Annotated in this window: 57 protein-coding genes and 2 tRNA genes (2 of these 59 only partly in view); 37 read left to right on the top strand and 22 right to left on the bottom strand. The window is 45.1% G+C overall.

Annotated features, from left to right (window positions below):
* The 8 genes from nuoI to JaK3_RS07665 form a co-directional block, all read left to right on the top strand.
* On the top strand, positions 1–106 hold the 3' portion of the coding sequence (nuoI, locus tag JaK3_RS07700) for an NADH-quinone oxidoreductase subunit NuoI (RefSeq protein ID WP_068323035.1). Its footprint begins 386 nt before the window's first position; 106 of the gene's 492 nt are visible here — the last part of the coding sequence; its start codon lies off the left edge, out of view; its stop codon occupies positions 104–106.
* 21 nt (positions 107–127) lie between these two features.
* Positions 128–775 carry an NADH-quinone oxidoreductase subunit J gene (locus JaK3_RS07695; RefSeq protein WP_068323033.1) on the top strand — a complete coding sequence of 216 codons (648 nt, stop codon included), beginning with the start codon at positions 128–130 and terminating at the stop codon, positions 773–775.
* Positions 772–1,080, top strand: coding sequence for an NADH-quinone oxidoreductase subunit NuoK (gene nuoK, locus JaK3_RS07690; protein WP_068323029.1), 309 nt, complete (start codon positions 772–774; stop codon positions 1,078–1,080). The genes JaK3_RS07695 and nuoK overlap by 4 nt, the downstream gene beginning before the upstream one ends.
* A gap of 2 nt (positions 1,081–1,082) precedes the next feature.
* The gene (gene nuoL / locus JaK3_RS07685; RefSeq protein ID WP_068323025.1) at positions 1,083–3,143 is read left to right on the top strand and encodes an NADH-quinone oxidoreductase subunit L; all 2,061 of its coding nucleotides are present in this window, start codon (positions 1,083–1,085) and stop codon (positions 3,141–3,143) included.
* 24 nt (positions 3,144–3,167) lie between these two features.
* The gene (locus JaK3_RS07680) at positions 3,168–4,634 is read left to right on the top strand and encodes an NADH-quinone oxidoreductase subunit M (protein WP_068323022.1); all 1,467 of its coding nucleotides are present in this window, start codon (positions 3,168–3,170) and stop codon (positions 4,632–4,634) included.
* A gap of 10 nt (positions 4,635–4,644) precedes the next feature.
* Entirely contained in the window at positions 4,645–6,144 is a 1,500-nt protein-coding gene (gene nuoN, locus JaK3_RS07675) for an NADH-quinone oxidoreductase subunit NuoN (protein WP_068323020.1), read from the top strand.
* 113 nt (positions 6,145–6,257) lie between these two features.
* Positions 6,258–6,857, top strand: a complete 600-nt coding sequence (locus tag JaK3_RS07670) for an NUDIX domain-containing protein (RefSeq protein ID WP_068323017.1) — start codon at positions 6,258–6,260, stop codon at positions 6,855–6,857.
* Positions 6,858–6,923: 66 nt separating this feature from the next.
* Positions 6,924–7,409, top strand: coding sequence for a DUF1178 family protein (locus JaK3_RS07665; protein WP_068323014.1), 486 nt, complete (start codon positions 6,924–6,926; stop codon positions 7,407–7,409).
* A gap of 70 nt (positions 7,410–7,479) precedes the next feature.
* On the opposite strand, the gene JaK3_RS07660 is transcribed toward JaK3_RS07665, so the two are convergent.
* The gene (locus JaK3_RS07660) at positions 7,480–9,000 is read right to left on the bottom strand and encodes a CoA-acylating methylmalonate-semialdehyde dehydrogenase (RefSeq protein WP_068323011.1); all 1,521 of its coding nucleotides are present in this window, start codon (positions 8,998–9,000) and stop codon (positions 7,480–7,482) included.
* 161 nt (positions 9,001–9,161) lie between these two features.
* Between JaK3_RS07660 and JaK3_RS07655 the strand changes: the two genes are divergently transcribed.
* A complete protein-coding gene (locus JaK3_RS07655) occupies positions 9,162–10,283 on the top strand; it encodes an NADH:flavin oxidoreductase/NADH oxidase (protein WP_068323008.1) in 1,122 nt (373 codons plus the stop codon).
* Positions 10,284–10,312: 29 nt separating this feature from the next.
* On the top strand, positions 10,313–11,287 hold the full coding sequence (locus JaK3_RS07650) for a Bug family tripartite tricarboxylate transporter substrate binding protein (protein ID WP_068323006.1): 975 nt from the start codon (positions 10,313–10,315) through the stop codon (positions 11,285–11,287).
* A gap of 7 nt (positions 11,288–11,294) precedes the next feature.
* Here the strand turns inward: JaK3_RS07650 and JaK3_RS07645 are convergent, their stop codons facing one another.
* Positions 11,295–12,605 carry an amidase gene (locus JaK3_RS07645; RefSeq protein WP_068323003.1) on the bottom strand — a complete coding sequence of 437 codons (1,311 nt, stop codon included), beginning with the start codon at positions 12,603–12,605 and terminating at the stop codon, positions 11,295–11,297.
* A 77-nt stretch (positions 12,606–12,682) separates the two neighbouring features.
* On the opposite strand from JaK3_RS07645, the gene JaK3_RS07640 reads away from it, so the two are divergent.
* Together JaK3_RS07640 and JaK3_RS07635 are read left to right on the top strand one after the other, a co-directional pair.
* On the top strand, positions 12,683–13,345 hold the full coding sequence (locus JaK3_RS07640; protein ID WP_068323000.1) for a SprT family zinc-dependent metalloprotease: 663 nt from the start codon (positions 12,683–12,685) through the stop codon (positions 13,343–13,345).
* Between the two features lie 49 nt (positions 13,346–13,394).
* Positions 13,395–14,486 carry a tartrate dehydrogenase gene (locus JaK3_RS07635; RefSeq protein WP_068322997.1) on the top strand — a complete coding sequence of 364 codons (1,092 nt, stop codon included), beginning with the start codon at positions 13,395–13,397 and terminating at the stop codon, positions 14,484–14,486.
* Between the two features lie 8 nt (positions 14,487–14,494).
* On the opposite strand, the gene dnaQ is transcribed toward JaK3_RS07635, so the two are convergent.
* The 5 genes from dnaQ to JaK3_RS07610 form a co-directional block, all read right to left on the bottom strand.
* On the bottom strand, positions 14,495–15,205 hold the full coding sequence (gene dnaQ / locus JaK3_RS07630; RefSeq protein ID WP_068322994.1) for a DNA polymerase III subunit epsilon: 711 nt from the start codon (positions 15,203–15,205) through the stop codon (positions 14,495–14,497).
* Positions 15,205–18,303 (bottom strand): efflux RND transporter permease subunit, encoded by a 3,099-nt coding sequence (locus tag JaK3_RS07625; protein WP_068322991.1) that lies wholly within the window; start codon positions 18,301–18,303, stop codon positions 15,205–15,207. The genes dnaQ and JaK3_RS07625 overlap by 1 nt, the downstream gene beginning before the upstream one ends.
* Positions 18,300–19,613 carry an efflux RND transporter periplasmic adaptor subunit gene (locus JaK3_RS07620; protein WP_068322988.1) on the bottom strand — a complete coding sequence of 438 codons (1,314 nt, stop codon included), beginning with the start codon at positions 19,611–19,613 and terminating at the stop codon, positions 18,300–18,302. The genes JaK3_RS07625 and JaK3_RS07620 overlap by 4 nt, the downstream gene beginning before the upstream one ends.
* A gap of 109 nt (positions 19,614–19,722) precedes the next feature.
* Entirely contained in the window at positions 19,723–20,175 is a 453-nt protein-coding gene (gene rnhA, locus JaK3_RS07615; protein ID WP_068322986.1) for a ribonuclease HI, read from the bottom strand.
* Between the two features lie 9 nt (positions 20,176–20,184).
* Positions 20,185–21,003 (bottom strand): class I SAM-dependent methyltransferase, encoded by an 819-nt coding sequence (locus tag JaK3_RS07610; RefSeq protein ID WP_082786403.1) that lies wholly within the window; start codon positions 21,001–21,003, stop codon positions 20,185–20,187.
* A 6-nt stretch (positions 21,004–21,009) separates the two neighbouring features.
* On the opposite strand from JaK3_RS07610, the gene gloB reads away from it, so the two are divergent.
* The gene (gene gloB / locus JaK3_RS07605; RefSeq protein ID WP_082786402.1) at positions 21,010–21,819 is read left to right on the top strand and encodes a hydroxyacylglutathione hydrolase; all 810 of its coding nucleotides are present in this window, start codon (positions 21,010–21,012) and stop codon (positions 21,817–21,819) included.
* A 10-nt stretch (positions 21,820–21,829) separates the two neighbouring features.
* Here the strand turns inward: gloB and JaK3_RS10865 are convergent, their stop codons facing one another.
* Positions 21,830–22,027, bottom strand: a complete 198-nt coding sequence (locus tag JaK3_RS10865) for a hypothetical protein (RefSeq protein ID WP_240480917.1) — start codon at positions 22,025–22,027, stop codon at positions 21,830–21,832.
* Here JaK3_RS10865 and JaK3_RS07600 point away from each other — a divergent pair.
* The 6 genes from JaK3_RS07600 (at position 22,026) to JaK3_RS07575 (ending at position 30,871) form a co-directional block, all read left to right on the top strand.
* Positions 22,026–23,252: a transglycosylase SLT domain-containing protein gene (locus JaK3_RS07600; RefSeq protein ID WP_240480916.1), complete on the top strand. Its 1,227-nt coding sequence runs from the start codon at positions 22,026–22,028 to the stop codon at positions 23,250–23,252. The genes JaK3_RS10865 and JaK3_RS07600 overlap by 2 nt on opposite strands.
* Positions 23,253–23,285: 33 nt before the next feature.
* Complete coding sequence (locus JaK3_RS07595) at positions 23,286–25,169, top strand: propionate--CoA ligase (RefSeq protein WP_068322979.1); 1,884 nt, start codon at positions 23,286–23,288, stop codon at positions 25,167–25,169.
* A 245-nt stretch (positions 25,170–25,414) separates the two neighbouring features.
* Positions 25,415–26,602, top strand: coding sequence for a glutamine-hydrolyzing carbamoyl-phosphate synthase small subunit (gene carA / locus JaK3_RS07590; protein WP_068322976.1), 1,188 nt, complete (start codon positions 25,415–25,417; stop codon positions 26,600–26,602).
* Positions 26,602–29,865 carry a carbamoyl-phosphate synthase large subunit gene (carB, locus tag JaK3_RS07585; protein ID WP_068322973.1) on the top strand — a complete coding sequence of 1,088 codons (3,264 nt, stop codon included), beginning with the start codon at positions 26,602–26,604 and terminating at the stop codon, positions 29,863–29,865. The genes carA and carB overlap by 1 nt, the downstream gene beginning before the upstream one ends.
* Positions 29,866–29,921: 56 nt before the next feature.
* Positions 29,922–30,398 (top strand): transcription elongation factor GreA, encoded by a 477-nt coding sequence (gene greA / locus JaK3_RS07580; protein WP_068322970.1) that lies wholly within the window; start codon positions 29,922–29,924, stop codon positions 30,396–30,398.
* Positions 30,398–30,871: a DUF4149 domain-containing protein gene (locus tag JaK3_RS07575; protein ID WP_068322967.1), complete on the top strand. Its 474-nt coding sequence runs from the start codon at positions 30,398–30,400 to the stop codon at positions 30,869–30,871. The genes greA and JaK3_RS07575 overlap by 1 nt, the downstream gene beginning before the upstream one ends.
* 28 nt (positions 30,872–30,899) lie before the next feature.
* On the opposite strand, the gene JaK3_RS07570 is transcribed toward JaK3_RS07575, so the two are convergent.
* Positions 30,900–31,526 carry a YhbY family RNA-binding protein gene (locus JaK3_RS07570; RefSeq protein WP_068322964.1) on the bottom strand — a complete coding sequence of 209 codons (627 nt, stop codon included), beginning with the start codon at positions 31,524–31,526 and terminating at the stop codon, positions 30,900–30,902.
* A gap of 125 nt (positions 31,527–31,651) precedes the next feature.
* On the opposite strand from JaK3_RS07570, the gene JaK3_RS07565 reads away from it, so the two are divergent.
* From JaK3_RS07565 to glmM, 4 genes are all read left to right on the top strand, one after another.
* Positions 31,652–32,326, top strand: coding sequence for an RlmE family RNA methyltransferase (locus tag JaK3_RS07565; RefSeq protein WP_068322960.1), 675 nt, complete (start codon positions 31,652–31,654; stop codon positions 32,324–32,326).
* A 136-nt stretch (positions 32,327–32,462) separates the two neighbouring features.
* The gene (gene ftsH / locus JaK3_RS07560; protein WP_068322957.1) at positions 32,463–34,340 is read left to right on the top strand and encodes an ATP-dependent zinc metalloprotease FtsH; all 1,878 of its coding nucleotides are present in this window, start codon (positions 32,463–32,465) and stop codon (positions 34,338–34,340) included.
* Between the two features lie 19 nt (positions 34,341–34,359).
* Positions 34,360–35,238, top strand: a complete 879-nt coding sequence (gene folP, locus JaK3_RS07555) for a dihydropteroate synthase (protein ID WP_068322954.1) — start codon at positions 34,360–34,362, stop codon at positions 35,236–35,238.
* Positions 35,239–35,255: 17 nt separating this feature from the next.
* Positions 35,256–36,599: a phosphoglucosamine mutase gene (glmM, locus tag JaK3_RS07550; protein WP_068322951.1), complete on the top strand. Its 1,344-nt coding sequence runs from the start codon at positions 35,256–35,258 to the stop codon at positions 36,597–36,599.
* Positions 36,600–36,613: 14 nt separating this feature from the next.
* On the opposite strand, the gene JaK3_RS07545 is transcribed toward glmM, so the two are convergent.
* A complete protein-coding gene (locus JaK3_RS07545) occupies positions 36,614–38,710 on the bottom strand; it encodes a TonB-dependent receptor (RefSeq protein ID WP_068322948.1) in 2,097 nt (698 codons plus the stop codon).
* 82 nt (positions 38,711–38,792) lie between these two features.
* On the bottom strand, positions 38,793–39,161 hold the full coding sequence (locus JaK3_RS07540) for a hypothetical protein (protein ID WP_068322945.1): 369 nt from the start codon (positions 39,159–39,161) through the stop codon (positions 38,793–38,795).
* Positions 39,162–39,221: 60 nt separating this feature from the next.
* Here JaK3_RS07540 and JaK3_RS07535 point away from each other — a divergent pair.
* The 6 genes from JaK3_RS07535 (at position 39,222) to JaK3_RS07510 (ending at position 41,811) form a co-directional block, all read left to right on the top strand.
* Positions 39,222–39,298, top strand: a tRNA-Pro gene (locus JaK3_RS07535).
* A 38-nt stretch (positions 39,299–39,336) separates the two neighbouring features.
* Positions 39,337–39,413: transfer RNA gene (locus JaK3_RS07530), tRNA-Arg, on the top strand.
* Between the two features lie 76 nt (positions 39,414–39,489).
* Positions 39,490–39,852, top strand: coding sequence for a hypothetical protein (locus tag JaK3_RS07525; protein ID WP_068322942.1), 363 nt, complete (start codon positions 39,490–39,492; stop codon positions 39,850–39,852).
* A gap of 65 nt (positions 39,853–39,917) precedes the next feature.
* Positions 39,918–40,601, top strand: coding sequence for a DUF3313 domain-containing protein (locus JaK3_RS07520; RefSeq protein WP_068322940.1), 684 nt, complete (start codon positions 39,918–39,920; stop codon positions 40,599–40,601).
* 9 nt (positions 40,602–40,610) lie between these two features.
* Complete coding sequence (locus JaK3_RS07515) at positions 40,611–40,865, top strand: EF-hand domain-containing protein (protein WP_205627521.1); 255 nt, start codon at positions 40,611–40,613, stop codon at positions 40,863–40,865.
* A 52-nt stretch (positions 40,866–40,917) separates the two neighbouring features.
* Positions 40,918–41,811, top strand: a complete 894-nt coding sequence (locus JaK3_RS07510) for an alpha/beta fold hydrolase (RefSeq protein WP_068322937.1) — start codon at positions 40,918–40,920, stop codon at positions 41,809–41,811.
* A gap of 55 nt (positions 41,812–41,866) precedes the next feature.
* On the opposite strand, the gene JaK3_RS07505 is transcribed toward JaK3_RS07510, so the two are convergent.
* From JaK3_RS07505 to wrbA, 4 genes are all read right to left on the bottom strand, one after another.
* A complete protein-coding gene (locus JaK3_RS07505; RefSeq protein ID WP_015420997.1) occupies positions 41,867–42,052 on the bottom strand; it encodes a hypothetical protein in 186 nt (61 codons plus the stop codon).
* Between the two features lie 90 nt (positions 42,053–42,142).
* A complete protein-coding gene (locus JaK3_RS07500; RefSeq protein WP_068322932.1) occupies positions 42,143–43,558 on the bottom strand; it encodes an FAD-binding oxidoreductase in 1,416 nt (471 codons plus the stop codon).
* Between the two features lie 4 nt (positions 43,559–43,562).
* Complete coding sequence (locus JaK3_RS07495) at positions 43,563–43,949, bottom strand: DUF2069 domain-containing protein (protein ID WP_068322929.1); 387 nt, start codon at positions 43,947–43,949, stop codon at positions 43,563–43,565.
* A 17-nt stretch (positions 43,950–43,966) separates the two neighbouring features.
* Complete coding sequence (gene wrbA / locus JaK3_RS07490; RefSeq protein ID WP_068322926.1) at positions 43,967–44,575, bottom strand: NAD(P)H:quinone oxidoreductase; 609 nt, start codon at positions 44,573–44,575, stop codon at positions 43,967–43,969.
* 22 nt (positions 44,576–44,597) lie between these two features.
* Here wrbA and JaK3_RS07485 point away from each other — a divergent pair, with 22 nt between their 5' ends.
* From JaK3_RS07485 to JaK3_RS07470, 4 genes are all read left to right on the top strand, one after another.
* On the top strand, positions 44,598–45,446 hold the full coding sequence (locus tag JaK3_RS07485) for a YhjD/YihY/BrkB family envelope integrity protein (RefSeq protein WP_068322923.1): 849 nt from the start codon (positions 44,598–44,600) through the stop codon (positions 45,444–45,446).
* A 79-nt stretch (positions 45,447–45,525) separates the two neighbouring features.
* Positions 45,526–45,981 (top strand): CBS domain-containing protein, encoded by a 456-nt coding sequence (locus JaK3_RS07480; protein WP_068322919.1) that lies wholly within the window; start codon positions 45,526–45,528, stop codon positions 45,979–45,981.
* Between the two features lie 43 nt (positions 45,982–46,024).
* The gene (gene aroC / locus JaK3_RS07475) at positions 46,025–47,140 is read left to right on the top strand and encodes a chorismate synthase (protein WP_068322915.1); all 1,116 of its coding nucleotides are present in this window, start codon (positions 46,025–46,027) and stop codon (positions 47,138–47,140) included.
* A gap of 13 nt (positions 47,141–47,153) precedes the next feature.
* Positions 47,154–48,311, top strand: a complete 1,158-nt coding sequence (locus JaK3_RS07470) for an MFS transporter (RefSeq protein ID WP_068322912.1) — start codon at positions 47,154–47,156, stop codon at positions 48,309–48,311.
* 13 nt (positions 48,312–48,324) lie between these two features.
* Here the strand turns inward: JaK3_RS07470 and JaK3_RS07465 are convergent, their stop codons facing one another.
* The 5 genes from JaK3_RS07465 to JaK3_RS07445 are packed head-to-tail and all read right to left on the bottom strand — an operon-like array spanning position 48,325 to position 51,929.
* Positions 48,325–49,119 (bottom strand): peptidylprolyl isomerase, encoded by a 795-nt coding sequence (locus JaK3_RS07465; RefSeq protein WP_068322909.1) that lies wholly within the window; start codon positions 49,117–49,119, stop codon positions 48,325–48,327.
* 45 nt (positions 49,120–49,164) lie between these two features.
* Complete coding sequence (locus JaK3_RS07460) at positions 49,165–49,449, bottom strand: BolA family protein (protein WP_068322906.1); 285 nt, start codon at positions 49,447–49,449, stop codon at positions 49,165–49,167.
* Positions 49,446–49,994 (bottom strand): septation protein A, encoded by a 549-nt coding sequence (locus JaK3_RS07455; RefSeq protein WP_068322903.1) that lies wholly within the window; start codon positions 49,992–49,994, stop codon positions 49,446–49,448. The genes JaK3_RS07460 and JaK3_RS07455 overlap by 4 nt, the downstream gene beginning before the upstream one ends.
* A 22-nt stretch (positions 49,995–50,016) precedes the next feature.
* Positions 50,017–50,430 (bottom strand): peptide-methionine (R)-S-oxide reductase MsrB, encoded by a 414-nt coding sequence (msrB, locus tag JaK3_RS07450; protein ID WP_068322901.1) that lies wholly within the window; start codon positions 50,428–50,430, stop codon positions 50,017–50,019.
* A gap of 32 nt (positions 50,431–50,462) precedes the next feature.
* Positions 50,463–51,929, bottom strand: coding sequence for a protein adenylyltransferase SelO (locus tag JaK3_RS07445; RefSeq protein ID WP_068322898.1), 1,467 nt, complete (start codon positions 51,927–51,929; stop codon positions 50,463–50,465).
* 53 nt (positions 51,930–51,982) lie between these two features.
* Between JaK3_RS07445 and JaK3_RS07440 the strand changes: the two genes are divergently transcribed.
* On the top strand, positions 51,983–52,465 hold the full coding sequence (locus tag JaK3_RS07440; RefSeq protein ID WP_068322895.1) for a PaaI family thioesterase: 483 nt from the start codon (positions 51,983–51,985) through the stop codon (positions 52,463–52,465).
* A 2-nt stretch (positions 52,466–52,467) separates the two neighbouring features.
* Here the strand turns inward: JaK3_RS07440 and JaK3_RS07435 are convergent, their stop codons facing one another.
* Positions 52,468–53,325, bottom strand: a complete 858-nt coding sequence (locus JaK3_RS07435; protein ID WP_068322892.1) for an NRDE family protein — start codon at positions 53,323–53,325, stop codon at positions 52,468–52,470.
* Positions 53,326–53,334: 9 nt separating this feature from the next.
* A complete protein-coding gene (ygfZ, locus tag JaK3_RS07430) occupies positions 53,335–54,342 on the bottom strand; it encodes a CAF17-like 4Fe-4S cluster assembly/insertion protein YgfZ (RefSeq protein WP_068322890.1) in 1,008 nt (335 codons plus the stop codon).
* Between the two features lie 20 nt (positions 54,343–54,362).
* Here ygfZ and mltG point away from each other — a divergent pair, with 20 nt between their 5' ends.
* The 3 genes in view from mltG to JaK3_RS07415 are tightly spaced (at most 11 nt apart) and all read left to right on the top strand, a layout consistent with a single transcriptional unit that may run on beyond the window.
* Positions 54,363–55,436, top strand: a complete 1,074-nt coding sequence (gene mltG, locus JaK3_RS07425; RefSeq protein ID WP_068322887.1) for an endolytic transglycosylase MltG — start codon at positions 54,363–54,365, stop codon at positions 55,434–55,436.
* 11 nt (positions 55,437–55,447) lie between these two features.
* Positions 55,448–56,086 (top strand): dTMP kinase, encoded by a 639-nt coding sequence (tmk, locus tag JaK3_RS07420; RefSeq protein WP_068322884.1) that lies wholly within the window; start codon positions 55,448–55,450, stop codon positions 56,084–56,086.
* On the top strand, positions 56,087–56,425 hold the beginning of the coding sequence (locus tag JaK3_RS07415; RefSeq protein ID WP_068322879.1) for a DNA polymerase III subunit delta'. 783 nt of this gene lie beyond the right edge of the window; only the first 339 of its 1,122 coding nucleotides appear in the window; it begins with the start codon at positions 56,087–56,089; its stop codon lies beyond the right edge, outside the window. It abuts the gene before it with no gap.

Below are 56,425 nucleotides of genomic sequence, written 5' to 3'. Positions count from 1 at the left end.
TAAGCGTGGCGACCTGTACTTCACTAAAGACATGCTTTTAGCTGTTGGCGATAAGTATGAAAAAGATATCGCCGCAAACCGTGCAGCTGATGCACCTTACCGTTAATCGAATTGAGCTGAACTGAATATGACATTCGATCCATCTACTTTGTTTGCTGTTTTCTTCTATGGCTTTGCAGGCTTACTTGTTATCTCTGCATTGCGTGTGATCACAGCTCGAAATCCAGTCCATGCAGCTTTATTTTTAGTCTTGGCTTTCTTCTGTGCCTCTGGCCTTTGGATGTTGCTCAAAGCCGAGTTTTTAAGTCTCGCCTTGATCTTGGTTTATGTTGGCGCGGTGATGGTTTTATTCCTTTTCGTAGTCATGATGCTCGATTTGGATTTAGAGCATTTGCGTCGTGACTTCAAAAAGTTCCTGCCAGTTGCTTTCTTGATGGGTGCTGTGATTGTTCTTGAACTCTCTATAGTGATCATTCGCAGCTTCATCGGTACTAATGCACCAGTGCAGCCGATGCCAGAAGAAATGATGGCAAACAATACTCAAGCTTTAGGCATGCTGATCTTTGTTGATTATGTTTATGCGTTTGAAGTTGCTGGAGTGATCTTATTGGTTGCAATTATTGCAGCCGTCGCTTTGACCTTGCGTAATCGTAAGGACTCTAAGTCACAAAATATTCACGAACAAGTCAATGTGGTTGCGGCAGATCGTATGCGCATTGTGAAAATGGGTTCAGACATGGCCGCAAAGCAAGACACAAGAGGAGAGAAGAAATGAGCATTACTCTCGCTCACTACTTGGTACTTAGTGCAATTCTCTTTGCAACTAGCGTGATTGGTATTTTCTTAAATCGCAAGAATGTGATCGTATTGCTGATGGCAATCGAATTGATGCTTCTTGCAGTTAACATGAACTTTGTAGCCTTCTCTCATTATTTGGGTGATATGGCAGGTCAAGTATTCGTATTCTTTATTTTGACAGTGGCAGCTGCTGAAGCAGCTATCGGCTTGGCAATTTTGGTTGTGCTCTTCCGTAAGGTTGACACCATTAATGCCGAAGATCTTGACCACCTTAAAGGCTAGTCATGCAATTGACCTTAAATATTCCCGTACTCTGCGCAATTCCTTTGGCGCCATTGGTTGGCTCCATCATTGCCGGATTCTTTGGCACTAAATTAGGCGGCAATCGCATCGGACATGGCGCAAGTCAATTTGTAACCATCTTGGGCGTCACAATTGCATTTGTTTTGTCTTGTAATGTTTTAGTTCAAGTGATGGATGGTTTCTATTTCAATGGAACTGTTTACCGCTGGATGCAATTGGGTGAGCTCAATCTAGATATTGGCTTCTTAATTGATCCGCTTACTGCGACGATGATGTGCGTAGTAACCTTTGTGTCGCTGATGGTTCACATCTACACTATTGGTTATATGCATGGTGAAGAGGGTTACAACCGCTTCTTCTCCTATATTTCCTTATTTACCTTTGCCATGTTGATGTTGGTAATGAGTAACAACCTATTGCAGCTCTTCTTTGGTTGGGAAGCAGTAGGCGTAGTTTCTTATTTATTGATTGGCTTCTACTTTGAACGTCAATCTGCAGTATTTGCCAATATGAAGGCTTTCTTAGTCAACCGCGTTGGTGACTTCGGTTTCATCCTTGGTATCGGTATTTTGTTGGCCAGCACAGGCTCGATGCAATACGACGTCATCTTTGCTCAGAACTCCGCATTAGCTGCGCAAACATTGCCCGGTACCAGCTGGAATTTGATGACCGTTGCTTGTATTTGCTTGTTCATTGGAGCCATGGGTAAGTCGGCTCAATTTCCATTGCATGTTTGGTTGCCGGATTCAATGGAAGGCCCAACTCCAATTTCTGCATTGATTCACGCTGCAACCATGGTTACCGCTGGCATCTTTATGGTGTCACGCATGTCGCCTTTATTTGAGTTGTCTGATGCTGCATTGAGCTTCATCTTAGTGATCGGTTCTATCACAGCACTCTTTATGGGCTTCCTTGGCATTGTCCAAAATGACATTAAGCGCGTAGTTGCTTATTCCACTTTGTCTCAATTGGGTTACATGACTGTTGCTCTGGGCGTTTCTGCTTACCCAGTAGCCATCTTCCACTTGATGACTCATGCTTTCTTTAAGGCTTTATTGTTCCTTGCTGCTGGTAGCGTGATTCTTGGCATGCACCATGAACAAGACATGCGTAAGATGGGCGGTCTCTGGAAATACATGCCGATTACTTGCCTCATGATGTTGCTTGGCAACTTAGCGCTGGTAGGTACGCCATTCTTCTCGGGCTTCTATTCAAAAGACTCCATTATTGAAGCGGTAGCTGCAAGCCATATTCCTGGTTCTGGATTTGCATACTTTGCGGTTATGGCAAGCGTATTTGTCACTGCTTTATATTCATTCCGTTTGTATTTCTATGTATTCCATGGAAAAGCACGCTGGGGTCACGATGATGCACATGCGCATGACCATCATCATGATCATGCAGAGCAGGGTGACGATCATGCGCACCACGGATTAGCTCCAGGTCAAAAACCACATGAGTCACCGTTTGTTGTGACCTTGCCATTGATTCTCTTGGCTATTCCATCTGTGATCATTGGTTTCTACACTATCTCACCGTTGTTGTTCGGAACATTCTTTGGTGATTCAATCTTTATCGATTTGGCGCGCCATCCAGTGATGAAAGAATTGGAAGATGAATTCCACGGTCCAGTTGCTATGGCGATTCATGCATTTACTTCACCTGTATTGCTATTAGTAGTGTTAGGTGTATTAACTGCAGCTATCGGCTACTTGTGGGCACCAAAGTTGCCGGGCAAGGTTGCAGAAGCTTTTGCTCCGATCAAGAAATTGTTTGACAACAAATACTATCTCGATGAAATTAACCAAGCTGTATTTGCTAAGGGCCTCATTTGGATCGGTGGCTTCCTATGGCATCGCGGTGACCAAAAGGTTATCGATGGTTTCTTTGTTAATGGCAGTGCGCATGCAGTAGGGCGCTTTGCTGGAGTTATCCGCCATTTGCAATCCGGTTATCTATATCACTATGCTTTCGCAATGATTGCGGGCCTGGCGGTATTGTTAGCTTGGGTTTTGTACGCTTATCTGCCTTTTGTTCGCTAGGCCTTTGTTACTTAAGTAGCCACTATGATTCTTTCTTACGCCATCTGGACCCCGATTGTCTTTGGACTCATTATTTTGTTTTATGGGTCTGAGAAGCCAACTGCCGGCGTACGCTGGTTAGCTCTTGTCGGTGCCGTACTCGGCTTTATTGCAACCCTGCCTTTGATCTTGCAATTTGATATTGCAAATCCTGGCATGCAGTTTGTTGAAAAGATTAGCTGGATTCCGCGCTACGACATTAACTATTACCTAGGTATCGACGGCATCTCTGTTTGGTTTATTGTTCTTACTGCTTTCATCAACATTATTGTAGTGATTGCAGCATGGGAAGTTATTGAAACCAAAGTATCTCAATACATGGCTTCTTTCATGATCCTCTCTGGATTAATGATTGGCGTATTTTGTGCGCTTGATGCCTTATTGTTTTATGTCTTCTTTGAAGCAACGTTGATACCGATGTACATCATTATTGGTGTGTGGGGTGGACATAATCGTATCTACGCTGCATTCAAGTTCTTCTTGTACACCTTGCTTGGCTCTTTGCTTACCTTGATTGCCATGCTGTATCTGTACAACGTAACCAATACCTTTGATATCTTGGCTTGGCAAAACGCACGCTTAGATATCGTAGAGCAGATCCTATTATTTGCTGCGTTCTTTATGGCGTTTGCTGTGAAAGTGCCAATGTGGCCATTGCACACTTGGTTGCCGGACGTACACGTAGAAGCTCCAACTGGTGGCTCCGTAGTCTTGGCTGCAATTATGTTGAAACTCGGTGCTTACGGCTTCCTGCGTTTCTCATTACCAATCGCACCAGATGCTAGTCAGTATTTGGGACCATTTGTAATCTTCCTATCTTTGGTGGCTGTGATCTACGTAGGTGCAGTTGCTTTAGTCCAGAAGGATATGAAAAAGCTGGTTGCTTATTCCTCTGTAGCACATATGGGTTTTGTAACTTTAGGCTTCTTCCTCTTTAGTCCTTTAGGTATTGAGGGCGGCATTGTGCAAATGATTTCACACGGCTTTGTTGCTGGCGCAATGTTCCTTTCTATTGGCGTGCTTTATGACCGTATGCACACCCGTCAGATCGCGGATTACGGTGGCGTTGTACACCGTATGCCTGCATTTACTGCATTTGCGGTATTGATGGCGATGGCTAACTGCGGCTTACCTGCAACCTCTGGTTTCGTAGGCGAGTTCATGGTTATTTTGGCTGCTGTTGATTATGATTTCGTCATTGGTATCTTGGCTGCAACAGCCTTGATCCTGGGTGCTGCGTATTCTTTATGGATGGTCAAGCGCGTATTTTTCGGCACGATCAATAACGCTCATGTAGAGGAGTTGAAGGACTTAAACTGCCGTGAATATTTCTTGATGGCAGTTCTATCGATCTGCGTGATTGGTATGGGTGTTTATCCAAAGCCTTTCACTGACATCATCCATCCAGCTGTGATTAATCTGCTACAGCATGTTGCTGTTAGCAAACTCTGAGTAAGCACAAATGCAAGCATTCGACCTATACGCCATCCTGCCGGAACTTGTTTTACTGATTGCAACCTGTTTACTGCTGGTTGCGAGTGTTTACGTTCCTGAAAGAGTGATATCAACTCCTGGTGTGGAGCAGGACGTTTTCCATACTCCGCGTGGCGTTGGATTTGTTTATTTCTTCACAATCATTTTGTTGGTTTACTTGGTGTTCGCTTTTGTGGGCCGTATGGGTGATCCAGCTTTAGTCGCAATGAATGGGCTATTCCAGTCTGATCCTTTCTCGAACTTGCTTAAAGCATGTTCTTGCATTGCTGTATTGGTAAGTTTGATTTACTCCAAGCAGTACTTGATGGACCGCGCTTTATTCCGTCCGGACTTCATCGTATTGGCTTTACTCGCTTTGCTTGGTCAATTCGTATTGATCTCTGGCGCAAATCTATTGACTCTGTATCTCGGCCTGGAGTTAATGGCTTTGCCAACCTACGCTTTAGTAGCAATGCGTCATAGCAGTGAGAAGAGTGTTGAGGCTGGTATTAAGTATTTCATCTTAGGTGCATTGGCGTCAGGCTTCTTGCTTTATGGCATGTCCATGCTCTATGGTGTTACTGGCTCTTTGGATCTCATTGAAATTTTCAAGGTAGTGGCTGATCCTAGAGTTAACCACTTGGTTATGGCTTTCGGTTTGGTATTTATCGTAGCCGGCTTGGCATTTAAATTAGGTGTAGTGCCTTTTCATATGTGGGTGCCTGATGTTTATCAAGGTGCACCAACGGCCGTTACATTGATGATTGCCGCAGCTCCAAAGTTGGCCGCTTTTGCATTGCTATTCCGTTTGTTAGTAAACACCTTATTGCCATTGCTAGGCGACTGGCAACCAATGTTGGTATTGCTGGCAGTCTTATCTCTAGTTGTAGGTAACGTTACTGCGATCGCTCAAACTAACGTTAAGCGTATGCTGGCTTATTCAGCTATTGCGCAAATGGGCTTTGTTCTTTTAGGTATGTTGTCTGTATTTGATGACCATGCATTTAGCGCAGCAATGTTCTACGCCATTACTTATGTCTTGACTACTCTTGGCACCTTCGGTTTGTTGATGGTTCTGTCACGCAAGGGCTACGACTGCGAAACCTTAGATGGCTTAAAAGGTCTTAATAAGAAGCACCCATGGTTTGCCTTTATTGGTCTTGTGATGATGTTCTCCTTGGCTGGTATTCCGCCAACAGTAGGCTTTGCCGCTAAGTTGGGTATTCTTGAGGCCTTGGTTGATGCGGAGCATACATTCTTGGCTGTAATCGCTGTGATTGCATCTTTGATCGGCGCTTTCTACTACCTCAGAGTTGTCAAGGTAATGTACTTTGATGAGCCTGAGCATGAGATCACTGTGAGTGGCTCTGGTTTTGCTAAAGGCATCTTGGGTTTAAATAGCATTTTGGTATTGGCAATCGGTGTTGTTCCTGCTGGATTAATGGGGCTATGCTTAGATGCTATGCGTCGCACTTTATTGGGCTCCTAATACAAGATCCAATGTAAATAAAGGCTCCTTAGGGAGCCTTTATTGTTTATGACAATGAAGTGTCACGGCTATTTTGTATGATGATGTCATCGATTTTCAAGAGGAATATGTAAATGACTGAAAAATCATTTCAAGATCTACCATCAGGAGATTCTCATTTGCGCGAAGAGCGCATTTCTGGGGAGGATATTTATGGTGGCATTTTCCTGAAAATGAAGCGTGACAAGATTGCCTTGCCGAATGGCGAAGCGGCTGTTCGTGAGTATTTAACTCATCCGGGAGCTGTAGCTATTGTTGCAATTCTTGATGATGGCAGGGTACTGCTTGAGCGCCAATATCGCTACCCAATCGCAAAAGCTTGTATAGAGATTCCAGCGGGCAAGCTGGAGATTGGTGAAGATCATCTTCTGTGCGCCAAAAGAGAGCTCGAGGAAGAGACGGGCTATACAGCTAAGAAGTGGAGCTACATCCGCCGTATTCATCCGGTGATTTCTTATTCCACGGAGCTTATTGATATTTACTTGGCTGAAGACTTGGTCCCTGGCAAGAGTCATGTTGACGATGAGGAGTTCTTAGACGTCTTTGCGGCTCCCTTAGAGCAGTTAATCGGGTGGGTTGAGGATGGTGAGATTACGGACGTTAAAACAACGATTTCAGCCTATTGGCTTGAGCGTTATCGCAGGGGTTTGGTCAAGCCAACCCCAATCGAATAGGGCGTTCCCAAACCCGATTAAAATGGGGGGTATTGAATTTATCGTTTTTGCCCCTATATACGTTTTATGAAAGTCTATAACTTAGCTTGCCCGTTAGATCACCGTTTTGAAGGGTGGTTCGCTTCGGAAGAGGATTGTCTTGCCCAGCAAGACAAGGGGATGCTTGCTTGTCCGGTTTGTGACAGCACTGAAATTACTCGGATGCCTTCAGCACCGCATATTGGTAAATCATCTTCTACAGAACTGGCTATTCCTAAAGCTGAATCTGAGAATCTGAGTGGAGGAGTGGTTGCGCTTACTGGTAGTGATCATTCCCAGCTAGAGGCACAAGTCCAAGCAGCCTTCTTGAAGGGCATGAGAGAGCTGATGGGGCGCTCAGAAGATGTCGGCGACTCTTTTGCTGATGAAGCCAGAAAGATTCACTACAAAGAATCTCCCGAGAGAAGTATTCGAGGTCAGACAACTTTGGATGAGGCTGAGGCCTTAAGAGAAGAGGGTATCGATGTGCTATCAATGCCAATGATCCCAGCATTAAAAAATACCCTTCAGTAACGGCCTTATAAAAACCGAGCAAATAAAAAAGCGATCCTAAGATCGCTTTTTTGCAATTTACATCCAAGAGTTACTTAGACGTAGGCATCACAAACTCTGCGCCCTTAGCAATGCTTTCAGGCCAGCGTTGCATTACGCTCTTTTGCTTGGTGTAGAAACGAACGCCTTCTTTGCCATATGCATGCATATCTCCAAAGATGGATTTTTTCCAGCCACCAAAACCATGCCACGCCATTGGTACTGGAATAGGTACGTTAATACCAACCATGCCTACCTGAACGCGACGCGCAAACTCACGAGCAATATTGCCATCACTAGTGAAGCAAGCGACGCCATTGCCGAATTCGCAAGAATTGACTAGGTTGAGTGCATCTGTAAAGTTAGCAACACGCAGGCAAGACAATACTGGTCCAAATATTTCTTCTAAGTAGATCTTCATATCGGGGGTGACATTGTCAAATAACGTGCCGCCAATAAAAAAGCCATTTTCATTGCCAGGAACTTTGAGGCCGCGACCATCTACCAATAGTTTTGCGCCAGAAGCTACGCCGCTTTCGATATAGCCAGTAATACGCTCAAGAGCTGCCTTAGAGACGATTGGACCCATCTCGGCATCAAGCTCCATGCCGTTCTTCACTTTTAACGTCTTAGTGCGCTCAATCAGTTTTGGCATGATTTTTTCAGCAACGTCACCAACCAAGACTGCTACTGAAATCGCCATACAGCGTTCGCCAGCTGAGCCGTATGCGGCGCCAACCAATGCGTCAATTGCTTTATCAATATCGGCGTCAGGCATGATGACCATGTGATTCTTAGCCCCACCTAATGCTTGTGAACGTTTGCCGAAATGAGCGCAGCGCTCATAAATGTAGTTCGCAATTGGGGTAGAGCCTACAAAGCTCACAGCCTTAACATCTGGATTTTCAATCAAAGCATCCACTGCCTCTTTGTCGCCTTGGACCACGTTGAATACGCCATCAGGAAGACCGGCTTCCTTGAGGAGCTTGGCCATGAATAGAGATGCAGTTGGGTCGGTAGGACTAGGCTTCAGAATGAATGTATTGCCGCAAGCAATAGCCATTGGGAACATCCACATTGGCACCATGACAGGGAAATTAAATGGAGTGATACCAGCAACTACGCCCAGTGGCTGACGCATTACCCAATTATCAATGTCTGTAGAAACTTGTTCGGTGTAATCGCCTTTTAGCAATTCTGGAATGCCAGTGGCAAATTCCACAATTTCAATTCCACGAGTAACTTCGCCTTGCGCATCGGTGAATACTTTGCCATGTTCCGCTGTAATGATCGCAGCCAATTCATCGCGATTAGCGTTTAAGAGCTCTAAGTATTTAAACAAGATACGGGAACGTCGTAGTGGGCTAGTTTGACTCCAGGTCTCAAAAGCTTTTTGCGCAACTGCTACAGCAGCATCTACTTCCTTGCGACTAGCAAGGGCGACGCGACGAGCTACAGACCCTTTGGTAGGGTTGTATACATCGGCAAAACGGCCATCTTTAGGGTTAACTACATTGCCGCCAACAAAGTGGCCAATATCTTCTTTTGATTCAAAGGCTTGGGGTGCGTTCATAGTCTCTTGAGGTGTGTGTTTATAGGATTATTAGTAAAAAAGGCGCTTGGCTTTATGGCCTGCACGACTTTGCTATCTCGTTTATTCTGCTTTTAGTTATTTTATAGCTTTACGGCAATTTTCGTATATTTGCCCCTTTTTCGGGCTTTTTAAGGCATTCAATGAGTCTTTTATTCTCTAGCTACACCCTCAATTCGCCACGTGGACCCCTCGAGCTGGCTAATCGCATAGTAGTGGCTCCAATGTGCCAATATTCAGCCAATAACGGCGAGGCAACAGACTGGCATCTAATGCATTGGGGTAATTTACTCAATAGCGGCGCAGCACTTTTCATTATTGAAGCAACGGGCGTTAGCCCGGAGGCCCGCATAACCCCGGTTTGCTTAGGGCTCTGGGATGACCGCACAGAAGCGGCTCTAAAAGATAAGCTAACTCGAGCGCGCTCCTTGGCCCCCGCTGTACCAGTTTTTATCCAGCTAGCTCATGCAGGTCGTAAAGCCTCTAGCGCCACTCCTTGGAATGGTGGTCAACTGCTTGCCAAAGATCAAGGTGGCTGGGAAACGCTAGCGCCTTCAGCGATTCCACAGTTAGACGGAGAGCGCCCACCTCATGAATTAAGCAAGGATGAGTTAAAGAAGTTGATCGCTGATTTTGTTGCATCAGCCAAGCGCGCAGATCGCATTGGTATTGATGGGATTGAACTTCATGGGGCACATGGTTATTTATTGCATCAATTTTTATCGCCGATTGCCAATCAACGCACCGATGAATACGGCGGCTCGTTTGAAAATCGAATTCGCTTTCCACTGGAGCTATTTGCAGCCGTAAGAGCTGCTTATCAAGGAGTTCTTGGCATCCGAATTTCCGCTAGCGATTGGATTGAAGGAGGGTGGACGCCCGAAGAAACTGCAGATTTTGCTAAACAACTAAAGCCATTGGGATGTGATTTTGTTCATATCTCTTCAGGCGGCATCTCTCCGAAGCAGAAAATTGCGATTGGCCCAAACTATCAGGTACCGTTTGCAAAGATTGTTAAAGACCAATCAGGTTTGCCAACCATGACAGTTGGTTTAATTACAGAGCCTCAGCAAGCTGAGGGCATTTTACAAGCGGGCGATGCAGATTTAATTGCATTAGCAAGAGCGTTTTTATATAAGCCGCGTTGGGCTTGGGAGGCTGCTGCGGCTTTGGATGGAACGGTCACAGCAAATGAGCGTTATTGGCGCTGCTTGCCACGTGAAGCACAAGCAGTATTTGGTAGTGTAAAAATTGGGCAAAGATAAGTTTCAACAATAAAAATCTGGAGACACTGATGAATAAAAATAGAGTTATAGGTAATGTATTGGCGGTATTAAGCTTCGGCTTAGCTGGATTGGCATCTGCTCAATCATTTCCGGATAGGCCCATTACTTTGGTTGTTCCTAATCCACCGGGCGGATTGGTTGATACCTCGGCGCGTTTGTTGAGCGAGCCATTGACAAGAGTGATTGGTCAAACCGTAGTAGTCGATAACAAGCCTGGCGCCAGCGGAAATATTGCATATCAATATGTCGCCAATGCAAAGCCTGATGGATACACTTTATTAATTTCTTACTCTGGATACCACGTAGGTAACCCTGCATTATTTGACAAGCTAGCTTGGGATCCCATTAAAGACTTTTCACCTGTAGCTTTGTTAACTGTCTCAACAAATGTGATTGCAGTGCACCCATCAGTGCCGGTCAACAATCTGAAGGAGTTCATTGCATACGCAAAGGCAAATCCAGGTAAATTAAATTACGCATCACAAGGTAATGGCTCGGTTTCTCATATTGGTACCGAGATCTTCAAGCAAACCACTGGTGTAGAAATGGTGCACGTACCTTACAAGGGATCGGGGCCTGCAATTCAAGATGTATTGGCAGGGCAGGTACAAGTGTTTATTAGTACACCGCCTTCTTTGATGCAGCATGTACAAAGCGGTAAATTAAAAGGCTTGGCTGTTACTGGAAAAAATCGTCATCCCGGTATGCCTAATGTACCAACCACTGCAGAAGCAGGTCTTCCTTCATTTCAGCTAGAGTCTTGGGTTGCCTTATATGCACCAGCAGGTACACCAGCACCTGTTATTACAAAACTGACGAACTCAGTAAAACAGAGTTTGGCTTTGCCGGAGGTTAAAGAACGTTCGGATGCAGCTGGAGTAGAGCTGCGTTATCTCAATCCAGCGCAAACTGATGCTTTGGTGAAGAAAGAAATTCCTTTCTGGGGCAAAGCAATTAAAGCGGCAAACATTACGCTTGACTGATCTTGCTCTATGCCTGGTCTCTTAAAGTGGGATCAGGCAGAGCGTGTACAAAAGCTCTTGCTGCGCTTAAAAGAAAATGATCTTTGCCAGGCCCAGCTATGAGCTGCACGCCAACGGGTAATCCGTTGGGGCCGCTGGCTACATTGATGTTGATACACGGCAATCCTAATAGAGTCCATTCTCGACAGAAGACAGGATCACCTGTCCCATCTTTTAAATCAGGTGCTTCACCCGTAGCGCTTGGAGCTATCAATAGATCAATCTCATCATTGAAAAGTGCGTTGATGGATGATTTTGCATTGTCTGCAAACAGTAAATCTTTTGCGTATTGCTCATAACTAATTGCAGCGCCGTCACTGAGTTGCTTGCTCAATATTAAGCTTAATTTTTTTGAATAGTGGGTTCGCTCAAATAGAAAGCTGCGAGACATTTCGGAGAGCATGATGCGAGTTTGTACTTGTGTGATGTCATCACAGGATTTGGGTAGCTTTAAGTCCGCAACAGTGGATTTAGCAATGCGCTCCGCCGCATGCCGTGCTACCGCCATTGCAGTTGCAGTTTCCTGATGGGCGAGAGACCAGTTTGAAGTCTTGCAAATGGCAATGCGGGGCTTGTTATGTAGCGCCTCAATCTTTGCAAGACGATGATCACCGCTCATGGCTGCCACACCCAACCCTACATCCTCTACAGTCCTGCCAAAGCATCCCAAAGTATCCAATGAGACCGATAGGCTCTTCACGCCCGCGATACTGACTTTACCTAAGCTCGGTTTAAAGCCTACTACGCCACAATAGGATGCTGGACGAATCATTGAGCCAGCTGTTTGACTACCAGTCGCTAGTGGCACCATGAAGTCGGCAACCGCTGCAGCAGAGCCGCTTGAGGATCCTCCGGGCGTATGCCTTGAATTATGCGGATTTGTTGTTGGACCACTTTTAAATGATGCCAACTCTGTAGTAACTGTTTTGCCGAGAATGATGCCGCCTGCCTGTCGTATTAATGCAATTGAGACGGCATCGGTTGCTGGATAGTGATTGGCGTAGATGGGCGAGCCGTAAGAGGTCGGCAAATCATAGGTGTCATATAGATCTTTCACACCGATAGGTAAGCCATGCAAAATACCTTTAAATGCCCCCTTATCCAGCTCTTTGGCGCGCGTTAAGGCATTTTCCTTGCCAAGGCTCGTCCAAGCCTTTACATGATTCTCCCGTTGTCCTATGCGGTCGAGACAGGAGAGCAGTAAATCAGTGGCCTTTATCTCCCTTTTTGAGAGAGCTTTAATGGCTTGGGAGGCGCTGAGGCTTTCTAGATCTTTCATTGGTTCATTCTACTTATGGTGGCGTATGATCGCAATTTAAGCTTTTTGTCCCAGAAATTCGATAGAAGATAAGTTAGATGAAGCAACATACAGTACGTGAAGCATGGCTTGAGGATGCTGTAAGGCATTTGGAGCCAGTATTTTCAAAGGCGGGTTACGCAATCCCTCCAGTAAGGGTTTCTTGTGGCTTTCCAGCCTCCAGCAGCCCCAGAACAACGCTCGGTCAATGTTGGCCTCGTGAGCGATCTGGTGGTGGTGTTAATGAGATTTTTATCTCCCCTAAATTAGATGAGCCGGTACAACTTTTGGATACCTTGGTGCATGAGCTTTGCCATGCTGTGGATGACTGTTTTAGTGGTCATGGTGAGGATTTCAAGGGAATTGCGCAGACGGTTGGTCTAGAAGGTCCAGCCCGCATGGCGCATGCCACAGAAGAGCTAACCGTAAAGCTAATGATGATTAGCCAGGAGCTGGGTCCATACCCACATCAAGCCATCGTCTTTCCGCCTCCTAGACCCAGCAATGCCAGTCGCAGCAAAGCAAAGTGCAGTCAATGCGGTTATGAGGTTACCTTGCTTAAAAAATGGGCTAGCTATGGCGCACCAATTTGCCCGAAAGATAATATTCGCATGCTAGAGGCGGTTCCAGAGACAATTGAAAATACCACTGATTACGATACAGATTCCGGAGAAAAAGGTAGTAAAAAAGCGCCGGATGAGATCCGCCGCGCAATTAGCTAGAAATTTGTAAAATTCACATTCACCAAAAATAAAAAGAGACAAGCAACCCATGAACGCAAAGAAAATTTTTAAGAATCCAAAGATTGCCGTTATTCCTGGCGATGGCATTGGTAAAGAAGTTATGCCTGAGGGCGTTCGTGCACTTGAGGCTGCCAATCGTAAATTTAATCTCGGAATGCAGTTTGATCACTTTGACTTTGCAAGTTGTGATTACTATCTTAAGCACGGCAAAATGATGCCTGATGATTGGTTTGATACTTTAATTAAATACGACGCAATCTTCTTTGGCGCAGTTGGAATGCCGGACATTCTTCCTGACCACGTTTCTTTGTGGGGTAGCTTGATTCAGTTCCGTCGTGGCTTTGATCAATATGTCAATTTACGTCCTGTACGCTTGCTGCCAGGCGTTCCTTGCCCATTAGCTAATCGCAAGCCTGGTGATATTGATTTCTTTGTTGTGCGTGAGAATACTGAAGGCGAATACTCTAGTGTTGGTGGAAAAATGTTTCCTGATACAGATCGTGAAATTGTTATTCAGGAATCCGTTTTCACAAGACAGGGCGTGGACCGTATTTTGCAATATGCATTTGATCTGGCGCAAAGTCGCCCTAAGAAGCACCTCACTTCAGCTACGAAATCAAACGGTATTGCTATTACGATGCCATACTGGGATGAGCGCGTAGAAGCAATGTCGAAGAAGTTTGCTGATGTTAGGGCTGACAAGTATCACATTGATATTCTGGCGGCACACTTTGTGATGAATCCAGATCGTTTTGATGTGGTTGTTGCATCTAATTTATTTGGCGACATTCTTTCTGACTTAGGTCCTGCTTGTACCGGTACGATTGCCGTAGCACCATCGGGAAGTATTAATCCAGAAGGCAAGTTCCCATCATTGTTTGAGCCTGTACATGGATCTGCGCCTGACATCTTTGGCAAAATGATTGCTAATCCGATTGGTCAAATTTGGAGCGGGGCGATGATGCTCGATCACCTTGGCTATCCAGAGGCTGGCAAAGCTATATTTACGGCTATTGAAAAGGTATTGGCCTCTGGCCCTGGAAATGCACCTTTGACGCCTGATCTAGGCGGAACAGCTAAGACTGATGATTTAGGCAAGGCGATTGCCGCAGCAATCTAATTAGTTACTCAACTTGCGGTACTTAAAGGGCTCCAAACGGAGTCCTTTTTACTTGCCTTGGCAATTTCAGCAAGGATCTTCTCATGGCTGAGTAAATCATCCTCTGATGCAGAAAGAACCTTTAAATTGGTCGGCAGGGCTTTGGTGTGACCGGAGGAGTCTGCGCCTACCGTGTAATCAATGAGATCAATGGACAGATCCTCTTGACCTCTAGTCATCGCTACATAGACTTCAGCTAAAAGCTGGGCATCCAGTAAAGCGCCGTGCAAAGTGCGATGTTTATTGCTAATAGAAAAGCGTTCGCATAGGGCATCTAGAGAATTTCTTTTGCCCGGGAACATCTGACGCGCATCGAGCAAGGTATCAGTAATTTTTGATGCTAGGTTACGGAACGGCGGACGTTTTAAGAGGGCGAACTCGTTATCCAAAAATCCTAAGTCGAAGGCTGCGTTATGAATCACGATTTCAGCGCCATCTACAAACTCAATAAGCTGCTCAACAATATTTGCAAAAATTGGTTTATCAGATAAAAACTCCCTTGAGAGACCGTGTACCGCAAAGGCTCCTGCATCAATATCACGCTCTGGATTGATGTAGTAATGAAAGGTTCTATCTGTTAAGCGACGACCAACCATTTCCACGCAACCAATTTCAATGATGCGGTCACCCGTAGCAGGATTTAAGCCTGTGGTTTCGGTATCGAGAATAACTTGACGCATTATGTCCCTTCTAGAACTGCAGGCGGAATATCCATTGGACCATTGCCTGCATATTTATCCAGGTAAAGATAAATTACTGGTGTAATGATGAGTGTTACAAATTGTGAGAATATCAATCCGCCGGCAACACTAATACCTAAAGGTTGGCGTAACTCCGCCCCAGCACCAAGGCCTAGTGCAATTGGCAGTGCACCCATCAAAGCGGCAATCGTGGTCATCATGATGGGTCTAAAGCGCAAGATACAAGCCTCTCTAATCGCTTTCTCTGGACTCATGCCTTGATTACGTTGCGCATCTAAGGCAAAGTCAATCATCAAGATCGCATTCTTCTTAACGATACCAATCAGAAGTAGGATGCCAATAGAAGCCACGATAGTGAGCTCAAAACCAAAAATACGCAGTGCTAAGATGGCTCCAATAGCAGCAGAAGGTAGTCCAGCCAAAATGGTGAGTGGATGTATGTAGCTCTCGTATAAAACCCCAAGCAGAATATAAATTACACCTAAAGCTGCCAGCAACAAGATTACTTGGCCCGATTGATTGTCTTTAAATACAGCGGCATCGCCGCCATAACTCGTAATGATAGATGGTGGTAAGTCAACCTCTTTTACAAACCGATCTATCGCTTTGGTTGCATCACCCAAAAAGACATCTGGGGCCAAGTTAAATGAAATCGTTACAGCAGGAATTTGACCTTGATGATTTACAGCGGTTGGTCCAACCGTTCTCACAAAGCTAGCTAAGCTAGATAGGGGTATGAGTTTGTCAGTAGCTCTGCCTCGGACATAAACTTTATTTAAGTCTGTTTCAAACTGCCTATCATCCTCTGCCGTTTCGAGAATGACGTAGTAGGTGTTAACTGGCGTGTATATGGTGGACACTTGGCGCTCGCCAAATGAAGAGTAGAGGGCTGTTCGTATATCGGCAATGGATACACCAGCGCTTGCAGCTTTTTCTCGATCAATATCAATTTTGACGTTAAGGCCCTTGAGTTGCGAATCGCTTGTCACATCTCTAAAGATCGGATCGGTGCGCATCTTTTGTAATATCTTGTCAGCCCATTCATTTACACCCTCAAAGCCAACACTTTGTAATGTGAACTGATAACGGCTCTTACTGCTTCGTCCGCCTAGTTGTAAATTCTGCACTGGGCTCATGTAAACCTGGATGCCAGGAATTTCTCTAAACTTAGTTCGAAGACCTTCCATTACCTTGCTCATTTTTTGACGCTCGCCTTTTGGCTTCAAAATAATGAAGAACCGACCGGTATTGCGCCCTGAGCTTTGTCCGCCACCCAAAATAGAAATCGATGTCGCAACGTTAGGGTCGCTATCAACGATTTTGGCTGCTTGATCTTGCAAGGCAATCATCGTTTTAAATGAAGTGTCCTCTGAGGCTTCAACCGTCACTCGCAATTGACCAATATCTTCTTCGGGGAAGAAACCTTTAGGACTATAGACAAAGAGGGCAACTGTAATGACGCAGCTACTAATTGCTCCCCACAGCACCTTTTTGCGATTGACTAAGGCTAAGTCTAAAAAGTGAACGTATCCCTTTAAAGTCCAATCGAAGAGACGATCAAATTTCTTGGTAATTCCATATTCTTTTGGTTTGTGGTCAGGCTTTGGTAAATATCGACTGCAAAGCATAGGCACTACTGTCAGTGAAACAACGGCAGAAACCAAAATGGAGAGGGTAACGACAACCGCAAATTCTCTGAAGAGTAGGCCAATCGGTCCCGCCATAAAGAAGAGCGGAATGAAGACTGCCACCAGGGACAGGGAAATGGAAACAATAGTAAAGCCGACTTCTTTACTTCCCTTAAGTGCAGCCTTAAGCGGATCCATGCCTTGCTCAACGTAACGCATGATGTTCTCTAAAACAACAATCGCATCGTCAACAACTAGGCCAACAGCTAGCGTGATACCCAATAGAGAGATGTTATCTAGGCTATAGCCTAGGAAGTAGAAAACAAAAAAGGCACCAATTAAGGAAATAGGCAGGCTAATTGATGGAATAATTGTTGCTGATACATGTTTAAGGAACAGGAATATCACCAGAATCACTAATGCAATAGTGAAAAGGAGGGTGATATTAACGTCATGAATAGACTCAATAATTGAGAGTGAGCGATCGTTGATGAGCGTCAGCTGAATCGAATCAGGCATCTGCGCTTGAAGCGAGGGCAACAAGCGTTTAATCGAATCAACCACTTCAACCGTATTGGCATTTGGTTGTCTGTTAATACCAATCGCAATCGATCTTTCGCCTTTTGCTGAGGCAAAAGTTTTTACATCCTCGTAGCTTTCTTGTACATCTGCCACATCCTTAAGATAGATTGGATATCCATTGCGCTGCGCAATGATGAGGTTGCCAAACTCTTCTGCCTTAACTAATTGAGGATTTGCATAGATGGTAATGAGTTGTCGTGGGCCGTCTAGAGTGCCAACTGGACTATTCGTATTGGCTTTATTGATTGCAGCAGCCACTTCATCCATCGTAATGTTGCGGTTGCCTAATGCATCTGGTCTTACGCTGACACGAACTGCATAGCGCTTGGCACCGTAAACAGAAACCTGCGACACGCCTGAAATAGTCGATAAATTCGGCGCCATTAGATTCTCGGCATAGGCATTCATCTCCGAGAGGCTAATAGATGGAGAGCTCATGCGGACAATTAATACTGGGGTATCTGCAGGATTAATTTTTCGATAAGAAGGCGGTACCGTCATTTCAATAGGCAAGCGTCTTTGTGCGCGCAAGAGAGCTGCTTGCACATCTACCGCTGCCTTATCAATATCGCGATCATTATTGAATTCAAGGGTGATGCTAGTAGAGCCAAGTGAATTGGTTGAGCTAATGACCTTGATGCCATCGATTGTTGAGAATTCTTTCTCAAGCGGCAACGCAACTGCGGATGCCATATTTTCTGGAGCTGCTCCTGGCAGACTTGCAGTGACCGAAATAATTGGTGTATTAAAACTCGGTAGGGCGGCTACTGGAATTTTGAAATACGCAACGCTTCCAGCAATGACGGTTGCAATAGATAGCAACACCGTCATGACGGGGCGTCTAATACATAACTCAGAAAGCGTCATTTTTGCTCTGTAGCAGAATTATTGTTTGCAGGAGCATCAGGAGCTGGGCCTTTGCCAGCCTTAGCCTCGCGTACTTTGCTGCCAGTTCGTAAATTCTGCTTGCCTTCAACAACAATGCGGTCACCAGCTTGTATACCTGTAACTACTGAGGTGCCCTGGTATTCATATGTAACCTTTACTGGCTTCGCGGTTACTTTATCATCCTTATCTACAACATATACCAGGCGACCTGTTGGGCTAATCACAATAGCTTGTGTTGGAACTGCAATTGCGTCTTTTAGTGTGTTGGCATTTAATGAGACGCGGGCAAATTGACCAGGCAAGATCTCCATTTTCTCGTTAGAAATTTGCGCCTTGACTCTCACTGCGGCAATTGCTGGGTCCACTTGGTTGTCAATCACTAATACCTGGCCTTCGTAGGTAGTCTTGCCAGAATTGCCAACGGTAACTTTAACTTTTAAGGGTTCATCAGCCTTTTTGTTTTCCAAAATAATTGGGATATCTTTTTCTGGAATAACAAATTGAACGTTAATAGGGTTCAATTGAGTAATGGTGACCATTGATCCGGTAGTGGTGGTGGCGGAAGCTGTAGTTGAACTAATGACTGCATTGCTTGCCTGTACAAAAGAACCTGGAAAAACGTTAATAATCCCAGCGCGACCATTAATAGGGGAGCGTATTGAGTCGAAGGAGAGCTGCACTTCTGCAGAACGAGCTGCTGCTTGAGCTGATTTTGCATTTGCAAGAGAAGTTTCTAGACCTGCTTTTGATATGAAATTTTTGGCTACCAATTCCTTTGCTCGCAAATACTGCTTCTCAGCATCATCAGCCAAAGCCTTTAGTCTTTGATAATTAGCCTTATCGTTGCGATCATCAAGACTGAAAAGCAGCTGACCCTCAGTAACATCCTGCCCGTCTTTGATGTGAATTTTAGTAACAGTATTGGTTACCATAGGGCGAATATCAACAATACTATTGGAGACAATAGTGCCGGTTGCCTCGATGATCAGTGGTACATCCTTTTTTTCGACCACAATACTAGTAATCGTTTGAGGGCCGCCAGCTTTCTTACCTGCTGGAAAAAAATAATCGTATGTTTTTGAACCCGCATACAGCAGTATCAAAACGATCAAAATACGCCACTTAAAACGTTTGATGAACGCCTTAAAAGAGGCGTAATTAATGTCTTTAAGCCTATCAACCTGAGGCAAATATTTATTCCAAAGCGCGCATAAACGAGACTTGCCTGCATCCTTCAGTTGCACAAGCTTGCCTAACAACTTATCAAGGGAGGATTCAATTTTTGACACAGACTCGTTTTTTTGGTTTTCTAGGGTTTATATGCTGTTTCTGGGCTATTTAAAGCAGGACCATTCTCTCATAAGATGCCTTAAAAGGTGGTCGTCGAAGGACGTTGGCCTAGGGTAGAAATTCTTCGACGCCTTTATTGGCCAATTGGTCTGCCAGCTCATTCCCAGGGTGGCCGTTATGACCTCTTACCCAGTGCCAGGAGATGTCATGGCTTGGGAGCAGGGAGTCTAGCTCCTGCCAAAGATCTGCATTTTTGACGGGATCCTTACTAGCTGTTTTCCAACCACGCCTTTTCCAACCTTCCAGCCACTCTGTAACCCCTTTTTGGACGTATTGGGAATCAGTCCAAAGCTCGACCGTACTGCGTTGTTTTAAAGCCTTTAGGGCAAAAATAACCGCACAAATTTCCATGCGGTTATTAGTTGTGAGTTTTTCGCCGCCATGGATATGTTTTTCGTGCCCTCCTGAACGCAAAACAGCCCCCCAACCACCGGGTCCAGGGTTCCCTTTGCAGGCTCCATCGGTATAGATCACGATATGGGGATGTTTGGTATGCGGCATAGCAATAATTTACTGGTTATTGTTTCTCTTAAGACGTTTTTGCAGATTACTTCGCTCCGCAGCGGGGCTTAGTTGCTTAATTGCCGGAATTCGGACTAGAGAAGCTGGGCCGATGAGGCGCATTCCTTGTTGGCGCTTGATAGCTGAAACCAGGAAAACTGCCCCAAATATTGGCCACCAACGATTCCCCATTTTTTCAAGGAAATTCATCTTACCCATAACAGCTTCGCCCTGTAGGGGAAATTTGTAACATCCAAAGTGGCCGCGATCGAGAGAGAAATTGAGAAGCTCAAGCCAATCTTTAATGCGAATGAGGCTGATGAATTGACCATCCCTTGGAAGATAAGGTGTTCCTATCAATCTACTGAGATATTGTCGAGCGCCCCACAGGCTAGCTGGATTAAAGCCGGAGATGATTAGGCGACCTTCTGGTCGTAGCACTCGATCTACTTCTCGAAGTATCTGATGGGGATCAGATGCAAATTCCAAAACATGAGGCAGAACTATTAAATCAAGGCTCTCGCTAGCAAAAGGGAGTTCAGTAGAGTTGGCTTCAATTAAATGCCAGTCAAAGCGACCAGCAAGGGTACGGTTGTCGTTTGAATGAATCAGGAGCGCATGTAGTGGCATCCGATTCTCGCTAAGCGTGTTTATTTGTGGCAAGCCAATTTGGACAGCATGAAACCCAAAGACATCGGCAACGATTTGATCAAAGCATTGCTGCTCCCAATTAAGCACATAGCGACCTGGCGGAGATTGGAGCCACTTTTCCCAAGAGCTCCATGGGGGTGCAGGCATCTGAGAGGGGATGGGAGGGGTTGGTATCATGAGTACATGGATAAGAATACTTTATTGCAAGTCTGGCCCATACCGGCCTTTGATGATAACTACATTTGGTGCATTCACGATGGTAGCAATGCATTGGTTGTCGATCCGGGGGATGCTGATCCGACCCTTGAATTTCTAAAGGCAAATAAATTAGCTCTCAAGGGAATCTTAATTACGCATCACCATGCTGACCATACGGGAGGAATTCTGTCCTTATTGGGAAAGTTAGGACCCCATATTCCTGTCTACGGGCCAGTGGGGGATAACATTCCCGGTCGAACTGTGGTTGCAATGCAAGACGACAAAATTGAAATTGCTTCTCCACGAATTAGCTTGAAAGTATTTGAAGTTCCGGGCCATACCCTGAGCCATATTGCCTATTTTGCCAATATGCAGGCTAACGTTGTAGAGCCTATGTTGTTCTGTGGGGATACTTTATTTGCCTCTGGTTGCGGAAGATTGTTTGAGGGCACACCTACTCAGATGAGTGAATCGTTAAGTAAGTTTGCTGCGTTGCCAAAAAATACTTTGGTTTACTGTACGCACGAATACACCTTATCTAATATTCGCTTTGCATTGGCTGTTGAACCTAATAACCATAATTTAGTTGCATGGGCAGAGCAGGCGAAATCTTTACGAGAGCAGGGGGTGCCTACGCTTCCCACTACGATCGGTCAAGAGCTGCAAGTTAACCCCTTTATGCGCTGCGATCAGCCTGAAGTCATTGCAATGGCAAAAGAGGTTTCAGGGCAGGCGGAGCTGCCAAGCCCCGCTCACGTCTTAGCAGTTATCCGCGCTTGGAAAGATCGCTTCTGATGCGCATGCTTTATGCAGCATTGATTGTTGCTTTCTTAAGTGGCTGTGCTGGCACCGGAGATTGGTCATCTGACACCCCAACAAAGGCCAATCCAAAATCGTCTAAAGCTACTCGCGTAAACCTAAAAAACCAATCGGTCAGCAAGATATACGCGCCTTCGGATAACTTATGGATACGCATACGTGATGGCTTCCAAATGGAGCCCATGAATACTCCATTAGAAATTGAGCAAGTCCGCTGGCTCGCTGCTAGACCTGATTACGTTAATCGTTCAATGACACGGTCTTCGCGCTATTTGTTTTACATTGTTCAAGAAGTCAATGCACGAAATATGCCAACTGAGATTGCGTTGCTCCCATTTGTGGAGAGCGCATTTGTTACGCACGCTAAGTCAAGCGCAAAAGCGGTGGGCTTATGGCAATTTATGCCAGCCACCGGTAAAGATTTTCGCTTAACGCAAAACGTATTTAGGGATGAGCGGCGAGATGTAGTTCAATCAACCGATGCAGCATTAGATTACTTGCAGCGCTTGCATAACCAATTTGGTAGCTGGGAGCTTGCATTGGCTGCATATAACTGGGGCGCCGGGAATATTGCAAAAGCACAGAAGCGTAATGCTGCAGCCGGATTACCAACAGATTATGAGAGTCTGACCTTGCCTCGTGAAACACGAAATTATGTTCCAAAGTTAATGGCATATCGCCAAATTGTTTTGGATCCACAAGCGTATGGCATTGTGTTACCTGACCTTGAAAACCATCCATACTTTGTTGCAGTAGATGTAGGGAGTGATATTGACGTAGCCCTGGTAATTAAATTGGCTGAAATTCCTTCGGATGAATTTCATAGTCTCAATCCCTCATTTAACAAACCAGTCATTCTGAGTAATGCAAATCAGCAAATCCTCTTGCCATTTGCTCATGCTGAAATCTTTCAGGCTAACTTGAAGCAATACGACAAACCGCTTTCTTCATGGACGGCTGTTCAAGTCTCTAGGACTGAGAGCGTGGATCAAGCGGCGAAAACCTTGGGCGTAGATGTAGACACCCTAAGAGAAGTGAACGGCATACCGCGGGGAATGAGAATACGTTCAGGGTCTACGGTATTGATTCCTAAAACTAATCGCCGTCCTGGAGATGTATCGACCGCCATGGCAGAAAATGCCAGCTTAAGCTTAGAGAAGCCTGCGCCCCCTGCACCTAAGTGCTCAAAACCGGCAAATAATGCGAAAGGTGCCAAGACAGCAAAGTGCGCCCCTGCTACAACAAGCAAAACAACAGGAAAAACAGCCTCTAAGGGTAATTCTTCTGAAAAAAATGCTGCATCTCAGCATAAATCCGCATCGACAGGGCTTGCAAAATCTGCGAAAAATGGCAGCTCAGCCTCTTCCAGCAGTAATAACGGCAGCAAAGGGGCGAGCAAAAGCCAGTAATTTCAGTAACTTTTTAAAGAAATCAGGTTGACCATGTCCTATAAAGCACACCACGAACGCTCAATTAAAGACCCAGACGGATTTTGGGGTGAGCAAGCGCAGTTAATTCACTGGGAAAAGCCATTCGATAAGGTTCTGAACTACAACAACCCGCCATTTGCAAAATGGTTTGAGGGTGGACTTACGAATCTTTGCTACAACGCAGTAGATCGCCACCTCAAAGATCGCCCGGATCAAATCGCTCTGGTTGCCGTTTCAACAGAAACCAATCAAGAGAAAACTTACACATTTAAAGAGTTATACGAAGAAGTTAATCGTATGGCTGCAATCTATAAAGCAAACGGCATTCAAAAGGGCGATCGTGTGCTCATTTATATGCCAATGATTGCTGAAGCATGTTTTGCAATGTTGGCCTGCGCTCGTATTGGCGCAATTCACTCTGTTGTATTTGGCGGCTTCGCATCACACAGCCTTGCTTCGCGAATTGACGATGCAAAACCAAAGCTTATCGTTACTGCAGAAGCAGGTGCTCGCGGTGGTAAAGCAGTTCCTTACAAGCCATTGTTGGACGAGGCAATTACTTTAGCTGAATACAAACCAGCAAAAGTGTTGATTGTGAACCGTGGCTTAACTGAGTTCACGACTGTTGCTGGACGAGATCTGGATTATGCAACTGAGCGTCAAAAGCACCTCCACGATGTCGTTCCAGTTGAGTGGGTTGATGCTACACATCCCTCCTATATTTTGTATACATCCGGCACGACAGGAAAACCAAAAGGCGTGCAACGCGATACCGGTGGTTATGCTGTTGCGCTCGCTGCTTCGATGAAGCATATTTTCACTGGCAATCCAGGCGAGACAATGTTCTGCACCTCAGACATTGGCTGGGTGGTTGGTCATAGCTACATCATTTATGCGCCATTACTTTCAGGTATGGCCACAATCATGTATGAGGGCACACCTTTGCGTCCTGATGCTGGTATCTGGTGGGAGCTGGTAGATAAATATAAAGTTTCTGTCATGTTCTCTGCGCCAACAGCAGTTCGTGTGCTCAAGAAACAAGATCCTTCATTCTTGACTAAACATGATCTTTCTAAATTACGTGCATTGTTTTTGGCCGGCGAGCCTTTGGATGAGCCAACTGCAAGTTGGATTCATGGCGCTATTAATAAGCCGATTGTCGATAACTACTGGCAAACAGAGACTGGCTGGCCGATGCTGGCAATTCAACGTGGCGTAGAAGTGATGCCGCATAAATTTGGCTCACCAGGTGTGCCATCATTTGGCTACAACATGAAGTTGCTTGATGACGCTACATCTGAAGAGTTGGGTCCAGATCAAAAAGGGGTTATCGCCATCGAAGGGCCATTGCCTCCAGGCTGTATGCAAACGGTTTGGGGTGACGATAAGCGTTTTGTCAGCACCTATTGGGAAACTATTCCAGGCAAGTTAATTTATTCGACCTTTGACTGGGGTATCAAAGACAAGGATGGTTACTTCTTCATTCTTGGTCGAACAGATGACGTGATTAACGTTGCCGGACATCGTTTGGGTACTCGCGAAATTGAAGAGAGCATTTCTAGCCATCCCAATATTTCAGAGGTAGCAGTAGTAGGTATTGAGGACAAGCTTAAAGGTCAGGCTGCGATTGCTTTCGTGATCCCTAAGGACGCCTCAAATACCGCTACCTTAGAAGCGGAATGCATGAAAACTGTAGATACAACTCTGGGCGCTATTGCTCGCCCAGGTCGTGTTTACATTGTCACGGCACTGCCAAAAACGCGTTCAGGCAAGATTGTGCGCCGCGCGCTCCAGGCCGTTGCCGAGGGTCGCGATCCTGGTGATATCAGCACCATGGACGACCAGACTGTATTGGCTCAAATTAAGACCATCATTGAGCAAAGCGCTAAGGCTTAAAAACCCTTAATCTTGGCCAAAAAGCTCCGCCAGCCATCAGGTTGGAGGGGCTTTTTCCTTTGTAAGCCCCATTTGACTGGATATTCAAGGGTTTACGAGCAGAAATGGTATGATTGCAAGGTTCGAAACTAATTAAATACCCTAGCGCTTAAAGACACTCACCTCCCGCAAAAACATCCTCGGGTTGGTCTTTTTGAGGGTTTTGAGCGTCGGATGGAGCAGGGACTGGAGATGGTTTGTCACCCTTGCTTCCTTCTTTTCCCCCAGCCGTGTTGGCCTTAGCCGACGGCACCTTATTTCCCGGATTCAGTATTGGCGCCCCAGGCGAAACTACCGGCGAAGTTGTTTTCAATACAGCGTTGACTGGATATCAAGAGATCATTACTGATCCTAGCTATTCACGGCAAATTGTTACTTTGACTTACCCACACATTGGTAACGTCGGCGTGAACGCTCAGGATGCAGAATCCGATCAAATCCATTCAGCGGGATTAGTCATTAAAGACCTCCCAAAACGCGTATCTAACTTCCGCTCCGAAGACTCTCTAGATAGCTACCTCACTAAAGCCGGTGTTTTAGGAATTGCTGGAATCGATACTCGCAAGCTCACCAGAATTTTGCGCGACAAAGGCGCTCAATCAGGCGCAATCGTTGCTGGCAAGTTGGGTGATGATTATGAGGCTTTGGGTAAGAAAGCTCTTGAACTTGCTAGGGCTTTCCCTGGTATGTCTGGGTTAGATCTAGCTAAAGTAGTTACAACTAATAAGTCTTATGAGTGGCGTGAAGCTGAATGGGATCTGCACGGTCCTAATGGCAAGCCTGCATATAGAGGCCTAGATACAAGCAAGCCAGTTAAGAAAGTTGTTGCTTATGACTTTGGTGTGAAGCGCAATATTCTTCGCATGCTTGCTGAGCGTGGCTGTCAATTGACGGTAGTGCCAGCACAAACTAGTGCAGCTGAAGTATTGGCTATGAACCCTGATGGCGTCTTCTTTTCGAATGGCCCTGGAGATCCCGGTCCATGTGATTACGCAATTACTGCGGCAAAAGAAATCATCGAAAAAGGTGTTCCAACTTTTGGTATCTGCTTAGGCCATCAAATTATGGGTCTTGCTGCTGGTGCAAAAACGTTGAAGATGAAGTTTGGTCACCATGGCGCAAACCACCCAGTGAAAGATTTGGATACTGGTCGTGTGGCAATTACTTCTCAGAACCATGGTTTTGCAGTTGATGCCAATACATTGCCAGACAATATTCGTGTAACTCATGTTTCTTTGTTTGATGGTTCTTTACAAGGTTTGGCTTGGAAGGATAAGCCGGCACTGTGTTTCCAAGGACATCCTGAAGCCTCGCCTGGACCTCATGACATTGCCTATTTATTTGATCGTTTTGTGGAGCTCATGAATGCTGCCAGCAAGAAGGAGGGCAAATAATGCCTAAGCGTAGCGACATTAAGAGCATTCTGATTATTGGTGCAGGACCGATCGTGATTGGTCAGGCTTGTGAATTTGACTATTCTGGCGCGCAAGCATGTAAAGCGCTGCGTGACGAGGGTTACAAAGTCATATTGGTAAACAGTAATCCTGCGACCATCATGACAGATCCTGAAATGGCTGATGTCACTTACATTGAGCCGATTACTTGGGAAGTGGTAGAGCGCATTATTGCCACTGAAAAACCAGATGCGATATTGCCAACGATGGGTGGTCAAACAGCACTGAACTGCGCATTAGATCTGCATCGTCATGGCGTGTTAGAAAAATACGGATGCGAGCTTATTGGGGCATCTCCTGAAGCGATTGACAAAGCGGAAGATCGTCAGAAATTTAAAGAGGCCATGACCAAGATTGGTCTAGGCTCTGCCAAGTCTGGTATTGCGCACTCGATGGACGAAGCGCACGAAGTGCAACAGCGTATACAACAGGAAACAGGTAGCTCAGGATTCCCGGTTGTTATTCGCCCATCATTCACCATGGGTGGATCTGGTGGCGGTATTGCTTATAACCGCGAAGAATTTGAAGAGATTTGCAAACGCGGTCTCGATTTATCCCCAACTCGCGAACTTCTTATTGAAGAATCTTTGCTTGGTTGGAAAGAGTTTGAAATGGAAGTAGTGCGCGATCGCAATGACAACTGCATCATTGTTTGCTCGATTGAAAACTTAGACCCAATGGGAGTTCATACGGGTGACTCCATTACCGTTGCTCCTGCGCAAACTTTGACTGATAAAGAATATCAAATCATGCGTAACGCATCGATTGCAGTATTACGAGAAATCGGTGTTGACACCGGTGGATCAAACGTTCAGTTCTCGATCAACCCAGTTGATGGTCGCATGATTGTCATTGAGATGAATCCACGGGTTTCGCGTTCATCTGCATTGGCCTCCAAAGCAACTGGTTTCCCAATTGCAAAGATAGCAGCCAAATTAGCGGTTGGATACACATTAGACGAACTTAAAAATGACATTACTGGCGGAGCTACGCCAGCATCTTTTGAGCCATCAATCGACTATGTGGTAACAAAGATTCCACGCTTCGCGTTCGAGAAGTTCCCGCAAGCAGACTCACGCTTAACCACTCAAATGAAATCTGTTGGAGAAGTGATGGCTATTGGCCGCACCTTCCAAGAGTCATTCCAAAAAGCGTTGCGCGGCTTAGAAGTCGGTGTCGATGGTCTGGATGAAGTGTCTACAGATCTCGATGACATCATTAACGAAATTAATGAGCCGGGCCCAGACCGTATTTGGTATTTGGCTGATGCTTTCCGTATGGGCATGGGTCTTGATGAGATTTATTCAGAAACTAAAGTTGACCCTTGGTTCTTAGAGCAAATCGAAGAGCTCATTACGATTGAAGCTGAGTTAAAGCAACGCAAAATTGACAGTCTTACTGCCCCAGAACTACGCTTTGTGAAACAGAAGGGCTTCTCTGACCGTCGTTTAGCAAAGTTACTTGGTATTGATGCTGCCTCGGTTCGTGCTGCACGTCACCGCTTAAAGGTGGTCCCTGTCTATAAACGTGTGGATACCTGCGCTGCTGAGTTCTCAACAAATACTGCGTATTTGTATTCAACCTATGAAGCTGAGCATGGCGAGTGCGAGTCCAACCCAACCAATAAAGACAAGATTATGGTTCTGGGTGGTGGCCCGAATAGAATCGGTCAAGGCATTGAGTTTGACTATTGCTGTGTACATGCGGCCTTAGCTATGCGCGATGATGGTTATGAAACCATTATGGTCAACTGCAATCCTGAAACAGTTTCAACTGATTACGACACGTCTGATCGCTTGTACTTTGAGCCATTAACTCTTGAGGATGTTCTTGAGATCGTAGCCAAGGAAAAGCCAAAGGGCGTCATCGTCCAGTACGGCGGTCAAACTCCTTTGAAGCTGGCATTGGATCTTGAACGTAACGGCGTTCCGATTATCGGCACATCACCTGACATGATTGATGCCGCAGAAGATCGTGAACGCTTCCAAAAATTATTGCAAGACTTGGGCTTACGTCAACCACCAAATCGCACTGCGCGTACCGAAGAAGAGGCTCTCAAGTTAGCTGAAGAAATTGGTTATCCATTAGTTGTGCGTCCTTCCTATGTTTTGGGTGGTCGTGCCATGGAGATCGTTCATGATGGACGTGACCTGGAGCGCTATATGCGAGAAGCTGTCAAAGTCTCCCATGACTCTCCTGTTTTGCTAGATCGCTTCTTAAATGATGCGATCGAGTGTGATGTTGACTGTATTAGTGATGGCGAAAAAGTATTCATCGGTGGCGTTATGGAGCATATTGAACAAGCCGGCGTTCACTCTGGTGACTCAGCCTGTTCCTTGCCCCCTTATTCTTTATCCGATAAAACGGTAGAAGAAATTAAGCGTCAAACTGCAGCGATGGCCAAGGGATTGAATGTTATTGGTCTAATGAACGTTCAATTTGCTATACAAAATGTAGATGGCAATGATGTTATCTATGTTCTTGAAGTAAATCCACGCGCTTCCCGCACCGTGCCTTTCGTTTCCAAAGCCACTGGTTTACAACTGGCTAAGATAGCTGCTCGTTGTATGGTTGGTCAAACGCTTGCTCAGCAAGGCATTACTGCTGAAGTGAAACCTCCATACTTCTCTGTGAAAGAAGCTGTATTCCCATTTAATAAATTCCCTGGTATCGATCCAATCCTTGGGCCAGAAATGCGCTCAACTGGTGAGGTGATGGGTGTTGGTAAAACCTTTGGCGAGGCCTTGTTCAAGTCTCAATTGGGTGCAGGCATTAAGCTACCTAAGAGCGGAACTGTTCTTTTGACTGTAAAGGATAGCGATAAGCCAAAGGCGATTGAAGTTGCCAAGTTATTGCATCAGCTCGGTTTCCCAATAGTCGCTACAAAGGGTACTGCCGCTGCAATTGAAGCGGCTGGATTGCCTGTAAGAGTGGTAAATAAGGTCAAGGATGGACGTCCTCACATTGTTGATTTCATCAAGAATGGCGAAATTTCTTTGGTATTCACTACTGTGGATGAAACCCGCACTGCCATTGCTGACTCTAGGTCTATTCGTACCAGTGCTCAGGCTAATGGCGTGACTTACTACACAACCATTAGTGCGGCACGCGCAGTAATGGATGGTTTATTGGCATCTCAAAATGGCAAGTTAGAGTCGCTCGAGGTCTATTCATTGCAAAACTTACATCGGACGCTTATTTAATCTAAAATCAGTTTTTAAGCGTAATTTTGCGCAGGATTTTAAGTTAGGTAAGCAGCATGAGCACAATTCCAATTACTAAGCGCGGCGCAGAACTTCTTAAGGAAGAGCTGCACCGCTTAAAGCATGTAGAGCGTCCTGCGGTCATCATTGCTATTTCTGAAGCACGAGCTCAGGGCGATCTCTCTGAGAATGCAGAATATGATGCCGCCAAAGAAAAGCAGGGTTTTATTGAAGGTCGCATCCAAGAGCTAGAGGGCAAGCTGTCTGCAGCCCAGATTATTGATCCTTCCTCTCTTGACGTTACTGGGCGTGTCGTATTTGGCGCTACTGTTGACCTCGAAGATCTTGAAGATGGCACCAAGTTGACCTACCAAATTGTGGGTGATGACGAGGCTGATATCGCTTTAAATAAGATTTCCATTAGTTCGCCTATTGCGCGCGCGTTAATTAGCAAGGAAGAGGGCGACGTTGTTGCCGTTCAAGCTCCAGGCGGTAACCGCGAAGTTGAAATATTGGCCGTTCGCTACGTTTAATGCTTCCAACATATTCCCAGAGAATTTTTAACCTGCTTTCGGGTCTCTGGGTTGGCGGTTTATTGACCATTGGATTTCTCGTTGTCCCGACACTCTTCTCGAGTCTAGGGGATCGTCAGGTCGCTGGAATGGTCGCGGCAAACTTATTCAAGTCAACCGCATACATAAGCGTCCTAACAAGTATTGTTCTGATGGTTCTTGCCAATTACTTTGTACGCGTAGGTAAGCCTCAATATCGAATAGATCGTTGGATATTGTTAGGAATGCTGGCATGTGCGATAGCTGCTGCTTTTATCATCATTCCTTGGATGAATTCTTTGCGAGATCAAGCTTTGTATTTGGGTCTATCTGTCCGCGAGTCCACTCACGCTGTTCTTTTTAGTCGCTTGCATGGCATTTCAAGCGCAATCTACATGCTCCAAACTTTGCTGGGCATTGTCTTCGTGTGGCGGGCAACAAAAAACGCCGACTAGCGGCGTTTTTAACGAATCAAAAGAAGTCTTAGGAGCCCAAAGATTTTTTCTTAGTGCTGCTCATACGCACTTTACGTTTCTTAATGGGCGCTGGCGCTGCAGTAGCTTTTCTATAACCAGGGGAAGACCAGCCAATTTTGGATTCAGCTGCCTCTGATCGCAAAACTCTTTTCTTTGGCGTAGAAGACTTCACAGCAGCCGCGCGTTCAAAAGGCGACTTGTTAGACGCAGAGCGACGACCCGATCTTTCGGAAGTGCTAGTACGAACACTAGTTTTAGTTGCAGTGCGATTTGGCTGACGCTTAGTGCGAGGCGCTTGCAAAGTTTTTTTAGTTTGCTTGCTTGATCGACCTAAATTACTAAATGCTTCATCAACAGCATCTTTTGGTTTCCATAGCACCAATAATTTGCCGATATGTTGTACTGGAGCGGCATCTAATTTATCGCAGAGCTCTTCATAGATTGCAGTACGAGCCTCACGGTCATCACCAAAAACGCGAATCTTAATCAAACCATGATGATTGATGGCTAATTTTGCTTCTTTGATTACAGCGGGTGTTAAGCCATCGCCGCCGACCATCACCACAGGACTTAAATCATGTGCGTCAGCTTTGAGAGATTTGCGTTGTGCGGGGGTAAGGATGAGTGCAGTCATGGGCTCGATGATAGAGCATTCACCAGCAAAATCAGTCGAATAAAGCCAATTTATGGGTTTTTTCTAGATTCCTTTTGCTTTAGCCGGAAGAAACTAGGAAAATGGAGCGCGAAAGTGGGTAAGTTGTGGCAAAGAATAAATTTAATAAAAGTTGGTTGCAGGATCATTTAACCGACCCCTATGTGAAGATGGCTCAAAAAGAGGGCTATCGCGCTAGAGCGGTATACAAGCTCAGCGAAATTGACGAGCAAGATCATCTCATTAAAGCAGGCATGACGATTGTCGATTTGGGTAGCGCCCCAGGGAGCTGGTCTCAGTACGCCCGCAATCGTCTAACGGAGCTTGGTAAAAGCAATCCAAAAATTGAGTCTGGCAAACCAGATGGCCAAATTATTGCGATTGATATTTTGCCTATGGAAGATATTGCGGATGTGAGCTTTATTCAGGGTGATTTTCGTGAGGATGAAGGGCTAGCTGCGCTTGAGGCCTTATTACCTAAAGAAGCCGAGGGAAAGGTAGATTTAGTCCTTTCGGATATGGCCCCTAATTTATCTGGTGTTGGCGTTGCCGATGCTGCCAGAATGGCCTTTTTGGCAGAAATAGCCTTAGATTTTGCTGTTGCACATCTCAAGCCTGAGGGTGCTTTATTAATCAAGTGCTTTAACGGTAGTGGCTATAGCCAAATTGTGGAATCCTTTAAAAGGGTCTTTAAAACCGTAGCCCCCCGCAAGCCTAAAGCATCAAGAGCCCGCTCTTCAGAGATATTCCTCCTTGGAAGAAACCTAAAACCACCCAAATAATCGCCAAAAACCCTGAATTTGTAGGGGGTTTATTAAATAAATATGCCATTAGCTCTTGAAAAAGGGTGGTAGTAGAATCAAATACTTAGGAAGCGATTTGCTTTAACTCCTGGCTCAATCCAGAAAAGGACTCATTTTGAACAGCAATATGTTCCAAAAAATCGGTGTGTGGCTCATTGTGGGCTTAGTGCTTTTTACTGTTTTCAAGCAGTTTGATAAGCCTAAGGACCAAACTCAGGTCACCTATTCACAGTTCATGGATGACGCTAAAGCCGGAAAAGTAAAGCGCGTTGATGTGCAAGGTCGCACATTGCAAGTGACACCTGCTGATGGCGCTAAATATTCCATCACCTCTCCAGGCGATATCTGGATGGTAGGCGACCTCATGAAGTATGGAGTTCAAGTTACAGGTAAGGCGGATGATGAGCCAAATATGTTGGTGTCTGCTTTGTACTATCTTGGACCAACTCTTTTAATTATTGGTTTCTGGTTTTTCATGATGCGTCAAATGCAGGGTGGTGGCAAAGGCGGCGCATTCTCTTTTGGCAAATCAAAAGCTCGTTTGATTGATGAGAACAGCAATACAGTTACTTTTGCTGATGTTGCTGGTTGCGACGAAGCAAAAGAAGAAGTCTTTGAGTTAGTAGATTTCTTAAAAGATCCTCAGAAATTCCAAAAGCTGGGTGGCCGCATTCCTCATGGTGTGTTGCTTGTTGGTCCTCCAGGCACCGGTAAAACCCTATTGGCACGTGCCATTGCTGGCGAAGCAAAGGTTCCCTTCTTTTCGATTTCAGGTTCTGATTTCGTAGAAATGTTTGTTGGTGTTGGAGCATCACGTGTACGTGACATGTTTGAAAATGCCAAGAAAAATTCTCCTTGCATTATCTTCATTGATGAGATTGATGCAGTAGGTCGTCATCGCGGCGCTGGTATGGGTGGTGGTAACGATGAGCGTGAGCAAACATTGAATCAAATGTTAGTTGAGATGGATGGTTTCGAGAGTAATAGCGGTGTGATCGTTGTTGCTGCAACCAACCGCTCTGATGTATTGGATAAAGCATTGCTCCGTCCTGGTCGTTTTGATCGTCAAGTTCATGTAGGCTTGCCTGACATTCGTGGTCGCGAGCAGATCTTGCAAGTGCATATGCGTAAGGTTCCTATCGATCCTGATGTAAATGCGGCTGTATTAGCGCGCGGAACACCTGGCTTCTCTGGCGCCGACTTAGCAAACCTAGTCAATGAAGCTGCATTGTTTGCTGCGCGCCGCAATAAGCGCTCGGTTGATATGAAGGACTTTGAGGATGCTAAAGATAAGATCTATATGGGTCCTGAGCGCAAATCTGCTGTGATGCGTGAAGAAGAGCGTCGTAATACGGCCTATCACGAGTCTGGCCATGCTGTAGTTGCCAAAGTATTGCCTAAAGCTGATCCTGTACACAAAGTCACCATCATGCCTCGTGGTATGGCATTAGGCGTTACTTGGCAGCTACCTGAATTCGATCGCGTGAACCTTTATAAAGATCGCATGTTGGAAGAGTTGGCCATTCTGTTTGGCGGACGTGCTGCTGAAGAAGTTTTCTTGCACTCCATGAGTACAGGGGCATCAAATGACTTTGAGCGTGCTACTAAGATGGCTCGCGATATGGTTACCCGTTATGGCATGAGCGATAGCTTAGGCACGATGGTTTATGTTGATACCGAATCTGAAAGTATTTTTGGTCGCAATAGCACTAAGACTGTCTCTGAATTGACTCAACAAAAAGTGGACGCAGAAATTCGTACACTGATTGATAGTCAATATGCTTTAGCTAGATCAATCTTGGAGCAAAATCGTGACAAGGTTGAGGCTATGGTTGCCGCATTGCTTGAGTGGGAAACGCTTGATGCAGAGCAGATCAATGACATTATGGAAGGTCGTCCACCACGGTCACCTAAGCCCCCGCCAGCAACCCAGTTTGGTAATTCGGCTGGTACGCCTGGTCCCGCGACCGGTGGTGCACCGGCTACGGCATAAATAGGAATTGCTTTAGCCTTTGAAGCTAAATCAAAGCATTCAAACTAAGCCCGCAACATGGCGTTGTGGGCGTTTTCTTTTTGATTTTGCTAAACGTAATCGTCCAATAGTCATGGGCATTTTGAATGCCACGCCAGATTCATTTTCAGATGGCGGTAAATTTAGGTCGCCTAATGATGCAATTGCGCAAGCAGAGCGCATGCTTGCGGCAGGTGTTGATCTCATTGATATCGGCGGCGAATCAACCAGACCTGGTGCAGAACCCGTTGGACTCCAAGAAGAACTTGATAGGGTACTGCCTGTAATTGAGGCGCTCAAAGATTGCGGAGTTCCGCTTTCAATCGATACCTACAAGTCAGAAACAATGCGCCAAGCACTGAATGCTGGTGTGGATTGCGTCAATGATATTTGGGCGCTTAGACAAACTGGCGCTGTTGACGCTGTATTGGAAAGTCAAAATTGCGGCATTGTATTGATGCATATGCAACGCGATCCCCTAACGATGCAATTTAATCCTGAATATACCAATGTGATTGCTGAAGTAAAGCAGTTCCTAAAAGATCAGGCTGACCTCTTAATTTCTTCTGGCATTGCAAATGATCGCATTGCTATTGATCCAGGCTTTGGTTTTGGTAAAAGCCTAGAGCACAACCTCAATATGTTGACTAATTTTGCTGAATTTTCATCATTAGGGTTTCCTGTATTGGCTGGCATCTCTCGCAAATCCATGATTGGCAAAATAACCGGTAAGGACACCAATGACCGAGTGGCCCCTAGCATTGCTGCGGCCATTATGGCGGCAGATCGAGGCGCCGCTATTGTGAGGGTTCATGACGTAGCCGAGACAGTTGATGCTCTAAAGCTATGGGAAGCTATTCAAGTAGATATGTCTGCCTAAGTTTTATAATTAATCCCATGAAAAAACAATACTTTGGTACCGACGGGATCCGAGGAGAGGTGGGTCAATTTCCTATCGTTCCAGAATTTATGACTCGCTTGGGTTATGCGGCTGGCAAGGTATTAACACGCAATGCTAAGCGAGGGGAGCGTTGCAAGGTTTTGATAGGTAAAGATACCCGTGTTTCTGGATACTTGTTGGAGGCAGCATTGGAGGCAGGCTTTGCAGCTGCTGGCGTGGATGTGATGCTTTGCGGTCCCATACCAACACCCGGAGTTGCTTATCTCACGAGAGCCTTACGCTTATCTGCAGGATTAGTAATTTCCGCATCTCACAATCCTTATCAAGATAACGGTATTAAATTTTTCTCTGCAGAAGGGGATAAATTTTCAGATGACTTTGAGTTTGCTATTGAAAAAGAGTTAGAAAACCCAATCGGCTGCGTAAGCTCTAAAGATTTGGGTAAAGCTTTTCGCTTAGATGATGCAGCAGGTAGATATATTGAGTTTTGTAAATCAACCGTTCCTGGTCACCTCAATCTAAAAGGATTAAAGATCGTAGTTGATTGCGCTAACGGCGCTGCCTATCATACTGCTCCACATGTTTTCCATGAGTTAGGTGCTGAAGTTATCTCTATAGGTGTTCATCCCAATGGTCGAAATATTAATGATGGATGCGGTGCTACCGCACCTGCAGCTTTGATTGCAAAAGTTCAGGAAGTAAAAGCGGATATTGGCGTAGCCTTGGATGGAGATGCTGATCGCTTGCAAATGGTTGATGCATCCGGTAGATTGTTTAATGGTGATGAGTTGCTTTATGTCTTGGCTAAAGATCGCGTTGACCGTGGCGACAAGGTTGGTGGTGTCGTTGGTACATTGATGACCAATCTGGCCGTTGAAAATGCCATCAAAGAGCTTGGCATTAGATTTGAGCGTGCCAATGTTGGCGATCGCTATGTTTTAGAGCTTCTCAAAAAGAATGGTTGGCATGTTGGCGGAGAAGGATCTGGGCATTTACTTTGCTTAGATCGCCATTCAACAGGTGACGGCACCATCGCAGCGCTCCAGGTATTAACTGTTATGAGTCAAACCAAGAAGAGCCTTGCGCAGCTATTGGATGCAGTAAGCATTTTTCCGCAAGTGCTCTTAAATGTAAGATTTAAGCCTGGCTACGACTGGAAATCTGATGAGGCTCTCAAAAAACAAATTTCATTGGTTGAGAATAATCTCAAAGATATCGGTAGGGTGTTAATTCGGGCTTCTGGTACCGAGCCTTTATTGCGTGTGATGGTGGAGACTAAGGACGGCGCTGTAGCTATGAGCGCCGCCAAAAGTATCGCCGATTTAGTGCCTACTGCTTAGTAAGATAAATCTACTTAGAATGTACCTCTAAGTCCGACCATGAAACTTCTTCCTGGTTGAGGAGCGTAGAGTCTGACAGCCATTGGAGTTGTTGCATAGCGAATTTGCTCATTGAGCAAATTTTTCATATTGAGATAAACAGTCCAATTCACCTGCTGAATTTTCTCAGTGTAAGAAATACCGGCATTTAATAGGTTGTAACTTGGAGCTGGCCCCTGTTCCCAACTTGCTAAACGATTTTGTTGATAGCTATAGATATAACTAGCATTCGTGAGCCAGCCATCTCTTTGATGAGCAATTTCAGCGCCCAGTCGAGGAGCTGGTTGCAATGGAAGGTTCCCTCCTGCATCAAACGTTCCTTGGGAGGCATCGCCAAAAATTCTGCCACCAAGACCTGGCTCTCGCCAGTTATAGGTAATTTCACCTTCGATGCCTTTAATGGTTGCAGCAGCTTGCTGTGCAGTCACAACACTAAAACCATCGCCTTCCTGACCACCATTATTGATGGCATTTCCTGTGTAGTAGCCATATATATAGTTATTAAAACGATTGGCATAGATGCTTGCTTTGCTACGAAGAATACCCAAACTCTTTTGAAAGTTGAACTCCAGATTGTGGGAGACTTCCTTGCTTAAATTAGGGTTGCCAATATCAAATGTTGCAGTCGATTCATGAGCGCCATAAGAGTAAAGCTCTTGGGCACTTGGGGCACGTTGGGAAACTGTATATGCCACACCCAATCCATGGCCTTGAATAAAATTCCATAGACCGCCAGCCGAATAAGACATCAAATTGAAATTACGGTTCTGCAATGTAATGCCTGGCGTAAGGGTGCCAGCAGTTGTGTCCTGAGCCTCTAGGGTTGTAGCTGTGTTGGGATTTTGAGCCACATTGTTGTATCTCAGGCCAAGACTTCCTTGCAGACTATTCCATTTGCCTTCCTCAATCCAAAATAGGGCATTGGAATTTGTTTTAGTTGGCGGAACAATTGCATAACTTCCGGTGCCCACCTCTGAAGCGTTTAAGGATGCAGCGGTTACTTGAGCGCCAAATGTTCCTTTCCACCCAAGTAGGGGGTTATGAGTTAGCTCAAAGCGCGCTTCATTTGCTAAATTTTTCCAGAGGGCAGCTGCTTCGCCAGCATTGTTAAATTCTGTGTGGTTGTAATTGGAGTTTGCGGCACTAAATTTAAAGGATGAGAATCCGCTAAATGGGTCACGTGTTTGATGTTGTAAGTCATAACGATTTTGTGACTGGTTTATTGATCCACCCTCAGGCGTTGGAATTCCATAGTTATTATTTAGTCTCTCAACAGAGACGCCGGTATACCCAGATTTGCCAATATATGAAACACCAAAGCCTAAATTGTTTTGATTGCTAAATGTGTTTGGTAATTTGCCGATGTAATTATTGCCACCATTTCCTTCTGGTGGGACGGTCCAACCACCTACAGGCTCACCCTGTGATTGTGTTGAGCTGCCAGGAATTGAATAATTATTTGCGTTATTAATTGCGGTATCCACGTGAACGGCAACAGATCCAATAGCCCCATCAACCTCAATGGATCCAGCGCGACCATTATTTACAGTTTCATAACTGGTATTGAATGCGCCGGTTGGTCGATCCGGTAAATTAGTCAAGATTCGGTCATTGACAACGTTTACAAGACCGCCGCTAGAACCTGAGCCATAGAGGAGGGCGGCTGCACCACGCAATATCTCTACTTGATGGGTGTTTTGCATATTGTTACCAACAGCATGATCTTGGGAAATATTAGAAACATCCCCGACTGATAGTCCATTTTGCAGAATTTGTACACGAGAGCCTTCGAGTCCTCGAATCACTGGTCGGGATGATCCTGCGCCATAACCGGTTGCCGATACACCCAACTCATTAGCCAATGTTGCACCCAGTGTGCCGCCTAATTTATTTGCTAACTCATCTCCTTGAAGAATCTTTGTTGGCGTCAAAATACTTTGTGTAGCCTCTTGACTGCCAGTGGCAGTAATCTCAAGACTGGGAGTTTGATTTTGTGAAAAAGCATAAGAGCTGAAAATGGCACCCACTAGCACACACATAATGCGCGGCTTTAATAATTTTTTATACTTCATTTGAAACCCTTTAATTCTTGCAACCAAGTGATGCAAGCAAATAAATCTTTAACTAGATGCTGGATCTAATCTCTATAGCGATTTATGAAAGAAGGGTTGGTGGCGCTCTTGATTGATAGTGCTCAATAAAGGCTTGAGCTATGTAGTAGGTATCGAACCCGACCGAATGATTGGCATGGTTGCTGTGTACTACGGGATTGATTGTGTCAGCGGCAACAAATCCAGCCAAGGTAAGCGCATCGAATAAATGGCACACGTCTGAATTGTGATTTTGAGATGGTGCTGCATCAACCGCAGTCGAGCTTATTTCAGTTTGGCTTTGGAAATTCGCATGCGAAATACTATGAGAAAGGCCTACCCAGCGGGTTCCCAGCAAGCAAAATGCAAGCAAAGCAATGCTCAGGCCAACTTGAATTTGCTTCTTAAATTTGCTTGAAAAATAGGCAACCATGGCATGAATCTTACAGGATTTGCCTGCAATAGCGCTCTCGGTGTAGAATATCGTTTCCGTCGGAGTGTAGCGCAGCCTGGTAGCGCACCTGCTTTGGGAGCAGGGGGTCCAAGGTTCGAATCCTTGTACTCCGACCACTTTCTCTTTGTTTTACGATTTTCAGTCCCAGTACTCACTGCCTATAGCTCAGCTGGATAGAGCAACGCCCTTCTAAGGCGTAGGTCGCACGTTCGAATCGTGCTGGGCAGGCCACCTCCTCTTTGATTTCATGCTCTAAATTGTGGCCTAAATGCCTTTTATATGGTTTGCAGTGGCATAGAATGCAGCGATGAATATTATTTCCCTCAAGATTTGCTCATTGCTGAGCCTCATTTTTTTGCTTTGTGCATGCTCGGTAGCCAAATTGGAAGCAAGACTTGAGGCCAATCCACAGTGCAAAGATGTTGTTAATCCAAAAACAGGTGCTCTCATGCCATGCCCCGGATCTGATAAGGCCTTCTACAGAGATGTGGGGTTAGCACCTGCAAAGGCTGTGCCTGTTGCAAATAGCTCAGTCACCACCGCTCCTGCAGCAGCCACTCAAGGCATTGCAGCATCAGAACCTAGGACAATGATTCCCGCTCAATATGATTGCAAGCCTCAGATTCATAAAAAGACTGGCGGAACATTGCCTTGCCCCGCACCAGAATAATTTGAAGTAGGTATGATCTTCTGTATCAGAAATCCCTAACCAAGTAATTAACCCATGGAAACGCTATGAAAAAAATGAATGTATTGCTAGTCTCTTTTGCTACAGCAATTGCTTTGTCTGCTTGCAGTAACGCGCCGAAATTAGCGACTGAATCAATGCCGAGATCTGGATTTTTGCCTGATTACAACCTTTTGGTTCCAATGGCGACAAGCGACAGCGATACACGAGTTTGGAGATATCGTGTTTCGGGTGTAAACCCAGGAGCATATACAGCCGTCATTCTTGATCCAATTTACTTGAATCAAAATGCAACCAAAGATGTCAGTCTTGAGTTGATAAATAAAGCAAAAGCAGCATTACAGGAATCGATGGTTGAAGCTGTAAATTCGCGCGGCAATATTCGCATTGTCACTAAACCTGGTCCAGGAGTAGCGCGTATTTCAGTTGGCATTACTGGAGCAGAAAGCTCCGCTAATAGTTTGCAGCCTTGGAATTTCACTCCTATTGGCTTAGCAATGAATGCTGCTGCTTATGCTGGTGGTGTTAATGCCAAAACACCTGCACTATTAGTCGAAAGTAAAATTACCGATAGTCAATCTAAACAACTATTGGGCGAGGGTTTAATTACCGTTCAAGGCGAATCCTTCCGAACAAATGCGGGTTCCGCAGACTCTTTCATTGCCATGGCTAAAAAGGTAGTTCGCACTGCATTAGAAACATCAGCCAATCCAACTCCAACTGGTAAATAAGTACTCCACATGAAAATGTCATCCTTTGTTTTAGCACTCAGCATTTTGCTAGCAGCACCCTTACTGGCTCATGCAGATGAAGCATCTCGTGACCAGGAAATTGTTGAGCGTTTTGCAAAGTGTGACACCAATAAAGATGGGAGGCTAACCAAGGAAGAGGCCAAGGGATGTATGCCTCGCATATACAGCAACTTTAGTTATATCGACTCTTCAAATAAGGGTTACGTTACTGTTGCTGAAATTCAGGCAATGGCAAATAAATAATCGTATGAAAACTCAAGAGCCTCTGTCGAGGCTCTTTTTTATTGGGTGAATGATGGCAGTTTCTTTTCCTGGATTTACAGAAAATAAGATTACCGTTTCATTGGATGACGGTCCAATTGAAATTGCTTATTTAATTGGTGGCAGCGGTCCACCCTTATTGTTGTTACATGGCTTTCCTCAAACCAAAGCAATTTGGAGTCAAGTTGCTCCTGAGTTGGCGAAACATTTTACAGTTGTTGCTGCAGATCTTAGGGGCTATGGCTCATCTTCAAAGCCTCATGGCAAAAAAGATCATTCCACCTATTCAAAACGCTCAATGGCTGCAGATCAACATTCGCTAATGCGGGCGTTGGGATTTGATCAATTCTTTTTGCTTGGGCACGATAGAGGTGGGCGGGTTTCTCATCGTTTGGCTCTAGATTTTCCTAAGAGCGTACTTCGCTTAATGGTTCTGGATATTTCTCCAACATTAACGATGTATGAAGGCTCAACCATGGCATTTGCAAAAGGCTATTGGCATTGGTTTTTCTTAATTCAACCCGAGCCAGTGCCTGAAACGATGATTGGTGCAAACCCAGGGTATTGGTTAAAAAATCATATGGGTCGTCATGCCGGTACGGGTATATTTTCAGCTGATAGATGGGCAGAATATTTAGCTGGCGCTAGCAACACTGAATGCATGCATGCAATGTGCGAGGATTATCGCGCTGCAGCCTCAATTGATTTGATTCACGATCGTTCAGACCGTGCTACGGGCATTCAATTAAAAATGCCTCTAAAGGTTCTCTGGGGGGAGCATGGACTAGTCAATCAGTGCTTTAAGCCACTTGATGACTGGCGAAGCGTAGCAGCGAACGTCACAGGTAGAGCTGTACCCAGTGGTCATTACATCCCAGAGGAGATCCCGGGCCTATTAATAGATGAGGCTAGGGACTTTTTCAGGTAAAAGATCGAAGTAAAAAAACCCTAAATAAATCATACATTTAGGGTTTTTTCAATCATCACTCTGGGTGAAAGTTGTTGCTAGCCATGAAGCTGATCGTGCGTTCAAAGCCTAGGATACGGATGTAGCGCCAGGCGATATCGCGATATTTGCTATCTAAATAGCCAATCGCTACTTCAGGCGTCCTTTTGGACAAGTCGATCTGTTGAATTGCACGGGCCCAACGTTTGAGTCTTGTTGACATTTTTGTCACCTCCATGACCATACAACGCATGAAAAAGGGGTCGAGATGACATGAATTACAAAATATTTATCAAAAAACTACTTAATTTCCTTAAATGGAGACAACTTTATGGGGATTAAGAATATTTTGGGGGTCTAGAGCCGTTTTGAGCGCCTTCATAAGGTTGTGGGCAACCTCGCCCTTGTGACCCCTTAGATCATCTAATTTGAGCTGTCCAACCCCATGTTCTGCAGAGATGGAACCTTTGCATTTCTCAACCTGGCCATAGACCAGCTCATGTATGAGCTTTTCGTTGGTTTCGTTAAAGGTTTTTGGGTCTGCGCCCAAGGGCGGGGCGATGTTGTAATGTAGATTGCCATCGCCGAGGTGTCCAAAATTGATGATTCTGACACCCGGAAACTTTTCTCTCATTAATTCATCAGTCTCCCGAATAAAGTTATCAAGGGAAGAAAGGGGGATGGTAATGTCATGTTTCAGATTAGCGCCTTCTTCGGCTTGCGCAAGTGTGATGTGTTCACGCATATGCCAAAACGAATTAGCTTGAGTTAGGTTGCTGGCGATTACCGCATCGCTAATAATTGATTTTTCAAAAGCATCCTCCAGAATGGTTTCAAGAAGTTGCCTAACGTGTTCTTCGCTTTCGTGATCTGACAATTCGATCAAGACTGTATATGGCGGATTTCCTTGCAAAGGGTTTGCCATTTGCGGAAAGTGCTTTTCATTTAGATCCAGCGATTCTCGAGTCATCATTTCAAAACCCGTAAGCAAAGAGTTTGCCCGTTTTTGAAAGAGAGTTAGCAACGCAATAGTCGATGCAATGTTCTCGCAAGCAACTAAGGTTGTCCATTGCGAAACAGGTAGGGGGTAAAGCTTCATAACTGCTGCCGTGATAATGCCAAGCGTGCCTTCTGATCCAATAAATAGGTCACGCAAGTCATAGCCTGTATTGTCTTTACGCAATCCTTTAATACCGTTCCAAATCTCTCCTTTGGCAGTGACTACTTCAAGTCCCAGGCATAGATCCCGTGTGTTCCCATAGCGCAAAACGTTAGTTCCGCCTGCATTGGTTGCGAGGTTGCCGCCAATCATGCAGCTACCCTCGGCACCAAGACTAAGCGGGAACAGATAGCCATTCTCTGCAGCCTTTTCTTGTACGGCTTGCAAGATGCAACCAGCCTCGAGGGTAATCGTTTGGTTTGCGATATCAATCTCGCGAATTTGATTCATTCGCTTGAGATTAAGTATTACTTGCTTACCGCTATTGTCTGGAGTAGCGCCGCCACAAAAACCAGTATGCCCACCTTGCGGAACCAGTGCAATTTGGTGCTGAGCACACAACTGCACGATTGCTGCAACTTCATTACTAGTGCTAGGCAATAGAACGGCTAATGCTTTTCCAGTAAATCGTTTTCGCCAATCGGTTAGGTAGGGTGCTTTATCTTCATCTTGAGTCAAAATATATTTTCTCTCAAGAACCTCGGATAGTTGATTGATGAAGTTTTGCATTGCTTTATTTTTCTGCAGAAATCTTCTTTAAAGCTTTAGCCTCTTTTTTAATTGGCTTTAAATACATTAACAAGCAAATAAAACCAATAGTTGCGATTAACGTTTCAATCGCAGCAAGCCAAAAGTTAGCGCCAGTTTCTAGAATGCGCACTAAGCCTTCAGTGACATACAGCAAGATCAACATTGAGGCCCACTGCATGGTGTAGACATTTCCCTTCCATAGGCCGGGAATGGCAAACAACAATGGAATACCTTTAAGTATTAGCCAGGATCCACCAGGGCGTAGGGGCGATATGAACCACTCCCAAGCCACACAAAGAATGAATAAGTCTACAAACGCAGCAGTAGCTATGAGTTGGTAGGGATTCTTATCGAGGATCTTTTTAATCATGACGCGCTTTAAATGCCTTACTTTTTATTGAGGTGCAGCTTTAAAGCTGTTTCGGCTAAACGTTTTCCTTGAGCCTTAGCTAAACGCTGTTCTTCGAGGCTGATGGGTGCACGACCGTCTGCATGGGCAAGATGGGTAACGCCGTAAGGACTACCTCCTGTGTTTGATGACATCAGATCTGGCTCGCTATAAGGGATACCCATCAACATCATGCCGTGATGAAATAGTGGAATCATCATCGTCAACAGAGTGCTTTCTTGTCCGCCATGCATGCTGCCAGTGCTGGTAAAGACGCAGGCGGGCTTACCAATTAAGGCGCCATTCATCCACTCGGATGAACTGCCATCCCAAAAGTATTTCATGGGTGCCGCCATATTGCCAAAACGGGTAGGGGACCCTAATGCAAGTCCAATACACTCCTGCAGGTCTGAATACTCCACATAAGGCGCCCCATCTTGAGGCACAGAGGCCTCTGTTGCTTCGCAAACGGTAGAGATCGCGGGTACCGTTCTTAGGCGGGCATTTACCCCCTGAACGCTTTCAATGCCCTCGGCTATCAAGCGCGCTAGGTCCTTTGTTGCACCATAACGGGAGTAGTACAAAACTAAAATATCAGGTTGGCTCATATTGATCTCTTATGATACGGCGATGCGCCTCTTTCGTAACCCCCAATTATGGCTCTCTCTTGGAAAAGAGATCTGGGAGCGCAATCGTGGTCAAAATTTAAAGCAAATTGCCGCGAGCCTAGCTTTTACAACGACCTTATCAATGGTCCCCATGGTGACCATTGCCACCATGTTAATTGGCTACTTGCCAAGTGTTATTCAGGTGAAAAATGCTTTTAAAACGTGGCTTTTGGATACCTATATGCCTGGCGGCATCAATCAACAAGTATTTGTTTACCTGGATCAGTTTTCTTCCCAGGCTAAGGGTTTAACGTTCGTGGGCTTAGCGGGCTTAATCATCACCACAATTATGACTTTAGCAGTGATAGAGGGTGCCTTTAACCAGATTTTTAAAGTAACCAAAAGTCGACCACTCTACAAAAAAATTGCTATTTACAGTGCTGCAACAATATTAGGTCCAATACTGCTGGGTATCGGGATCTATCTCAGCGGTGTTTTATTTAGCGCGTCGGAAGGTTGGATCAGCGCAGTATCTTTTGGCTTTCAATTGGTGGCCACTATCGCCCCTATTTGCTTGGCGATTGCTGTTTATGCGGTTGTCTACAAAGTTCTGCCATATGCAAAAATACTATGGCGCGACGCCTTTACCGGCGCTCTAGTGGCTGCTCTTGCATTTGAGTTAATGAAATTTGGCTTTGCTATTTTTTTAAGTCATACCGCCTTTTATAAGACGGTTTACGGGGCTTTTGCCATCTTCCCTCTGGGTTTGATGTGGATTTATATGACCTGGTGGATTACCTTGACTGGTGCGGTACTTGTGGCAAATCTTCCAGAAATCCGCAGTGGCTTCATTAGGGTTATTCGTTACTAAAAGTAATGACTTAACCCTTGATTCAGAGTGGTCTTAAGTCTATATTGAACACATAAATGCATTGTTTTTTGGAGATCAAATGAAAGTTCGTGACATATTGCGCGTTAAGGGCAGCACCCTGTTTACGGTAGCTCCAGATACAGCCCTGCAAACGGCGGTTCTGGTAATGAGCGAACACGATATTGGCTCCCTGGTTGTCATGGAATATGACAAGCTGGTTGGCATTCTGACTTTCCGAGAAGTTATTGCCGCATTAGCAGAGCATCATGGCAAGCTCGAAGGATTGCAAGTTAGCTCAGTTATGAATCAAAAGCCTCTGACATGCAATATGGAAACTGAGATTGATGAAGTGCGCCGCATGATGTTGGTTGACCACGCCCGATATCTGCCGGTGGTCGACCAAAAGATGTTGATGGGTGTAATTTCTTTCTATGACGTTGCGAAATCCGTAGTTGAAGCCCAAGACTTTGAAAATACAATGCTCAAAGCCTATATTCGCGACTGGCCTGAAGATACTGAAAAAACAGCCTCTTAAGCTGTTCTTACCCTCATTTTCTGACAAATGACATAATGTCGGTATGTCAGGAAATACATTAGGCCTCCTCTTTACAGTCACCACTTTTGGTGAATCCCATGGTCCGGCTATTGGAGCGGTGGTTGACGGCTGCCCACCAGGCATGGAGCTTTCTGAGGCTGACATTCAGCTTGATTTGGATCGACGTAAGCCCGGCACTTCAAGACACGTTACTCAGCGCAAGGAAGAGGATAAGGTTGAAATTCTTTCTGGTGTTTTTGAGGGTAAAACTACCGGTACTCCGATTGCACTATTAATTCGCAATACTGATCAACGTAGCCAAGACTACGGTGATATTTTGCAGACCTTTAGACCAGGTCATGCAGATTATGCATACCAAACCAAGTATGGTATTCGCGATCCTAGAGGTGGTGGAAGATCTTCTGCACGTTTAACAGCTCCAGTTGTAGCTGCTGCTGCGATTGCAAAAAAATGGTTGCATGAAAAATATGGCACCGAGTTCTATGGCTATATGAGTCAATTAGGCGAGCTGGAAATCCCATTCAAAGACGCCGCAGAAATCGAGAAGAATCCTTTCTTTGCTGCAAATGCAGAAATGATTCCTCAGCTTGAGACATATATGGATGACCTGCGCAAAGCAGGGGACTCCTGTGGCGCGCGTATTGAAGTTCGCGCTCGCAATGTGCCGGTAGGTCTAGGCGAGCCATTATTTGATAAGTTGGATGCTGATATTGCGCATGCCATGATGGGTATTAATGCGGTGAAGGGTGTTGAGATTGGTGCAGGCTTTAAATCTGTTGCTCAGCGTGGTAGCGAGCATGGGGATGAGCTTCACCCAGATGGTTTTGCTACGAACAATTCTGGCGGAACTCTTGGCGGGATTAGTACTGGGCAGGATTTACGCGTATCCATTGCGATCAAGCCTACCTCAAGCATTATGAGTCCTAAGCAGTCAGTAGATCTAAATGGCAAACCCATAACCGTTCAAACAAAGGGTCGTCACGACCCTTGCGTTGGTATACGCGCAACGCCGATTGCCGAGGCAATGCTTGCTCTAGTGTTGATGGATCATGCTTTACGCCATCGCGCTCAATGTGCTGATGTTTCAGAATCTACTGCATCGATCCCGGCCGCACAACCTGGATCTTTTCGCGATTGATTTGGCTGATTAAATGACGCCTTCGCTTCGCTGGGCCTTCGGGTCCTTTTTCTTTTTATATTTCGCTTATGTTGGATTGGTATCGCCGTACGCAAGCCTCTTCTTTTTAGAGAGGGGCTTTAGCGTAATTGAGATAGCGGCGCTGATGTCTATGTTGCAGATCACCAGAATTGTTGGTCCTTTCTCCTGGGGTTGGTTGTCAGACTATCTGTCTAATCGTATTGGCATTATTCGTTTTTGCGCCTCTCTGGCCGCACTCATTTTCTTATGCATCTATTTTTTACAAGACTACATTGGTTTTTTCATTTGGATGTTTGTTCTGCACACCATCTTGAGTAGTTTGATGCCCCTGGGTGAGTCCGCCACTATCCATGCTTTATACAAAGATAATTCTTTTGATAAGCGCTATGGGCGCTTGCGCTTGTGGGGTTCAATTGGCTTTATAGCAATGGTTCTTGCGGCGGGTGAGTTATTCCAGCGCAAAACTATTGAGTTATACCCAATCGTAGGCACGGTAGTCTTATTTGCCTTGGCTCTAATTACCTTTTGCCTGCACGAGCCAAAGATGGGGCGACGCAAAATGGTGAAAGGAGAGTTGTTAATTGTGCTCTTTAATCCTGACGTTCGCTGGTTTCTGCTGTCCGGATTTTTTATGATTTTTGCACATGCATCGCTATACGTTTTTTACTCTCTTTATCTCGCTGATTTGGGATACGATAAATTTGAAATTGGTCTTTTTTGGGCACTCGGCGTCGCTGCAGAAGTCATCTTTTTTTATTTCCAAAGCAAGGTGCTGAGTAGGTTAGATGCTGAAGTTATTTTGCAAGCAGCCTTTGGTATTGGTGTTATTCGTTTTATCTTGATTGCCTTCCTGCCCATCACATCGGTCTTAATTGTGGCGCAATTAATGCATGCGGGTACATTCGCGGCTCACCATAGCGCCGCAACTAAATTATTGCAGCGTTGGTTTACGGGACCATTACAGGCTAGAGGCCAAGCCTTAATGGCAACCATTTCATATGGTTTGGGTGGAACGGTAGGTGGTCTATGTGCTGGCTGGATATGGGAGGCGTCGCAGCCTAGAGATGTTTTTGTAATGTCTGCATTTGCATGCGGACTGGCGGGCATGGCAATCCAAAAACTCAGACCGCGACGTTACCCCGCCAGATAAAACCTTAAGATTCTTATTGAACCTTTGCCTTGGCACGGAGTTTTTGCATCATCTCTGCAAATTTCGCTTTTTGCCAATTCTTATCAGACATGATCATTTGTTTAAGCTGATCCTTCATTTCTTCCATGCTTGGAGCTTTTACATCACGAGAATCAATCATCTTAATGATGTGCCAACCAAATTGAGATTTAACAGGCTTATCTGTAATTTGTCCGTTCTTCAGCTGAACCATTGCCTTTGAGAACTCTGGTACTAGCGCTTTATCGCTTACCCAACCAAGATCCCCGCCATTTTTAGCTGAGCCTGGGTCCATTGATTTAGCTTTAGCAATCTCTTCAAAATTAGCGCCAGCCTTTAACTGAGCAATAATTGCTTTTGCATCCGATTCCTTTTCAACCAGAATATGCTCTACGTGATATTCCTTGCCGGTGTATTGAGCTTTAACGGACTCATAAGCCGCTTTAAGATCGGACTCGGCAACACCTTCTTTTTCAACAAAATCTTCGAACACAGCAGATACTAATACGCCAATACGTGCTTGCTCCAACTGCTCACGAACAGCTTCTTTTTGAATAACGCCCCGTTTGTCGGCCTCTTGCAAAATGAGTTCACGAGTCACAAGCATCTCGCGCGCCTGGTCGCGTACTTGAGGATTATCTGGTTGACCTGAACGTTGAACCAATTTATCAAGCTGCGCTTTTGGAATAGATTTGCCGTTCACGATGACTGCATTTTGCGCATACGCACCTGAAGTCAAAAGGGTGGCGCTCAGAAGGCTGATTGAAAGTAATTGATGTTTAGTGAACATAGTATTTGATAGGTTAATAAAAGATGGGGCTATTTTAAGGCAGCCTTATTTAGAAACTTCATCCGGCGCTAAAGCAACAATGGTTAAAGCATGAATTTCCTTGGGAATATGGCGATTTAGAGCGGCATACACAGCCCTGTGGCGAGCTACTAGGTTTAAACCCTTAAATTCCGGAGCAACGATTTCTAGCTTGAAATGACCGCCGCCGCTAGCTGCGCCAGCATGTCCTGCATGAAGATGGCTTTCATCATCAATCACTAAAGATTGAACCTGAAAAGCTTTTCGCAAGTCTTGGTCAAAAGCCTCAATTCTTTGTTGATTCACATTCATTCGCTAGGGTGCTCCATATGTTTAGAGAGCCAAACACCTTGAATAATGACAAACAGCAGCAATAAGCCAGTGCTACCAAATAACTTAAAGTTGACCCAGGTTTCCTCAGAAAACTCAAAGGCGATATAAAGATTAAGGGCGCCCATCGCAAAAAAGAAAAGGGCCCATGCCATATTAAGTTGATGCCAAACAGAATGAGCGCTTTTTTCTTTCAGTGTTACCTGCTTGCCCATCAATACCTTTATCCAATTTTTTTGAAAAAATTGCGCACTAACAAAAAGAGCACCAGAAAAGAGCCAATAAAGAGCGGTTGGCTTGAGTTGAATGAATGTCTTGTCATGTAAAAAAATAGTCAAGCTACCAAACACAACAATCATCACCAAACTAATCCACTGCATAGCATCAATTTTGCGATGGCGATAATAGACCCAAAGTATCTGGCCAATGGTGGCAATCATCGCAACAATCGTGGCTGTGTAGATATCGCCAAGCTTAAAGGCGACAAAAAATAGAATGATGGGGAAGAGGTCGAATAAAAATTTCATAAGTAGATTATCCCGGTATTTTTTACTTGTCCGTCTTTACCGGAATTGCATTGGAGCTTGGCTCAAAACTTAAAGAAGCTGAGTTGATGCAATAGCGCAAGCCAGTTGGCATAGGCCCATCCTCAAATACGTGACCCAAATGAGCATCACAATGAGCACAGCGCACCTCGGTGCGAATCATGCCATGGCTAGTATCCCGAATTTCCTTGATGGAGGAGGCAACTTCTGGGGCGTTATAGCTGGGCCAACCGCAGCCGGCATCAAACTTAGTTTCTGATAAAAAAAGTGGCGTATCGCAGCAGACACATTTATAGCGGCCTTTATCCCAGTGATCCCAATACTTCCCGGTAAATGGTCTTTCGGTTGCCGCTTCACGAGTCACTCGATACTCAATGTCACTAAGTGATTGCTTATATTCTTGGTCGGTTTTCTTCATTTTCTATCCAGGGTAGATGTATTAGATTCAATTTAGGATGAGCAGCTTACTTCTACTGCCTGTGCATTAGGAGGTGGTGCCATAGAGTACGCTTCATATTCTGACTGCTCATCAAAGGGTTTACTCAAAATTTGGAGAAGCTTGGTGACCTCTGAAAAATCTTTTTCTTGGGCCTTTTCAATTGCAGTCTGAGCCAAATGATTTCGCAATATGTATTTTGGATTTATTTGATTCATAGCATGCTGTCGAACCTCATCGGGACAAGATTCAGCTTTTAATCGCTCTACATAGTCACCGAACCACTGATCAATCGATTCTCTAGCTATAAATTCATCCCTCAATGAGTTTTGTGAAATTGCCTCACCAATCCTCAGCTTGCCGAGACTTCGAAAAAAGGTCGTGAAATCTACTTTCGAATCATGCATAGCCTGCAATAACCTCTCTATAAGGGCTATATCTCCTTCTTGAGAAGTCGTAAATCCAAGTTTTTTGCGAAATAGGGATTGCCATGTCTGTGCATATATCACTGGAAACTGTTCTAGAGCAGATCGCAACCGATCTTGCGCCAATTTTTCATCAGACTTGTATGCCAGCAAAGGGATCATTGCGCTGGCAAGGCATGCCATATTCCAGTGCATGATCTGAGGTTGGCGATGATATGCATATCTTCCACCTTGATCACTATGGTTGCAAATGTGATCAATCTGAAATTGATCCAAGAATCCGAATGGTCCATAGTCCATAGTTAGACCAAGGACGCTGATGTTATCGCTATTAAGTACGCCATGACAAAAGCCAACCGCTTGCCACTGGGCTACAAGTCTAGCATTGCGAGTGCAGATTTCTTGAAAGAGGCTTAAATAAGGCTCATCGGCATTTTGAGAATCAGGGTAGTGGTATTGAATTAAATAATCCGCAAACTCCCTCAAGCGATCAACATCATCTAGCGAAGCAAAGTGTTCAAAGTGGCCAATTCTTAAAAAGCTAGGAGCAAGTCGCGCACAAACTGCGGCGGTTTCGAGAGTCTCTCTTCTAACCGGCAAATCAGATCCAACGACTGATAGAGCTCTTGTGGTTGGAATGCCTAGAGCGTACATTGCTTCACTACACAGAAACTCTCTGATTGAAGATCGAAGTACTGCTCTCCCATCGCCCATTCGTGAAAAACGAGTAATGCCTGCGCCTTTGAGTTGCAACTCTTGATCGGCAATATCACCCAATAAAATTGCTCGCCCATCACCCAGTTGTCCGGCCCATACTCCAAATTGGTGACCACTATAGACGGTTGCTATTGGATTGGGAAATTGACGATCACTAGTATTTAATTGGTTTCCAGACAAAACTCCTAGCCATTCCTTGTCCACTGGTAGACCACTTTCATCCAATTCGATGCCAATGAGGTTTGCCGACGAAGGTGAAAATGCAACCCAGTAGGGTGCAGGGATTGGTGTTGGTGTGGTTACTTGGCAAACGTCATCGCCACTGAATATAAAGGCCATAAGCTATTCTAGGGGGATTTACCAAAACACGTACATGCCTCTAAAATTATTCAATGAATAAACAAGTCCAAATCAATCCACAGACCCAACTGGCTAATTTAGGGGAAGAATTAAATGTCCCATTTTTAAAGCTTCTTGGGGTTCGTTGCCTAAGCGCAGAGATGGGTAAAGGGGAGATATTGCTAGCCCTTAAACCTGAACATAACAATACCTGGGAAGTAGCCCATGGTGGCGTATTGTTAACGTTAATGGATGTGGCTATGGCAGTTGCCGCTCGCTCTGGTGATCCCGGCGACCGCAGTGTTGTCACCATTGAAATGAAGAATAATTTCATGCAGGCCGCAACTGGGGTGTTGCGTGTTAAAGCGGATACAGTTCGAAGAACTGCAACCATGGCTTTCTGTGAAGCCAAGCTCTATAACGATCAAGGCGAAATTTGTTGTATGGCCACCGGGACATTTAAGTTTCTGAAGCGCTTGGCAACACGTAATGCCGATGGTGCACGTATTGTGAACGACGATGGTCGCTTTGACTAACGCTATACAGATAAATTAGAGTCAGAGGCCGAGCTAAGCGCTCCCGTCACAACGTCATGTCCAACCGTTCCGGATGAATCAAAGCGGCGCTCGACTAATTCAAACTGCCCATCTTTCCTAATTCTAAGAACGGTGCTGGAGCGAGTTCCATAAGAAGGTGTTTTAATAAATGCAGGGGAGAGCGCTTTTTCCCATTCCTTGCTAACACCTGTATTAGGGAGCTCATGATCGCTTGCATGATGGGTGTCAGCCAACAGTTTTAAATACTGATCTGCATTCTTGAGGCTGCCTTGGTCCATTGCCAATGTCTGGGCAAATGCTGCAATACGATGATTTACCTTAGGCCAAGGTGTATCAAGCATTGCATTGGATAGTCCGTAGACTCCTGGCTCCAGGGGTTGAGGTGGAAACACTTTACGGGGACGAACGTTTTGACCCATCATCATACGATTGCTGACCCAATGCATTTCTGCTTTTGCTGGATCACTAAGATCGGCCATGAGCAAATTAAAGCCGTTGTATTGTGAAAATCGTTTTGAATTTCCTTGAACAAACTCCATTGGACGATCGTTGCTGGCCAAATACATTAATGACAGTTCGCCACGAGTTCTAGCATCTGGATTTTTTTCGCTTGGAGCCCTTACATTGGTTAAGGCGGCGAATTTACCCGTCTTAGTAAAGCCGAGCCAGGTCCCTGGACTCCCCACAACATCTGCACGATCTCTCCCTGCAAGAACGTGTGGGTGTTCTGGCCACCAAGAAACACCCTCTGTATCCCTCTCATAAAACTCATCGCGGTTGGCCGCAACCACCAGAGAGTAATCTGGATGAGAGTTCCATGCGAAAAGAATGAGGCACATAAAAAAGAATTAAATTTCTATCAAAGGATATGGCAATGAATCTACTTTTAACACAGGTCCAGTAGCGCTACCCAGGTGAATTTCACCGCCTTCAAGCGCTTCTAGCTTGCACTCAATTTGTAGATCAATACGCCCAGAATCGGCGGGGTGCTTGGTTGATAAAACAATCATTCCAGCTGGTTGTCCAGGATCATTACTGTGAAAAAGTTCAGAACCAGGCAATGCATATTGTTCATCCTGCTCAGTAGCAATTACGTGCGCCAGCTGAAGTCTTCGCTTAATTGCGCCTCGATATTGGCTGCGCGCAACAATTTCTTGTCCTGGGTAACAGCCTTTTTTAAAGTCTACGCCGGCGACGGATTCAAAATTAATCATTTGCGGTACAAACTGCTCTTGCGTAGCTTGAACAATCCTTGGGATGGCGCTCAAAATCTCAAGCTCATTCCAGATGCCTAAAACATCGCTGGAGTTTTGAGTCTGTAAAGGTGCCTCATTTGAGTGTGCCAATAAAAGCCGCGCAATAGACTGGGATCCAACCAAAACATCCGGTAATCGCAAAGCTAGACACTGGTCATCCAGCTTCACGCTATTTGTGATTCCAGCAGAGCCATAAAGACCTGCAACTGACCAGCTTGCAGAAAGATCAGTCACTTTGACTTTTGAACGCAGTACATACATAGACAAACGTTTAGCGGTGTTAGCCGCAATATCTCTTGAGATAAATAAAGCAAATCGGTCTTCTCCATCAGGTGCAGATGGAAATAAGCCTAGCCAAGCACTTGCCAACAAACGACCCTTTGGATTGCAATAGCCTACGAGACGACTTCCTAAGTAGCCCTGAGCTATTGAACCAGGTAGCGTTCGGTTGAGCCCCAAGACAGAGTTTGTTAATTGATTTTGCAAAAAGCTTGCAGCATCAGAGCCCTCTACTATGATGAGGCCCCACTGAGTAAGGCTGCAGGGTAGGGATGGGCTGTTTTCTAGCCAGTTTTGCTGGATTTGGGTGGAATATGTCATGACCCTTTTATCATAGCCTGATGAGTAGAAAAATTCAGAAGAGGGGCTTTTTTATGAAGCGATGGCCCTCATACCGAGATCTTAAAAAATGGCTTACCCTCGCTGTTGTCCTATTAGGCCTTCTTTATGGGACTATTTTTTTATTCCCGGTTGTCCCTAATCAGTCAAATACTGTTGATGGCTCTAGTTATAGGGTGAAGATTAACCCCAATTCTGGGTTAATAAGCATTTCTGATCAGTTAAGAGCGCAAGGATTGGTTGTTAATTCAGTGGCGCTACATTTAGGCGCCAGAAGCTTATTGGTTGCCTCCAAGCTAAAGCCGGGAACATATATATTGCCTAATGGAGCGAGCCTTGGAAAAGTGCTTTTGCAAATTGCCCGCGGGGATCGCGTTACAGAGAGCATTGCCATTATTCCTGGAATGACAATTTGGCAATTGAGAGCATTAATGGATTCACAGTCGGCAATGATCCATCGAACCAAGGGCATGAATAATAAGGAGCTACTCCAGCAGTTGAATTTAAAATATTCAAGCGATGAGGGTCTTTTTCTACCCGATACATATGTTTTCGATCCGGACGAGCTTGATCTCAATATTTATCGTCGAGCAGCGCAAGCCATGCAAAAACAGCTTATGCAAATTTGGGAGCAAAGAGAGCCAGGATTGCCTCTTAAAACACCTTATGAGCTATTGATATTGGCATCAATCATAGAGAAAGAAACTGGCCGTCTAAGCGATAGAAATCTAGTTTCGGCTGTTTTTATCAACCGACTTAATAAAGGGATGCCACTTCAAACTGATCCTACGGTTATATATGGAATAGGGCCTAAATTTGACGGAAATTTAAAGAAAGCGGATTTACGCAGAGACACTCCCTACAATACCTATATGCACAAAGGTCTGCCTCCAACCCCCATTGCGATGCCTAGTAAAGAGTCAATTCTGGCAGCAGCACACCCTGCAAAAAGCAATGCTTTATTCTTTGTTGCTAAAGGGGATGGCAGTAGTCATTTTTCACAAAACTTAAAAGAGCATGAAGCTGCGGTTGATCGATATCAACGCAAAATAATGCCTAAAAATAACAGTAACTAATTTCACTTCATATGACATCAGCACATACAGGATATTTCATCAGCTTCGAAGGAATCGATGGGGCAGGCAAGAGTACGCATGTCGATGCTTTTCGAAATTTGATGCAAGAGCGTTATCCTGATAAAGAGGTAGTGATGACGCGTGAGCCTGGAGGTACTGCTTTAGGTGAGCAGCTTCGCAACTTGCTTTTAGATGCCCCAATGAATTTGGAGACGGAAGCCTTACTCATGTTTGCTGCGCGGCGTGAGCATTTAGCCCAAGTCATCGAGCCAGCTCTTGCGGCTGGCAAGATACTAATATCCGATCGCTTTACCGATGCTAGTTTTGCATATCAAGGCGGTGGTAGGGGTTTGAGTTTAGAAAAATTGAACACATTAGAGCGCTGGGTTCAAGGCCAGCCTGACGGCTCACTGCTGCAACCCAACTTAACTATTTTGTTTGATTTACCAGGTGAGGTTGCCGAGGCTCGCCGCTCAAAAGCTCGCGCACCAGATAAATTTGAAAAAATGGACTTATCTTTTTTTGAAAGAGTTCGTCAAGAATATCTACGTCGAGCAAAGGAAGATTCCAAACGCTTTCATCTGGTGGATGCAACACAAACGCCTGAAGCAATTTGGAATGGTTTAAAACAGATTCAGATTGCCATTTAAGTGAATCATAAGACTCAAATAGCGCCTTGGCTTCAACCTCTTTGGGGGAGTCTGGACTTTAATCAATTTCCTAATGCCATCTTGCTTCATGGTCAGTCCGGTATTGGTAAGTTCGCTTTTTCGATTGAGCTAGCAAAAGCGCTACTTTGCGAAAACAATGATCAATCTATAAAACCATGTAATGAATGTGAAGCCTGTCATTGGTTTGACACCGGCAATCACCCAGACTTTATTTCTCTCGTTCCTGAGACCCATCGCAAACTCTTGCCGCATGCTGACTATGAGGGCGAGGATGCGCCCAAGAGAGGTAAGGCTGCGCGTGATGATGATAGTGAATCA

The sequence above is a fragment of the Polynucleobacter yangtzensis genome, from assembly GCF_001595965.1.
Taxonomy (GTDB): Bacteria; Pseudomonadota; Gammaproteobacteria; order Burkholderiales; family Burkholderiaceae; genus Polynucleobacter; species Polynucleobacter yangtzensis.
The sequence above is the reverse complement of the archived record's forward strand: the minus strand, read 5'-3'. Positions and strand labels throughout refer to the sequence as shown.

What these genes read in the sequence shown, in the direction of transcription:
- JaK3_RS07695 (WP_068323033.1), top strand. Translation starts at nt 128, where the DNA reads ATGACATTCGATCCATCTACTTTGTTTGCTGTTTTCTTCTATGGCTTT.
- nuoK (WP_068323029.1), top strand. Translation starts at nt 772, where the DNA reads ATGAGCATTACTCTCGCTCACTACTTGGTACTTAGTGCAATTCTCTTT.
- nuoL (WP_068323025.1), top strand. Translation starts at nt 1,083, where the DNA reads ATGCAATTGACCTTAAATATTCCCGTACTCTGCGCAATTCCTTTGGCG.
- JaK3_RS07680 (WP_068323022.1), top strand. Translation starts at nt 3,168, where the DNA reads ATGATTCTTTCTTACGCCATCTGGACCCCGATTGTCTTTGGACTCATT.
- nuoN (WP_068323020.1), top strand. Translation starts at nt 4,645, where the DNA reads ATGCAAGCATTCGACCTATACGCCATCCTGCCGGAACTTGTTTTACTG.
- JaK3_RS07670 (WP_068323017.1), top strand. Translation starts at nt 6,258, where the DNA reads ATGACTGAAAAATCATTTCAAGATCTACCATCAGGAGATTCTCATTTG.
- JaK3_RS07665 (WP_068323014.1), top strand. Translation starts at nt 6,924, where the DNA reads ATGAAAGTCTATAACTTAGCTTGCCCGTTAGATCACCGTTTTGAAGGG.
- JaK3_RS07660 (WP_068323011.1), bottom strand. Translation starts at nt 9,000, where the DNA reads ATGAACGCACCCCAAGCCTTTGAATCAAAAGAAGATATTGGCCACTTT.
- JaK3_RS07655 (WP_068323008.1), top strand. Translation starts at nt 9,162, where the DNA reads ATGAGTCTTTTATTCTCTAGCTACACCCTCAATTCGCCACGTGGACCC.
- JaK3_RS07650 (WP_068323006.1), top strand. Translation starts at nt 10,313, where the DNA reads ATGAATAAAAATAGAGTTATAGGTAATGTATTGGCGGTATTAAGCTTC.
- JaK3_RS07645 (WP_068323003.1), bottom strand. Translation starts at nt 12,605, where the DNA reads ATGAAAGATCTAGAAAGCCTCAGCGCCTCCCAAGCCATTAAAGCTCTC.
- JaK3_RS07640 (WP_068323000.1), top strand. Translation starts at nt 12,683, where the DNA reads ATGAAGCAACATACAGTACGTGAAGCATGGCTTGAGGATGCTGTAAGG.
- JaK3_RS07635 (WP_068322997.1), top strand. Translation starts at nt 13,395, where the DNA reads ATGAACGCAAAGAAAATTTTTAAGAATCCAAAGATTGCCGTTATTCCT.
- dnaQ (WP_068322994.1), bottom strand. Translation starts at nt 15,205, where the DNA reads ATGCGTCAAGTTATTCTCGATACCGAAACCACAGGCTTAAATCCTGCT.
- JaK3_RS07625 (WP_068322991.1), bottom strand. Translation starts at nt 18,303, where the DNA reads ATGACGCTTTCTGAGTTATGTATTAGACGCCCCGTCATGACGGTGTTG.
- rnhA (WP_068322986.1), bottom strand. Translation starts at nt 20,175, where the DNA reads ATGCCGCATACCAAACATCCCCATATCGTGATCTATACCGATGGAGCC.
- JaK3_RS07610 (WP_082786403.1), bottom strand. Translation starts at nt 21,003, where the DNA reads ATGATACCAACCCCTCCCATCCCCTCTCAGATGCCTGCACCCCCATGG.
- gloB (WP_082786402.1), top strand. Translation starts at nt 21,010, where the DNA reads ATGGATAAGAATACTTTATTGCAAGTCTGGCCCATACCGGCCTTTGAT.
- JaK3_RS07600 (WP_240480916.1), top strand. Translation starts at nt 22,026, where the DNA reads ATGAATACTCCATTAGAAATTGAGCAAGTCCGCTGGCTCGCTGCTAGA.
- JaK3_RS10865 (WP_240480917.1), bottom strand. Translation starts at nt 22,027, where the DNA reads ATGGGCTCCATTTGGAAGCCATCACGTATGCGTATCCATAAGTTATCC.
- JaK3_RS07595 (WP_068322979.1), top strand. Translation starts at nt 23,286, where the DNA reads ATGTCCTATAAAGCACACCACGAACGCTCAATTAAAGACCCAGACGGA.
- carB (WP_068322973.1), top strand. Translation starts at nt 26,602, where the DNA reads ATGCCTAAGCGTAGCGACATTAAGAGCATTCTGATTATTGGTGCAGGA.
- greA (WP_068322970.1), top strand. Translation starts at nt 29,922, where the DNA reads ATGAGCACAATTCCAATTACTAAGCGCGGCGCAGAACTTCTTAAGGAA.
- JaK3_RS07575 (WP_068322967.1), top strand. Translation starts at nt 30,398, where the DNA reads ATGCTTCCAACATATTCCCAGAGAATTTTTAACCTGCTTTCGGGTCTC.
- JaK3_RS07570 (WP_068322964.1), bottom strand. Translation starts at nt 31,526, where the DNA reads ATGACTGCACTCATCCTTACCCCCGCACAACGCAAATCTCTCAAAGCT.
- glmM (WP_068322951.1), top strand. Translation starts at nt 35,256, where the DNA reads ATGAAAAAACAATACTTTGGTACCGACGGGATCCGAGGAGAGGTGGGT.
- JaK3_RS07545 (WP_068322948.1), bottom strand. Translation starts at nt 38,710, where the DNA reads ATGAAGTATAAAAAATTATTAAAGCCGCGCATTATGTGTGTGCTAGTG.
- JaK3_RS07540 (WP_068322945.1), bottom strand. Translation starts at nt 39,161, where the DNA reads ATGGTTGCCTATTTTTCAAGCAAATTTAAGAAGCAAATTCAAGTTGGC.
- JaK3_RS07525 (WP_068322942.1), top strand. Translation starts at nt 39,490, where the DNA reads ATGAATATTATTTCCCTCAAGATTTGCTCATTGCTGAGCCTCATTTTT.
- JaK3_RS07520 (WP_068322940.1), top strand. Translation starts at nt 39,918, where the DNA reads ATGAAAAAAATGAATGTATTGCTAGTCTCTTTTGCTACAGCAATTGCT.
- JaK3_RS07515 (WP_205627521.1), top strand. Translation starts at nt 40,611, where the DNA reads ATGAAAATGTCATCCTTTGTTTTAGCACTCAGCATTTTGCTAGCAGCA.
- JaK3_RS07510 (WP_068322937.1), top strand. Translation starts at nt 40,918, where the DNA reads ATGGCAGTTTCTTTTCCTGGATTTACAGAAAATAAGATTACCGTTTCA.
- JaK3_RS07505 (WP_015420997.1), bottom strand. Translation starts at nt 42,052, where the DNA reads ATGTCAACAAGACTCAAACGTTGGGCCCGTGCAATTCAACAGATCGAC.
- JaK3_RS07500 (WP_068322932.1), bottom strand. Translation starts at nt 43,558, where the DNA reads ATGCAAAACTTCATCAATCAACTATCCGAGGTTCTTGAGAGAAAATAT.
- JaK3_RS07495 (WP_068322929.1), bottom strand. Translation starts at nt 43,949, where the DNA reads ATGATTAAAAAGATCCTCGATAAGAATCCCTACCAACTCATAGCTACT.
- wrbA (WP_068322926.1), bottom strand. Translation starts at nt 44,575, where the DNA reads ATGAGCCAACCTGATATTTTAGTTTTGTACTACTCCCGTTATGGTGCA.
- JaK3_RS07485 (WP_068322923.1), top strand. Translation starts at nt 44,598, where the DNA reads ATGCGCCTCTTTCGTAACCCCCAATTATGGCTCTCTCTTGGAAAAGAG.
- JaK3_RS07480 (WP_068322919.1), top strand. Translation starts at nt 45,526, where the DNA reads ATGAAAGTTCGTGACATATTGCGCGTTAAGGGCAGCACCCTGTTTACG.
- aroC (WP_068322915.1), top strand. Translation starts at nt 46,025, where the DNA reads ATGTCAGGAAATACATTAGGCCTCCTCTTTACAGTCACCACTTTTGGT.
- JaK3_RS07470 (WP_068322912.1), top strand. Translation starts at nt 47,154, where the DNA reads ATGACGCCTTCGCTTCGCTGGGCCTTCGGGTCCTTTTTCTTTTTATAT.
- JaK3_RS07465 (WP_068322909.1), bottom strand. Translation starts at nt 49,119, where the DNA reads ATGTTCACTAAACATCAATTACTTTCAATCAGCCTTCTGAGCGCCACC.
- JaK3_RS07460 (WP_068322906.1), bottom strand. Translation starts at nt 49,449, where the DNA reads ATGAATGTGAATCAACAAAGAATTGAGGCTTTTGACCAAGACTTGCGA.
- JaK3_RS07455 (WP_068322903.1), bottom strand. Translation starts at nt 49,994, where the DNA reads ATGAAATTTTTATTCGACCTCTTCCCCATCATTCTATTTTTTGTCGCC.
- msrB (WP_068322901.1), bottom strand. Translation starts at nt 50,430, where the DNA reads ATGAAGAAAACCGACCAAGAATATAAGCAATCACTTAGTGACATTGAG.
- JaK3_RS07445 (WP_068322898.1), bottom strand. Translation starts at nt 51,929, where the DNA reads ATGGCCTTTATATTCAGTGGCGATGACGTTTGCCAAGTAACCACACCA.
- JaK3_RS07440 (WP_068322895.1), top strand. Translation starts at nt 51,983, where the DNA reads ATGAATAAACAAGTCCAAATCAATCCACAGACCCAACTGGCTAATTTA.
- JaK3_RS07435 (WP_068322892.1), bottom strand. Translation starts at nt 53,325, where the DNA reads ATGTGCCTCATTCTTTTCGCATGGAACTCTCATCCAGATTACTCTCTG.
- ygfZ (WP_068322890.1), bottom strand. Translation starts at nt 54,342, where the DNA reads ATGACATATTCCACCCAAATCCAGCAAAACTGGCTAGAAAACAGCCCA.
- mltG (WP_068322887.1), top strand. Translation starts at nt 54,363, where the DNA reads ATGAGTAGAAAAATTCAGAAGAGGGGCTTTTTTATGAAGCGATGGCCC.
- tmk (WP_068322884.1), top strand. Translation starts at nt 55,448, where the DNA reads ATGACATCAGCACATACAGGATATTTCATCAGCTTCGAAGGAATCGAT.